The sequence below is a fragment of the Kribbella sp. NPDC051587 genome, from assembly GCF_044453945.1.
Classification (GTDB): domain Bacteria; phylum Actinomycetota; class Actinomycetes; order Propionibacteriales; family Kribbellaceae; genus Kribbella.
Genome location: NZ_JBITDE010000012.1, coordinates 57,672 through 115,342, shown reverse-complemented (window position 1 = coordinate 115,342; position 57,671 = coordinate 57,672). Strand labels below are relative to the sequence as shown.

Genomic DNA, 57,671 nt, shown 5'->3' with positions numbered 1-57,671 from the left:
ATCGCGGCCAGGACGTGGATCGAGAGCAGGAACGCGGTCATGCGCCGATGGGCAGTTCGGTACCGGTGTCGCGCCAGGGCGTGCCGCGGCGTTCGTGCTCGAAGTAGTCCTCGATGGCACGCGCGACGCGCGGGCCGAACTCGCGCTCGAGCAGGTAGAGGCCGAGGTCGATTCCGGAGGTGACGCCGCCCGCCGACACCAGGTCGCCGTCGTCGACGATCCGCGCCCGTACGGCGTTCACTCCGGTGGCGGCGAGTGATTCCTGACCGAGGACGTGGGTGGTCGCCGAGCGTCCCTTGATCAGCCCGGTCATGGCCAGCGCGAGCGATCCACCGCAGTTGGTCGCGACAGTCATGGCCGGGTTGTCCAGGCACTGCTGCAGAAGTGGGGCTGCGGCGCTCCCGGCGAACGCGGCCAGCAACTTCGGGATGGTGTCGTCATGGGCCGGACCGGAGGCCCCCGGAAGAAACACATACCCGGAGCGGTCCGGGGTGAGCGAGCCAGTGGCGGTCAGCGCGATGCCGGGGGTGCCGGAAGTGACGGTGCGCGGTCCTTCGGCGGTGACGAGTTCGATCTCCAGGGTGCCGTGCAGCAGGTCGCTGCCGGCGGTCAGGACCTCGTAGGGGCCGATGACGTCGAGGGGATCGAATCCGTCGTACAGGACGAATTGTGCGCGCGTCCGTGGCATGGGGATCCTTTCAGGAGGGTTGTTCTGCCTGCACATCCTCACGTAGTTCGATCGGGCTTCACCACCGGCCATCTGGACACAAAAGACCTGAATCTGGCCATACGCAATGGATGGCCAGAACTGCCTATGATGGTGCGATGCAACTGGTCGTGGTACTCGCGCTGGACGATGTTATCTCCTTCGATCTGGCCACTCCGATCGAGCTGTTCGGACGGGTGCGGCTGCCCGACGGGCGGGCGGGGTATCGGGTTGTCGTGGCCGGAGCGACGCCGTCGGTCGCGGCCGGACCGCTGCGGGTCACGCCGGGCGCGGGCCTCGATGTCTTGGAGCAGGCGGACCTGATCGTCGTACCGGGCCGCAACGATCCGAAGGTTCCGACCGCGCCCGAGATCCTGGACGCGCTGCGGGCGGCGGTCGATCGGGGGACGCGGATGGCCTCGATCTGTGTCGGTGCGTTCACGCTGGCCGAGGCGGGCCTGCTCGACGGGAAGGTCGCGACTACGCACTGGCTCGGCGCCGACCGGTTGGCGCGGGAGTATCCGGCGGTCCGGGTCGACCCGGACGTTCTGTACACCGACAACGGATCGATCCTCACCTCCGCGGGGGCCTCTGCGGGTCTCGACCTGTGTCTGCATGTGATCGAGCGCGACTACGGAGTCGCGGTCGCGGCCGATGCCGCGCGCCTGGCCGTCGCGCCGCTGCATCGCACGGGCGGGCAGGCGCAGTACATCCTGCGCAACCGCCCGACCCTGCGGACCGGGAATCTCGAACGCGTGCTGGAGTGGATCGAGGAGAACGCGCATCGCCGGCTGACCTTGACCGACATCAGCACGGCCGCGGGCATGAGCGTGCGGACGCTGGCACGCCGGTTCGCCGAGGAGACCGGGCAGAGTCCGATCCAATGGCTGACCGGTGTCCGGATCCGGCACGCCCAGGAGCTTCTGGAGACGACCGACCACACCGTCGAACGGATCGCCGGCAAGGTTGGGTTTCCGACCGCCAGCAACTTCCGCGCGCTCTTCGCCCAGACGGTCGGAGTCAACCCAGGCGCCTACCGCCAGACCTTCCGCTCGTCGGCGACAGCCCGATGAGCCGGCTCAGTTCGAGGTTGGTAGCCCACAGCTCGATTCCGGAGTGACGACGAGCACCTCGCGCATCATTCCGGAGGCGGCCATGAGGCTGGAGATGATGCACAGATCGTAGATCTCGGTCTCGGTGAAATTCCGGTGCATCAGATCCCAGGCCTGGTCGTCGGCGGACAGGGCGCGATGGTCGTTCAGGAAGCGCTGGGTGAAGTCGATGGCCAGTCGTTCGCGCGGTGTGAATCCTGGCCAGGTCTGGTAGCGGTGGATGTTGTCGTACCATTCGTCGCTGATCGGTTCGCCGGCGTATCCCGGCAGGTCGCGCGCGGCGCGCCACTGCGCGCAGGAGTCGCAGTCGACCATCCAGGCCGCGTAGTACCGGGCGGCTTCGCGCTCTTTCGGTGTTACCGTCGAATCGTTGACGAAGAGGGTCTGGCTGACCTTCTGCAAGGTGTCGCGGAGATCCGGTGATCCGATGTCGGTCTGGATGTACAGCAGCGGGTGCCGGCCTTCAGGAACGGTGACTCGCACGGGGATTCCTCTCGTCGGGCGTTCGGTCCGGAAATGCTATGAAGCCGACGCGGTCCGCACATCCGTACCAGTACTGGCTACCGGCCAGACGTCGGGGATGCGGTCGGCAGCCAAGGCGGGCAGCAGCGACGTGATCACCTGGAGTCCCAGGGTCTTCGCCAATGGGTCCAGGTCCTCCGATTTGGCGAACTCCTGTCCGGCGAGCCGACGAGCGAGCGGGCGCTGAACCAGCGCCGCCGACGGTCCGTTGATGGAGAAGTACAGCAGGTCGGGAGAGGTGGGCTCCACCTTGCCCGCGCCGATCAGGCGTTCGAGAACCGGCAGGAACGTGACGGCTGTCGGTTGCATGTACCGGCTGTAGAGATAGTCGAGCCGCTCCGATTCCCGGGCCGCCTCGTCCCACAGCACGCGATGGATCGCTGGATGGTGCGCGACGTTGCGGTAGTGCCGCAGGACCATGGCCGCCAGCAATTCGTCGTCCCCGAACCGGGCGTCCTCCGGCGACATCAGTACGCCGATCTCCGAACAGCCGAAGTCCACCACCGCGCGCCAGAATCCCAGCTTCGAGCCATAGCGCTCGTTCACGTAGTTGTGACTGACGCCGATCCGGCGCGCCAGTTCACGCACGGTCGTCAGCTCGTAGCCCAGCTCCGCGAAGGTCTGGAGCCCCCTGCGCATCAGGTGCGGTGTTTCCGCTGGATTCGGTGTCGGCACAGCGAGACTCTATCAGGCGCTTTTCCAAAAATCTCACTTGACGGCTGTCAATTACGTCACTTGACGGGCGTCAAGTGACAACGCTACGGTTTTTGTGTGGGCCCGTCGTGACCGTTCTGGTCGAGGGCGCACCGAGAGGAGGCCGACGTGAGTGAGTTGTGGAGATTGCGGGCCGGTGAACTGGCGGCGCGGATCGCGGGCAAGGAGGTCACCTCGGTCGAGGTGGTCGAGGCTCATCTGGAGCGGATCGCCGAGGTTGATCCGCAGGTGAACGCAGTGGTGAGAGTGCTCGCGGACGAGGCGCGCGCCGCAGCGGCCGCAGCGGATCGGCAGATCGCCGACGGCGCGGTCCTGGGCCCGCTGCACGGCGTTCCCTTCACGGTGAAGGAGAACCTCGATGTCGCCGGTCTGCCCACGACCTGGGGAGTGCCCGCGCTGGCCGAGGCGATTCCACCGGAGAATGCGCCGGCCGTCGACCGGATGCTTGACGCCGGCGCGATCCTGTTAGGCCGAACCAATCTGTCCGACATGGCCTTGCGTGTCGATACCGGAAGCACCTTGCACGGGCGGACGTACAACCCGTGGAACGCGGCCCGGACCGCGGGTGGATCCAGCGGCGGCGAAGGTGTGGCGCTGGCGACCGGCATGAGCCCGCTCGGCCTCGGGACCGATATCGGTGGCTCCTTGCGCAGCCCTGCGAGCGCGTGCGGTATCGCGTCGATCCGTCCATCGGCGGGACGGGTTCCCGATGCGGGGTACGTCCCCAGTGCTGATCGCCTACTAGCCGTTCAGCTGTTCAATGTCGTGGGTCCGATGGCGAGGCGAGTGGCAGATGTGCGGCTTGCCCTGGGCGTCCTCTCGGGTGCCCATCCGCGTGATCCGTTGTCGCTCGACGTACCGGCGGAGTTGCCGCTGGATGGGCCGATCCGCGTGGCGGTTTCCGCCTCGCCGTTGGGTGACAAGGTCGATCCCGCGGTCGCGGCAGCGGTGGGTAAGGCTGCCGACGCCTTGTCGGACGCCGGGTACGACGTTGTCGACGTCGTACCGCCGCGTTACGAGGAGGCCGAGGAGGTCTGGCTCAGGCTCCTCCTTGGTGACTACGCCTCGGTGCTGGACCATCTGTTGCCGATCATGGGTGCCCCTGGCGTCGCCTTCCTCAATGCGCTGTCGGACTCGGTGGCGCCGGTCTCCGGCCTCGCCGAGATGTCTGGGCTCCTGGCTGTCCGGGACGGCATCGCTCGTGACTGGTCGCTGTTCCTGCAGGACCATCCCCTGATCCTGACGCCGACCTGGAGTCAACTGCCGTTCGAGATCGGCCTCGACACCGAGACCGCGGCGGGTGCTGTTGCGACGCGTCAACTGATCAAGCCGATGATGCCGGCCAATCTGCTGGGTCTTCCCTCGGCCTGTGTCCCGGCCACCCGCGACAACGAGACGGGTCTGCCGGTCGGCGTGCTGATCACTGGTCGCCGCTTCCGCGACGACCTCTGTCTCGATGCGGCGGAGGCGATCGAGAGCAGGCTTCCGCTGTCCACACCGATCGATCCGGTCGGTACGCCGTCCGGACACTCCCCGAACGAGAGCTGATCGCCATGTACCAACTGACGGTTCTGCACAATATTCCCGCTGACCGGAAGGTGTTCGACGCCTACTACGACTCGGTCCATCTACCGCTGGCGAAACAACTTCCGGGTGTCCGCCGCTTCACGGTCTCGCGGCCCGCGGCGCAAGACGGCGTCCCCGCCGCCTATCACGTGGTAGCGGTGCTCGAGTGGGATGACGAAAAGGCCTACCAGTCCAGCATGAACTCAGCCGAGGGCCAGGCGGCCCTGGCGGACCTCCCGAACTTCACCGCTGCCGGCATCACCTTGCTACCAGGCGAAATCGACATCCTGTGAGCCGGAGGAGGAGGCCATGGCGAAGGTACTGATCTCCGGGGGCAAGCATCGCCGGCCCAGCGCTCGGCTACTGGCTCGCACAGTACGGATTCGAGGTGACCATCGTCGAGAAGGCGTCGTCGGTCCGGGCCGGTGGCTATCCGATCGATGTTCGTGGCACCGCGGTCGAGGTGCTGGAGCGGATGGGACTTGTGCCGCAGGTGCGCGCCGCGCATCTCGGCACGGAACGAATCACGTTGATCGGCCCCGACGGCAGACCCGTCGGACAGCTTCAGCCAGAAGCTGTTGCCGGGGGAGTGCGGGGAAGAGACTACGAGCTTCCCCGCGGCGAACTTGCCAGCCTCCTGTACGACGCGGTGCACAGTGACGTGGAGCTTCGGTTCGACGATTCGATCGAGTGGTTGCGCACTGACGACCGTCGGGTCGAGGTGACGTTCGCCAGTGGCCGGCAGCAAGGATTCGATCTGGTGATCGGTGCCGACGGACTGCACTCCCGAACTCGGCAACTCGCCTTCGGTCCGGAGGAAAGGTTCACCAAGCATCTCGGTTACGCCTATGCCGGCTTCACGGTGCCCAACACCCTGGGCCTGGCCCACGAAGCGGTGATGTACAACGCGCCTGGGCGGATGGCGGCCCTCTATGCGCCGGCCCGTAGCGACACTCTGCATGGACTACTCGTCACTGCGAGAACGCGGCCGTCGTCGTTCGAGCTGAGTGACGTTCGTTCCCAGCGGGAGATGCTGGGTCGGCGCTTCGCCGACGACGGCTGGCAGGTGCCGGCGATGCTTGAGCAGCTGAGTACCGCCGACGATCTGTACTTCGATGTTGTCACCCAGATTCACCTGCCCAGTTGGTCAGCCGGTCGCGTAGCACTGGTGGGTGACGCCGCTTACGCGCCGTCCTTCTTCTCGGGTCAGGGAACAAGTATCGCGCTGGCCGGGGCTTACGTGCTGGCGGGCGAATTGGCATTGCATGACGACCACTCAGCTGCGTTCGCAGCCTATGAGCGGATCACCCGCCCCTACGTGTCCGCGAATCAGGCGATCGCCAAGGGCGGGGGCGCGACCATGGCGCCCACTACTGCGGCCATGCTGCGGGTGCGCAATCTGATGCTCAAGGCTGCGCCGCTGCTGGCGCGCACCGGTCTGGCGGGTCGCAGCGCGCGCCGTGCGACCACAGCCTTGGACCTTCCGCAGTACGACGGGCGAGCAGTGTGGTCCGGCGGCTGACGACCTACAGACCGAATTCCGCCGCCCGCTTGATCAGGTCGATACGGGACTTGATGCCGAGTTTCCGGTAGCCGGTCCGGACATGCGATTCGACAGTGCGTTCGCTGATCGACAACCGGTCACCGATGGCCTGTGCGGTCAGGCCGTCGGAAACCAGGGAGAGCACCTGGCATTCCCGCCGGGACAACGAGTCGGTGGGCGACAGAAAGGAGGAGACCGAACGCCGGCCGGATGGCTGCCGGATCAGGAACGTTTTCGACGTGGACCACAGTAACTGGGTGACCGACCTGCACATCGTGGCCAAGGCGATGCCGTCGGCTGATTGCGGGTCGACCGAGCTCAGGAGTTGTGGTGCGTCGAAGTCGACCAGAACCACCACCTGTACGTCGGGATTGCGGATGAGGTCGCCAATGGCGTCCATCGCCTGTTGGGTGAGTGCCGCAATATCGGCCGCCGCCATTCGCTCGGGCGTCACCCAGCCGATACCGCCGTCGATGCGCTTGATCACCGCACTCATTGTTCTCCCGAAAGCTGTTGTGGAAACAATTAATTCAGTACCAGTACTGATGTCCGGAACCAATCGCTCTGGATATCGTCGGAACTATTGATAGCACGTTCTCGTGCGGATCCTTGGGAGTAATTGTGACAACCAATACAGAAACTGATGTGAACGCGGTGCCGGAGCCGAACGAGCTGCCGCCGTTGCCGCCGCGAAGCCCGGAGATGCGCCTCTTCACACCGGATATGTGGGACTACGAGACGCCGGAGAGCTTCGTGCCGCTGGCCGGTGCGACCGGCATCCTGATCCGCGAGATCGACACCGCCCGGCGCTTCACCGACGGCCGGGCGCTGGCCCGGGTGTACCGCGCGGATCCGGCTACCGAACGCCGGTACGCGCCGGCGATCACAGCTGTCGGGCCGAAGCTGTGCCTGGTGCTCAGTGGTGAGGGCGTCTTCGAGCTCGAGGGCCAAGGCGAGCTGATCCTGAAGGAGAGCGACTCCTGGGTGGCGCCTACGGGCAGCGCGCAGACGCTGCTCGACGCTTCGGCCGACTTCTCGCTGCTCGAGTACGAGTTCCCGATGCTCGCAGCGACCACGAGTGGAACCGAGCTGACCGATGAGATGCTCATGCGTTTCGGGCCGGACAGCTACGTGCCCACCCCAGGGTTCAACGCGACCCTGCAGCGCGATCTCGACGCCTTGAAGGAGCTCACCCAGGGCGGTGCGCACGCCACGGCGCTGCGCGGCAATCCGCCACATGTCTGGGCCGGTAGCCCGTGGCACCTGCACATGCAGGAGATCCAGCTCGCCTACCACCTCAAGGGTGAGATGAGCTTCGACTTCGAAGGCGTGGGCCGCATCGACGTCAAGCCGGGCACGTTCTGGTTCCAGACCCCGTTCGGTCGGCACCGTGAGGTGACCGTGAGCCTCGACTTCGAGGGCATCAACGTGGATATCCCGGCAGTAGCCCCGACGACTGTCTTCGTCTACGACGAAGAGCTGGGTGAGTACACGGCCACGACGTACGGCAGTACGACCGACCTGTCCGAGCAGGCCGGCGCTGCGATGAACGAATCCAACTGAGGAACCCGATGCCTGCCACCACGATGCGCGCCGCCCAGTACGACCGTTTCGGCCCTCCCGACGTGCTGTACGTCGCCGAGGTGCCGGTGCCGACGCTGAAGCCCGGTCAGCTGTTGATCAGAGTCCATGCCACCACCGTTCAGGGCGGTGAGATGTCGGTGCGCTCCGGGTTGACCAAACGCGTCAGCGGCTCCCGGCTGCCGCGACGGATCGGTACGGACTTCGTTGGCGAGATCGTGGCCACGGCGGAGCCTGGATCCGACCTGGAGGTCGGAGACCACGTCTGGGGATGCCTGCCGCGCGATCAGTACGTGCGTGGGCATTTCGGGTCGGCATCGGACTTCGTCGCGGTGCCCAGGGACTACGTGTCCTTGGTGCCCCGCGGACTCGACTCGGTCGACGCGGCGGCGCTGGTGGTCGGCGTCGTCGCCGATCGCGGGCTCCGCCAGGTCGCCGAGCTGCAGGCGGGGGAGTCGTTGCTGGTCCGCGGGGCCGGCGGCGGGGTGGGCATTCTCGCGGTGCAGCTCGGCAAGGCCTGGGGAGCACGGGTCACCGCGTTGGCCAGCGCGAAACAAGCCGACGTACTGCGCTCGCTCGGCGCGGACGAGGTGCTCGACTATCGCTCGGTCTCGCTGGAGGAATTGCCACGGCACGACGTCATCTTCGACACCGTCGGCTCAGACCTGGCCACGATGCGCCGTCGGCTGACTCCGAAGGGGCGAATGGTCACCATCGCGCTGGACGTCAACCACCTCCTGCGCTCTGTGCTGACGGTGGCCGGCTCCGCGATGTACGGCGGTCAGCGAATTCGGTTCTTCAGCCATAGCCCACGGACGGCCGACATGGCCGCACTGACCAAGCTGGTCGAGGCGGGTGCTCTCCGGCCGGTGGTCGACACGGTCTACCCGTTGGAGGAGATCGCCCAGGCACACCGTGACCAAGAAGGTGGTGGAGTGCTCGGCAAACGGGTCATCAAGGTGGTGAGCGACTGAACGGTTCTGCCGGTCGCCCCTGATTGTCTGCCGCACCTTCGCACCGCCCACGTTCAAAGGACCGCTTCATGGCCACTTTGCTCTATCGCCTCGGTTACTCCGCCTATCAGCGACGCCGGGTTGTCATCGCCGTCTGGATTCTCGTCCTTGCCGCACTGGGCGGCCTGGCCGGCGTGTTCAGCCGGTCGGCGGACGCACCCTTGACGATTCCGGGAGTGGAATCGGTCGAGGCCATCTCCGTACTGCAGGATCAGTTCCCCCGCAGTGGCGCGGGCGGGGCGACCGCGCGGATCGTGTTCGCTGCTCCGGCCGGTGCGAAAGTCACCGATCCGGAGAACAAGGCCGCGATCGAGGAGTCGGTGAAGACTGCCGGACGGGCCGAAGGCGTCGCAGCTGTCACGGACCCGTTTCTGACCAAGACCATCTCGGCCGACGGAACCATCGCCTATGCCACCGCCGCTTACCAGGTCCAGACGCCGGACATCACCGAGCAGGCCCGGACGCAGCTGCTCGAGTCCGGCAAGGCCGCCGAAGAGGCGGGGCTGCAGGTCGAGTTCGGTGGCGATGCGACGGCCGCTGTCAACGAGATGTCGGCAACCGAGGCCCTCGGCGTCGTCATCGCCCTGATCGTGCTGGCGATCACCTTCGGATCACTGCTGGCAGCGGGTCTGCCGTTGATCACCGCGCTCTTCAGCGTCGGCGTCGGAATGGCTGGTGTGCTCGCGTTGTCGTCGGTGGTCGACCTGACGAGCACCGCACCGGTCCTCGGCCTGATGCTCGGTCTGGCAGTCGGGATCGACTATGCCTTGTTCATCACCGTCCGGCACAAGGAGAACCTGGCCGACGGCCTGGATCCACACGAAGCGGCGGCCCGATCCGTCGCCACGGCGGGGAGTGCGGTGATCTTCGCAGGTGCCACTGTCATGGTCGCGCTGGCCGGCTTGGCCGTGGTGGGGATTCCGTTCCTCACGACCATGGGTCTGGTGGCCGCCGGCATGGTCGGCGTCGCGGTCCTGGTCTCACTCACCCTTGTCCCGGCATTCCTCGGGGTCGCCGGCGCCCGGTTCTCCCGCTGGCCGGTTCCGGGACTACGCAAGCGGCAGGCGGCTCTCACCACCAAGACGCCTGCGGGTGCACGCTGGGCGACCAGCATCACCAAGCGGCCACTGCCGTTCCTGCTGGTGGCGATCATCGGCACGGGGATCCTCGCGGTACCGGCCGCTGACATGGAGCTCGGCCTGCCCAGTGACGCCAATCTGTCGACCGAGACAACCCAGCGCCGCGCCTACGACCTCCTGGCGAAAGGCTTCGGCCCCGGCTTCAACGGACCGCTCACCGTGGTGGTCGACGGTCGTCAGGCAGCAGCCGGCACCAACCTTCAGCAGACCGCGGACAGCTTGGGACAGAAGATCGGCGCGCTGAGCGACGTCGCGGCGGTGACTCCCGCGACGGTCAATCAGGACAAGACTGTCGCCGTGGTCGCCGCGATCCCGAAGAGCAGCCCGTCGAGCACCGAGACCAAGGACCTGGTCAGCCAGATCCGCGACCTCCGGCCCGCGATCGCCTCGACCGGTGCGACCGTCCTGGTCACCGGGTACACCGCGGTCGGTGTCGATCTGTCGGAGAAGCTCGCCGACGCGCTGCCGATCTTCCTGATCGTGGTGGTCGGGCTCTCCTTGATCCTGCTGACCATCGCATTCCGGTCGATCCTGGTACCGCTCAAGGCCACGGTCGGCTTTCTCCTGAGCGTCGGAGCGACCTTCGGGTCGCTGGTGGCGGTCTTCCAGTGGGGTTGGCTGGCCGAATGGCTGGGCGTCAACCAGGCCGGTCCGATCCTGAACTTCCTCCCCATCCTCCTGGTCGGTCTGCTGTTCGGCCTCGCGATGGATTACGAGGTGTTCCTGGTCAGCCGGATGCGTGAGGACTTCGTCCACGGCGCCGAACCCAAGGCGGCGGTGGTCGGCGGCTTCCGGCACGGCGCCCGGGTGGTGACGGCGGCGGCCCTGATCATGGCCTCGGTCTTCGCCGGCTTCATCCTGGGCGGCGATCCGACCATCAAGAGCATCGGTTTCGCGCTGGCCTTCGGCGTCCTGATCGATGCCTTCGTCATCCGGATGACGGTCGTCCCGGCACTGATGGCGCTCCTCGGACGGAGCGCCTGGTGGATCCCGCGCTCGCTCGATCGAGCGCTGCCCAAGGTCGACATAGAGGGCGCGAAGCTGAAGACGATCACCAGCACCCAGCCCGAGCCCGTCCACCAGCCGGTGGCCTGACCGGAAAAGCCACCGGGAGGGCCTGGTCTCCCCAAGCCAGGCCCGCCCGGTCTCCGGGTGCCAAGGAGGAACGATGAAGCTGGCCAACGTCAACGGACGGGCAGTTCTGGTCACGGGCGCCGATCGCGGCATCGACGTCGCGATCGCGTCGTGCGGTAGGTACGGTCCGGACCCGGCGGCGATCTATGCCGACTGGGACGGATTCCGCGCGTGGGCTGCCGAGGGGCCGACCGGCCCTGAGAATGTGTTCGCTCGTGCGGACCTCCGATCGCCGTCACCGTCGCCGCGGCAGATCTTCGCGGTCGGGCTCAACTACGACCAGCACGCTGCTGAGGCCGGCTTCGAGCCTCCGAACGCTCTGCCGCCGACGTTCACCAAGTTCGTCTCGGCCCTGACCGGTCCCGACGCCGAAGTCGTCCTGCCGGCCGGCGGCGAGGTGGATTGGGAAGTGGAGTTGGTCGTCGTGATCGGACAGGTCGCACAATTCGTTGCGGAGGACGACGCCTGGGACCAGGTGGCCGGCGTGACCATAGGTCAAGATCTGTCCGAGCGGGTGTCGCAACTGGCAGGCCCGACGCCACAGTTCAGCCTGGGCAAGTCCTTCGCCAACTTCGCGCCTGTCGGTCCGTGGCTGATCACACCGGACGAACTGTCCGACCGTGACGATCTGATGCTCGGTTGTTCGGTCGACGGCGAGACGGTCCAGCATGGACGTACCGGTGACCTGATCTACCCGGTGTCGCGCCTGATCGCCGACCTCTCCGAGATCGTCACCTTCCTGCCCGGCGACCTCATCTTCACCGGCACGCCATCAGGGGTCGGATTCGCTCGCAGCCCGCAGCGATTTCTCCAACCGGGCCAGCACCTCGTGAGCTGGATCGAAGGTATCGGAGAGATGCGCCAGACCTTCCTGGCGTCGACGTGACCCAGCTGAAGCCACGGTCGGCAGCTCTGTGGCGAGTGAGCCGCGAGGCCCTGCTGCTCGCGACGATGTTCGGTATCTACAACCTCGGCCGTTGGTTCGCGGCCGAACAGACCGGCTCCGCGTTCGGCAACGCCTACGAAGTACTCGCCCTGCAGCGATGGTTGCATCTGCCGAAGGAAGCTTCGCTTCAGCGGGCCGCACTGCAGCTTCCCGCGCTGATCGAGAGTGCCAACCTGTACTACGCCTTCGTGCATTTCCCGATCACCGTGGTCGTCCTCTTCTGGCTGGGTATCCGGCGACCTGCCGCCTATCCGAACATCCGGTGGACGCTCGCGGCGATGAGCGGGCTGGCACTGATCGGTCACATCGCTTTTCCGCTGGCACCACCGCGCATGATGCCCGGACTCGTGGACACCGGACTCGCCTTCGGCCAGTCTGTGTACGGCTCCGATCGCGCAGGCACAGTGGCGAACCAGTTCGCTGCCATGCCCAGCCTGCACGTCGGCTGGGCCGCGCTGATAGCACTGTCGATGATCCTGACCACCAGCTCGCCCTGGCGATGGCTTTGGCTCGCGCATCCGACGATCACGTTCGCGGTGATGATCGTGACCGCCAACCACTACTGGTTGGACGGATTGGCCGCCTTGTTCTGTTGGCGTTGACGCTACCGCTTCTGTTGCACCGCTCCAGACCACACGACGGCACCCAGCTCCAGCCACGAGGCTGGAGCATGGCGTAGCCATGGCACATCGGAGGCACAATGTTCTACCCGCTCACAGTGATGGACTTCCTCGACCGTGCGGTCACGGTCTACCCCGATCGGACCGCGGTGGTTGACGAGCCGGACCAACCGGCCGCGTCATGGGGTGACATCACGTATGCCGAGCTGGGACGTCGCGCGAAGGCGCAGGCTGCCGCTCTCGAGGAGTGGCAGGTGCCGGCAGGTGGCAGGGTGGCCATCGTCTCGCAGAATTCGGCACGCATGCTGGCGTCCTTCTACGGCGTCTCGGGCTGGGGACGTGTGCTCGTGCCCATCAACTTCCGCCTTTCGGCGGCTGAGGTCCGCTACGTCATCGACCACTCCGGAGCCGAGGTCATGATGGTGGATCCGAGCTTGCGGCACCTGGTCGACGAGGTCGGGTGCAAGCGGAGCTTCGTCCTCGGCGACGACGACCAGCAGATCTGGGGTTCGACCGCTGAGCCGCGGCCGTGGATCGGAGACGAACAGGCGACGGCGACGATCAACTACACCTCCGGTACGACGGCCCGCCCAAAGGGCGTGCAGCTGACCCACCGCAACAATTGGCTCAACGCGGCGGTGTTCGGTTGGCAAGCGTCGGTGTCGGACCGTGACGTCTACCTCCATACCTTGCCGATGTTCCATGCCAACGGCTGGGGACATCCCTTCGCCGCCACCGCCATGGGCGCCACCCACGTCGTGATCCGCAAGATCGACGGCACCGAAATTCTGCGCCGGATCGAGAAACACGGGGTCACCTACCTGTGCGCCGCTCCAGCCGTGGTCACCACTGTCCTCGACGCGGCCAAGACCTGGCCCGGCGACATCCCCGGTAGCGGGCGCGTACGCATCATCGTGGCCGGCGCCCCGCCTTCGACCCGGACGATCGCGCGCGTGCGTGACGAGCTCGGGTGGGAGTTCATCCAGATCTACGGACTCACCGAGACCTCGCCCCTGCTGACCATGAGTCGCATGCGGGCGGAGTGGGACGGACTGGACCCCCACCAGCAAGCCATCAATCTCGGCCGGGCCGGTGCTCCGGCCGTGGGGGTTCGGTTGATGGTCGACGACGAGGGCGAAGTACTGGCCCGGTCAAACCACAATCTCGCCTCCTACTGGGACAGCCCGGAGGCGACCGCACAGGCTCAGGCCGGCGACTGGTTCCACACCGGCGACGGCGGCACGTTCGAAGACGGCTACCTCACCATCGCCGACCGTAAGAAGGACGTCATCATCACCGGCGGAGAGAACGTCTCGTCCATCGAGGTCGAGGACGTTCTCACCTCGCACCCGTCCGTGCGCGAGGTAGCGGTCATCGGCATTCCCGATGAGAAGTGGGGCGAGTTGGTGACAGCGCTCGTGGTGCTGGACAGTGACGAGGAACCTGTCGACGAACCCACGCTGATCGCACACTGCCGCGAGTACCTCGCGGGCTACAAGTGTCCCAAGCGCATCGAATTTCGCGACCAGCTCGCGCGCACCGCGACCGGCAAGCTCCAGAAGTTCAAACTGCGCGCGGAGTTCTGGTCAGGTCACGACCGGCAGATCAACTGACCTGTTGGCCGCAACCGATATCCCCCTTGAGAGAGATGCGTCGATATGCGTTCGAGGCCCTGGACCGCCCTGCTCGGTCCGTTCGGTACGGCGTACGCGGCGCGGTTCAGGTGCTGTCAGCGGCTAGGAGCCGTGGGCGGCTCTTCGATCGCTCTGGCGCGCACGGCCAAGGGGATCACCAGCCAGAAGAGGGCGACCCAGAGCAGGAGGACGGAGACGGTGATGAGGGCGATGTGGCGGGACAGGACGACATCGATGGCGAGCAGGACCCCCCCGGTGATCGCGGCGACGAGGAACGCCAGGCCGATCCGGGCGAAACGGTCGGTGATGACGACGAGCTGGTCGCGCAGGCCCTGGCGGTGGACGATGCGGTGGAAGGAGATCGGTGCGAGGAACGTCGCTGCCGCGAGGGCGCAGGCGATCAGTGTGGTGGCGTAGACGAGGTGGGTGAACTGGTCGGCGGCCTGGAACTGGTTCTGGAAGGCGATGCTCAGCAGGAACGCGAAAAGGATCTGGGTTCCGGTCTGGGCGAGGCGCAGTTCTTGCAGCATTTCGTTCCAGTGCCGGTCGAGGCGTTCACCCGAGTCTTCTTCTTCGCGGGTGTAGCCGGCGTGTGAACGGGTCATGGCGGGGCCCTTCGTGCAGTCTTGTTCAGTGGCGTGGCTGTTGTTCGAGCGGCTGAAGGTTTCCGCGGTGGGTCGACAGTTCGACCGTGTCGTGGCCGATCCGGGCGATGTCTGCCCAGGGCAGGTACCAGACCTCGCCCAGCCGGCTGTGGACGAGTGCTCGCAGCAAAGCCGGTCCGACGTGGCGTTCGTATCCGAACAGCTGGGTGACCTGCCGCTCGACGACGATCAGGCCGTCCACCCGGAGGGCCGCCTGACTGCCGCCCGCGGGAAGCGGGCCGTCCTGGACCAGCCGGACGTCCGCGACACCACCGATGCGCTGACCGTCGCGGTCGAGCACGCTCCGGCCGAGAAGCTCATTCAGGCGCATGGCCGGCTCCAGGGATCTTGTCGATGATGTGCCGCTCGACCCAGTCGTCGCCACGGGTGAGATCCAGGTCGCCACGCACGATCTTGACGGCGGTGTCGATCTCCATCACCTGTACCGCGGGGATGCGCTCCCGCCCGGCGATCAGCGCCGACACGACCGGCGGGTCGGCCGCCAGGTCCAGCTCGACATCGTCGACCTTGCCCAGCAACTCACCCGTCGACTGGTCGATCAACTGCCGGTCGAGTAGATGCAGCTGCGCGTGCAGCACCTTGCCTGCCATCGTCATCGCCCCGCTTTCGTGATGATCATCAGTGGGATCGCCGCGATCGATGCCACCAGCAACAAACCGAGATAGATCAGCCCGAGGAAGTTCCGCACCCGGCCGTTGACCTGGTCGCGCATGTAGTCGGGGTCGTTGGCGATGATCAGGATCGGCAGATAGGTCAGCGGCAGTGCCATCGCCGCGAACACCACCGAGTACTCCGTGACCAGCACCGGATCGACCATCGTCATCAGGGTCAGGATCGCCAGCAGCAGGCAGATGATCATCACCAGGTGGAACCGCGAGGCCTGCCGCGGCCGGACGAACTTGCCCCACTGCCAGCCGAAGTACTGCGCGATCGTGTAGCCCGATGACAGCGACGTCTCCAACGCCGCTCCGAAGGTCGCCGCGAACACCCCGATCAGCACGATCGCGAGCCCGAGCTTGCCGAGGGCAACGGCCACCGGCAGGGTCACCTGGCCGAGCGTCTCCACGTGGATGCCCGTCGGCAGGTACAGCACTGCCGCACACCCGGCGATCGCCAAAGACAACAACCCACCGAGCGGGAAGCCGATGAACACGTTCGACCGTTCGGTGGCCAGATCCCGCTTGGTCCACTTCTCCTCCACCCCACCAGACGAGAAGAAGAACACCTCGTACGGCGTCATCGCGGCCCCGAACAGCGCGATCGCGTAGTACGCGTAGGTCGCCCAGGTCTCGTGACCGATCGGATGCGGGTTCGTCGCCTGATGGACGAGCTGGCCCCAGTCCGGGCCGAGTTTCCACAGCGCCACGGCGAAGACGATCAGCATCAGCCCCATCAGTCCGAAGACCGTCTCCAGTTTGGAGAACTTGACCCGCCAGATCACCAGCCAGACCGCCAGGGCAGCGAGCGGCACCCACAGCAGATAGCTGACACCGCTGGCCAGCTCGAAGGCCAGCGCGACACCGCCGATCTCGGCGATCAGGGTCAGCAGGGTGACGAGGAACGACGCGATGAGCGTGACAAGTCCGGTACGTCGGCCGAGCCGCTCCCGGATGAGGTCGAACACCGGGCGGCCGGACACCGCGACGACCCGGCCGGACATGTCGGCGTACAGGCAGATGCCGATCACACCGACCACGACGACCCAGCTCAGCCGCATCCCGAACCGGGCGCCGACCAAGGCGTTGGTGACCAGGTCGCCGATGTCGACGAAGCCACCGATCGCGGTCAGGATGCCGAGCGTGACGGCGAAGACCTTCTTCACTTCGCGGTCTCCCCCAGCCGGCGCAGGCCCTCGGTCGTGATGGCGAGCTTCTCCACCAGCTCGGCCACGCCGTCCCGGTCGCCGTTGGTCAGCGCGATCCGCAGGTCGGTGAGGTTGCCCGCGGCATCATCGAGCGTCTTGGAGACCTGGTCGTAGGTCTTGCGGGAGGTTTCCGTCGTGGGTTGCTGCTGGTCGAAGGTGCTGCCGGCCTGACTCAGCGCCTGCTCGGACTCGGTGACGAGTTGGGTCGCCGGCTGGGACCACAGTTTGTGGTCCAGGAACGAACGGCCGGCCAGTTCCGCCGTACCGACAGCTGAGGCCGCATCGCGAGCCGCCCGAGCGCCATCTGAGCGCAGTTGCTGATCAGGGTTGCCGCAGCCGGCCGTCAGCACCACAGCCAGGCAACCGATCCCGCACCAGCCGATGAGTCGTCGCACCCTGCACTCCTGTCCGTCAAGCGTGCCAGGCTGGTACCCGCAACGGAGAGACCGCTAACTCACCGGTCATGGAGCCGCGCGGCACCCGGTGACTCGGTGGGTCTGGCAGGCTTTCCAGGTCGAACCGGTCGGCTATGTGGCGTCGCCGTCGTAGCGGGGGCGGGTGGGGTGGGGGTCTAGCCAGTCCTGGGAGCGGCGCCACCAGACTTCGGCGACGGGGGTGAGGCCGGAGGTGTCGTCGAGGGTGCCGGCTTTGACGATGATGAGGGTGGGGCGTTCGTGCAGGATGGTGAAGATCGGGGTGCCGCAGGTGGGACAGAACAGGCGGTCGCGCAGGTGTCCGTTCTCGGTTCCGGTGGTCTGGTAGGTGGCGGGGGTGCCGGTGATCTCCAGCGTGGCGCGCGGGATGAGGACGTTGACCGAGAACGCCGATCCGGTGTGGCGCTGGCATTCTCCGCAGTGACACAGGACGACGGCTTCGGGTTCGGCATCGAAGCTGTACCTGATCGCACCGCATAGGCAATGGCCGGTGCGCTGACGGGTGACGGTCGGGGTGCTGTTCATCGTTGGTTCTCCTCGGGGGCGACCCGGATCAGTTTGCGGTTGAGGAACTCGCCGATGCCGAGTTCGGAGAGTTCGCGGCCGAAGCCGGAGTTCTTGACGCCGCCGAAGGGCAGCGCGGGGGAGTCGACGAAGCAGGAGTTGATGTAGACCATGCCGGACTCGATCCGGGCCGCTACCTGCTGGGCGTGCTCGACGTCCGCGTCGAAGACGTAGCCGCCGAGGCCGTACTTCTTGGCGTTGGCCAGGGTGATCGCGTCGGCCTCGGTATCCACGACGTAGAAGGAGAGCACCGGCCCGAAGGCCTCTTGCTGGTAGAGCGGATTGTCCTCGGCGATGTCGGTGATGATCGTCGGTTCGAGATAGAAGCCAGGGCGATCGACGCGCCGGCCTCCCTGCACGATCGTTGCTCCTGCCTGACGGGCAGCCTCGATCTGGGCGAGTAGGCCGGCCAGCGCGCGTTCACTGGTGACGGGACCCAGGTCGGTGGCTTCGTCGGTGGGATCCCCGACGGTGATCGCGGCGAATCGTTCTTTCAGCGCGGCCAGCATCTGCTCGCCTCGTTCCCGGCCGACGACGATGACGCGCTTGATGTTCACGCAACCTTGTCCGGAGTTGAAGGTCCGGCCCATCACGACCTGTTCGACGGCGTGGTCGAGCGGTGCGCCCGGCAGGATCACGGCGGGGTCGCTGCCGCCGAGTTCGAGGATCACCTTCTTGAGATTGCGGCCGGCGCGCTCGCCGACCGCACTGCCGGCCCGCTCGCTGCCGGTCAGCGCGACACCACGGACGCGGAAGTCGTCGATCAAGGTGGCGACCTGGTCGACGCTGCAGAAGAGGTTGGTGTAGACGCCTTCCGGAACGCCGGCCTCCTCGAACAACCGGGCGAAGGCCAGCGCGCACTGTGGCACGTTCTCGGCGTGCTTCACCATCACGACGTTGCCCGCGACGAGTTGGGGAGCGACGACTCGAACCACTTGGTAGTAAGGGAAGTTCCATGGTTCGATCGCGAGAATCACGCCGATGGGTTCCGCGTGCAGGGTCGCGTCCGGCTCATCGGGCAGCTTCCGCGGTGTGAGGAAGTCCTCGCCGTGCTGTGCGTAGTACTCGAGGATGTCAGCGACCAGATCGACCTCGGCAGAGCTGAACCGCGCGACCTTTCCCATTTCCAGGATCGGGTACTGCGCGTACTCGTCGCGCTTCTCCCGCAGGATCGACGCGGCGCGACCGACGATCCGGGCGCGCTCCGCGACCGGCCTCGAACGCCAGTCCTGGTGATAACGCTGGTCCGCTGTGGCCAAGGCTGAGCGAACCTCTTCATCCGACTGCAGTGGAAATTCCTTGACGGTCTCGCCAGTGGCCGGGTTGATCGATGTGAAAGGGGGCATGGCTCAGGCGCTCCTCGGGAAGGCGTGCTTCTTGCCGGCGATGACTGCCGCGGTGGAGACGACCAGAAGGGCCAGTGCCGCCCAGGTGATCGATTCGGTGCCCAGGCCGGCGATCAGGAGGCCGCCGACCAGGCCGCCGAGCGCGATTGATCCGGAGTAGACCGTGATGGTGATCGACTGGGCGATGTGGGCGGACGAGCCGGTCGCGTCGATCGCGGCAGCGATGAACAGGCTCGGGGAGCTGCCGAAGGCGAAGCCCCAGGCGCCGGCCGCGACGTAGACCAGGACCGGTACGCCGGAGAGCAAAGCCAGCGCCAGGACGCTGATCGCGAACAACAAGGTGCTCCCGACAACGAGTTTGCGCAGGTGATGATCGATGTGAGTCCCGACCACCAGCACGCTCAGCACCGAGGTCATGCCGAACGCGAACAAGACCCAACCAGTCTGGCCGGCCATACCGGCGTACCCGAGGAAGTCGGTGATGTAGGTGTAGAGGATGTTGTGCGCGACCACGTACGTCGTCAGCGCGAGCAGGATGACGCGGAACCCTGGAATGACCAGCACCGGCGCCACTGCGAAGGTGTGATCAGCCGATTGGCCTGGCAGGTTCGGCAGGGTCGCGAAGATCCAGGCCAGGTTCAGCACGACCAGTCCGGCTGAGGCGTAGAAGGCGACCTGCCAGCCGCCGAACTGGCTGAGCCAGGTACCCAACGGGACACCCAGGGCGAGTGCCAGCGGCGTACCGGCCAAGGCGATCGCGATTGCTCGGCCTTGCTGGCTTCGCGGAGCAAGTCCGGCGGCGTAGCCGGCGAGGAGGGGCCAGATCAGCGCTGTGCCCATGCCCGCGACGAGCCGGATGGCCATGGTCAGGGTGTAGTTGCTGGACAAGGCCGTGAGCGTGTTCGTGACGAGTACGACGGTCAGCGCGACGTACAGGACGTACTTGCGCGGCCATCGCGCGGTCAGACGCGAGAGGGGGATCGCCGCCAGTGCAGTGGCGAGGGCGTAGATCGTGACGATCTGGCCGGTGGCCGCGACGCTGGTGTTGAGGCTGTGGCTGATTTCGGGAAGCAGACCGGCCGGCAGGCATTCGGTGAGGATGCCGATGAATCCGCTCAGGAAGAGGCCGAACAAGGCCTTGCCAGGAAGGCGTTCCCGTCCGCTGACAGCGGTGGGTGGAGTTGTTGCAGATGTCTGTGTCACGTAGTCAGGCTGCGTCGGCTGCGGGGTTCTACCCAGACCCCTGGCTCGCCTACGTCGCGCTTACCTACTACTGGCAGGGATAGCTTAGGGTCAACGCATCGGCGGATTTCCGAGTGATACTGGCGTTATGGCTACCCGCAGTAACCCTCGCGCCGACTCCCAGGCCGCGCTTTCAGCTTTGCCGAAGGAGGAACAGCCTCTCGACTCCCGCGCCGAATTGAGCGAGTTCCTGCGCTCCCGGCGTGCTCGGTTGAAGCCGGCCGACGTTGGGCTGCCGGAGTACGGACGTCGGCGGCGCGTGCCGGGTCTGCGCCGTGAAGAGCTGGCACAGGTCGCCGGAGTCTCGATGGCGTACTACACGCGTCTTGAGCAGGGCAACGGCCGCAACGTCTCGATCGAGGTGCTCAACGCGATCTCTGCCGCGCTCAGACTCTCCGAAACCGAGCACGCCCACCTACTGCATCTCGCCAAGCCCACCCGGCAGGGAAAGACAGCGGCGCCGGTTCAGCGGGTGCGGCCGACGCTGCTCAAGATGCTGGCAGCGATCGACGCCGTACCGGCCTATGTGTGGGGCAGGCGGACCGAAGTACTGGCTTGGAACCGTACGGCGTCCGCTCTCTTCGGGGACTGGGGAGCCCGGGAACCCCGCGACCGCAATTGGGCTCGGATCGTCTTTCTCGATCCCGACGCCCGGCGGCTGTTCCCGAACTGGGAGGCCAAGGCTGCCGATGTGGTGGGGCAGTTGCGGTTCGACGCCGGTCGGCACCCGAACGATCCACTGCTGGCCGAACTGGTCGGTGAGCTGGCTGTGAAGAGCGACGATTTCCGAGCGATGTGGGCCGCACACGACGTCAAGCGAAAGACGCACGACACCATGCAGATCATGCATCCATTGGTAGGGGAGCTGACTGTCCACTACGAGACGTTCACGCTGCCCGACGACCAGGAGCAGGCGCTGTCGGTCTATCACACCGAGCCTGGTTCGGCGTCTGAAGAGGCGCTGCGCCTGCTGGCCAGTTGGGGTGCTGACGCACCCCACAACTGGCCCTGACGCACACATTCGAGTTCAAGCGGGTGACGATATGGCAGGACCACTGGCAGGACGGCGAGCTTTGGTGACCGGGGCTTCGCGCGGCATCGGAGCGGCGATCGTCCGGCGGCTGGCGAGCGACGGCGCGGCGGTCGCCTTCACCTACAACGCCTCGGCCGCCGCGGCCGAGAAACTGGTCGGCGCGGTCGCCGAAAGTGGGGGCGACGTGGTCGCGATCCAGGCCGACAGCGGTGACCCCGAGCAGGTGACCAGGTCGATCGACGAGACCGTGGCTCGGTTGGGCGGCCTGGACATTCTCGTCAACAACGCCGGCGTCCTCCCCGTGGGGGCGATCGAGTCGCTGACGATGGAGCAGTTCGATCGGCTGGTGGCAGTCAATGTCCGGAGCGTCTTCGCCGCAGTCCAAGCTGCGCTGCCGCAGCTGGGCAGTTCCGGTCGCATCATCACCATCGGCAGCATCAATGCCGATCGGGTGCCCCTGGCCGGAATGTCGATCTATGCGATGTCGAAGGCGGCGGTCGCCGGGTTGACCCGCGGGCTGGCCCGCGAACTCGGGCCCCGGGGGATCACGGTCAACAACCTTCAGGTGGGACCCACGGCGACCGACATGACCCCCGAGGACGGCGGGATCGCGGACTCCCTGCGCGGGTTGATGGCACTCGGGCGGTTCGGCCGGACCGACGAGATCGCCGGCGTTGTCAGCTACCTGGCCGGACCGGAGGCGGCGTTCGTCACCGGCGCCAACTGGAACGTCGACGGCGGCTTCACAGTCTGACCGGATCACCCCGGACCAGTTACGTCGTCGTCAACGGCTTGATGACGGGGGACTTGTCAACGAAACGATGACGCGTTATAACAGTGGTGCGTGTTGACAGTGACCTAGTCGACGATTCTGGAGGTGGATGATGTTGATGCGCACCGACCCGTTCCGGGAGTTCGACCGGCTGGCCCAGCAGTTGAGCGGGGCCGCGACGCCGGGCACCTGGTCCCGGCCGGCCTCGATGCCGATGGACGCCTACCGCGCGGGAGACGACTACGTGATCGTCTTCGACCTGCCGGGGGTGAGCCCGGAGGCGATCGACCTGGACGTCGAGCGCAACGTGCTGACGGTGAAGGCCGAGCGCCGGCCCGAAGCCGTTGCCGAAGGCACCGAGATGCAGATCGCCGAGCGCCCGCTGGGGATCTTCTCGCGGCAGCTCTTCCTCGGCGACACCCTCGACGCCGACCGGATCAGCGCGGCGTACGAGAACGGCGTCCTGACCGTGAAGATCCCGGTCGCCGCGCGGGCCAAGCCGCGCCGGATCACCATCGACAGCGCACCGCCCGCGACCATCGACGGCCAGACCGTCGAAGACCCCCAGCAACTCGACGCCTGACCGCGGTCCGGCGCCGGACCGAGGAGCACGAGTGGCACGAGACAACGGACCGGCGCCGGTGACGGCGTTGCAGAAGCTGACCGACGTACTGGCGCAGTGTCCCTCCGCGCCGGATGGGCCGGAGGACACTGCCACGCTTGCCGCTTTGGAGCAGCTGCGCGTACTGCGGGAGCAGTTGGACGCCTGGGAGCCACAGCTGATCGCCGCCGCCCGCGCTGCTGGAGTCAGTTGGGCACAGCTCGCCTCGGCGCTCGGCCTGGCCAGTCGGCAGGCGGCCGAGCGTCGCTATCTGCGGCTGGCTCCGAACGCGGCCGAGCCGGGGCTGAATCGTGAACAGCGAGTGCAGGCCGCACGCGATCAGCGCGCGGGGGACCGCGCGGTGACGGTCTGGGCGCACGAGAACTCCGCTGACCTGCGTCGGCTCGCCGGTCAGGTCGCGGCCCTCGACGGGCTGACGCCAGGAGCACAGCAGGCCAGCGTCGACGCCGTGCACGATGCCCTCGCCGACGACGACTCCACCGCGTTGCTCGCACCCTTGGCCGCCGCTGGTCATCAGCTCGGCGGGGATCACCCGCGACTGGCTGACCGCATCTCCGAGGTCACCGCACGGACCGACGAAGCCCGCCAGGCGGGCCATGACCGCAACCGCCCGTGAATCGGCACCGACATCCACAGGAGGCTGAATCGATGAAACTGCTGTTCGAGTTGCGTCCGGTCGAACACCTCGACGCCAGCGTGGACTACTACCGAACCCTCGGTCTGGAACCCTTGGCGTGGCCCGGCGACAACGCCGCCCTGCTCAGCCCCGCCGGCACGAACACGCCGACAATCGCCCTGATGCGCGACCCCGCCGAGGCTGCCCTCGGTGCCGGCGGCGTGTACGACGTCGGCGATCTCACCACCTTCTTCGAGGAGCACCGCGACCTGGACTGGCTCCTCGCTCCCGCCGACAGCCCACTAGGCCGGTACGCCGTTTTCGCGGACCGCACCGGCACCGCCATTCGGCTTCTCGAACCGCCGCCGGGCGACCTACTGGCGCCGTACGCGACTCTTACCAGCGCTGCCTAGCTGGAGCGTGGCCGCCGGATGGGAGTCGATAATGTGGCGTCGGCTATTTCCCGCATGGTGCTGAGGGGGCACGAATGACTGACGGACTGATGTTGCAGATCGACATTCGCGATCGGGAGACCGATGTCGTGATCGCCGTGAACGGTGAACTCGACTTCGGGTCGGTGCGCGAACTGCTGGCTGCCGGCGAACCGTTCGCCACGGCCGGCCGGGAGATCGTCGTTGATCTGGCAGCCGTCAGTTTCTGTGACTCCAGTGGGCTCGGCGTGCTGGTGCGGCTGCACCGCAGCGCCAAGGCTGCGGGCGGCGATCTGAAGCTCGCGCGTCCGCAGCCGCAGCTCTTGGCGGCGCTGTCGATCTCGATGCTGGATCGGATGTTCGAGATCTGTCCGGAGGTGCCGTCGGCTTCGTGACCTGCCGGTCAGCCGAGGCGGACGGTGGTCAGCGTGCCGAGTCCCGAGACCGTGATGACAGGCTCCAGGAGCGGCGGAATGACCAGCTCGACCTGATCCGCGTTGGCGAACAGGGGGACGAGTCCCGCGCTGTCCAGGTACTGCACCGCGGTGAGGTCCACGATCACGGCTCCGGCGGCCGCCGCGGTGGCGATCGCGCTGGAGAACCGGTCGGCGTTCGTCGCGTCGATCTCGCCGACGGCGGTGAGGACTGTTGTTCCGTCGGCCCGGAGAGTCGCGTCGAGCTCGAGTCCGGTTCTGGTCATGACGTGATCCTCGTCTGCAGGTTGACGGTGGTTCCGGTGCTGCCGGTGGTGACTGTGACCCGGTGGACGAGCCCGCGCATGAGGACGAGACCGCGGCCGCGCTGGATGTCTTCGACCGGCCTGGGCTGCAGCCACTGACCGCCGTCCTTGACTTTCAGCTGGACGTCGTCGGCCGTGACAGTGGCCGACACCTGGATGTGTTGGTCCGGATCGAGACCGCAGCCGTGCTCCATGGCGTTGGCGCAGGCCTCGCCGGCCGCGACCAGCACGTTCTGTACGGCGGGCTGCTGCAGGCCGCAGCGCTGCAGCCAGCCGCGCAAGGTCGCACGCAGTGGCGCCAGCTGGGTGAATTCGGCCGGTACGGCGAGGTCGAGCGGCCCGGGATGCCGGTACAGCAACAGCGCCACGTCATCTTCGTACCCGGTGGCAGGCGCGAGTTCGGCCATCAGGCCGGTGGCGAGTTCGTCCATCGGGTCACTGCGCCGGCGGAGCAACGCGGCGGCTGCCTTCGCCATCCCGGTGTCCAGCGATTCCCGGCGTCGTTCGACCAGACCGTCGGTGTAGAGAAGCAACGTGGCCCGCGCTGGTACGACGTACTCGGCCTCCGGCCGGTTGATCTCCGGCCGGACCGCGAGCGGGATGGATCCACCGCCGTCGAGTGACTGGACATTGCCGTCGGGCAGCCCGACGAGCGCCGGCGGATGGCCGGCGCTGGAGTAGATCAGCTGGCCCGACTGCGGGTCGAGAACGCCACAGAAGACCGTCGAGCAGTCCGCTCCGGGAATGGTCGCGGCGAAGCGGTCCAACGCGGTCAGCGTCTGCGCCGGACCGGCGTCCTGCAGGAGAAGCGCACGACAGGCGCTGCGGAGCTGACCCATCACGGCTGCGGCCTCCAGGCCGCGGCCGACGCAGTCACCGACGACGATGCCGATCCTGCCGTCCATGAGTTCGACAGTGTCGTACCAGTCGCCGCCTACCTTCAGCGGGCTGGCGGCCGGCTGGTAGCGGACCGCGAAGCCGTCGGGCAGCTGCGAGGGGCCGAGGATCGCGCGCTGCAAGGCGATCGCCGCTTCGCGTTGCTGCTGGATCTGGTGGACCCGGTGCAGGCCTTGACCGATCCGGCCGGCGAGGAGGGCGAGCAGTGTCTGGTCCTCCTCGGTCAGCGGACGCGTGCGACCGGGGTCGATCGCCAGTACGACGGTGCCTTCGGGATGATCGAGGCTGATACCGAGTCCGCCTCCGGCCGTGGCCACCGGCGTGAGGAGCGGTCGCTCACTCAGTGCGGTCAGCTCCTGGCGAAGGTCCGGCGGGAGGTCGTCCCAGTCCGCTTCGAGTCCGGTAGCGGAGATGCTCGGTGAGCCGTAGTGGTCGAAGACGGCCGCGATCACGAGCGACGCCTGCCACAGGTGTTCGAGCTCCTGGAGAATCCCGTCCAGTGCGTCCGGCACTGTGTCCGACTCCGACAGCCGCAGGCTGAGTCGTGCGAGCGCGTTGTCGCGCTGTACGACGTAGTGCTCGGCGGTGACGTCCCGGAATGTCCCCACCACCATCCGGCGGTCGGTTTCGGGCTCGTTCACCGCGTTGAAGGCCGCAGCCACCCACAGCCGGTGCCCGTCGCGATGCCGCACCGGAATGGTGTAGCTGCCGTGCGACCGTTGCAGAAGCGTGGCGAAGGCGCCGGCCACCTGCCGGTGGCCATCCGGGTCCTCGTTCTCGTCCGGCCACCAGGGGTGCACCGGCCGATAGGGCAGGCCGTCCGCGCCGTAGCCCAGGACGTGCTCGAACGCGCTGTTGATCTCCACCACCGCGCCGTCGGCGTCGCAGACGAAGAAGGCCTCCTGCAAGGAGTCCACGAGCGCGGTGCGCCAGCGGGCATGGTGGTTGCGGAGCCGAGCCAGCCGCACGTTGGTCTGGACTCGAGCCAGCAGCTCCGCGGCCGAGAACGGCTTCACGAGGTAGTCGTCAGCTCCCGCCTCGAGCCCCATGATCGAGGCTTCCTGGCCGGCGCGCGCCGACAGCAGCAGGACCGGCGTACCGGCTGTTCGTGCTTCCGCACGCAGCGCGGCGACCAGCTGCAGACCGTCCAGCCGAGGCATCATCACGTCGCTGATGACGAGCTCGGGCAGCGTCGTGAGAGCTGTCTCCAGGGCCTCCTGCCCGTCGTTGGCGAGCGTCACCTGATGACCCGCGTCGGTGAGCAGGCGAGCGAGGTACTCCCGCATGTCGGCGTTGTCGTCGGCGACCAGGATCCGGGCGGTCTCGGTCGTCGAGGCGGAGCGGTCCGCGAGCTGCGCGATCTCGTCCGAGCCGGCCGCATCCGGCAGCCAGCGCAGCGCTTCCTGGACGAAGGGCTGGGGATTCGTCCCCGCCCGGGCCTCGGCTTCGTCGATCGGCGTCACCAGCTCGGCGCCGTACGGCAGGCGGATGGTGAACGTGGTTCCCTGGTGCTCCACCGAGCTCGCCGAGATCGTGCCGCCGTGCAGCTCGACCAGTTCCTTGACCAGCGCCAGCCCGATGCCGCTTCCCTCGTGGGAGCGCGACCGGGCGTTCTCGATGCGGTGGAACCGTTCGAACAGCCGCGGCATCTCGTCCGCCGGTACGCCGACGCCGGTGTCGGCGACAGTCACCACGGCGGTCTCGCCGTCCGCGCCGACGGAGATCCTGATCGAGCCCTCGAAGGTGAACTTCAGGGCGTTGCTCAGCAGGTTCAGGACGACCTTCTCCCACAGGCTCAGATCGAGGCGGACCGCGCGCGCCCCGGCCGGGCAGTCGACCTCGAACGTCAGCCCGGCCCGCTCGATGGCCGAGCGGAACACGCTCGCGAGCTCGGCCGTCACCGTCGACAGCTCGACGGCCTCGAACTGGGCCTGCATCCGGCCGGCCTCGATCCGGGAGAAGTCCAGCAGACTGTTGACGAGCTTGCCCAGTCGGAGGCCGTTGCGGTGGATGACCTCCAGCTCCTGCTGCAGCCGCGGGTCGCCGGACCGTTGCCGCAGGTCGTTCAACGGCGCCATGATCAGCGTCAACGGCGTCCGGAACTCGTGGCTGATGTTGGAGAAGAAGGCTGTCTTCGCGCGATCCAGCTCGGCCAGCTCGTCGGCTCTGCGCTGCTGCGCCTGGTAGCTGCGGGCGCTCGCGATCCCGGTCGCGACGTGACCGGCGACCAGCGTGAGGAAGCCCCGGTAGCCGTCGTCCAGCGGCCGGTAGCGATTGAGCCCGGCGACGAGGAAGCCGTACGGACGATCGCCCTGTCGCAGCAACGGAGCCAGGAACGCGTGTGTCGGCGGCTCCGGCCAGTCCCCGGTCGGAAGCTCGGCCGCCGGTAGCTCGGCGAGCGGTACGACGATCGACTCGCCGCGCGCCGGTCCGTCGACCGGCCAGCTCGCGGACAGATCGGTGACCAGCCCGGTGGTCGAGGCGATTCGCGGATCGCCCTGGTCGTCGAACAGATAGGTCAGCGTGAAGGGGAGATCGCGCAGATTGCGGCCGAGCTGCTGACTGGCGAACGCGAGCGTCTCTTCCTCGTCGCGAACCACGCTCGGGTCGGAGCCCAGATCGCGCAACGTCGCCATCCGGCGTTCACCGATGACTCGATCCGTCTCCTCGCTGACCACGCACAGCATGCCGACCACCGCGCCGTCGTCGTCGCGCAGCGGGCTGTAGGAGAACGTGTGGTAGGTCTCTTCGGGGTAGTCCGCGCGCTCGAGGAACAGCAACAGCCCCTCGTCCCAGGTCGCCTGGCCGGTGGCCAGTACGGTGTCGATCCGCGGACCGATGTCGTCCCAGATCTCCGACCAGACCTCGCTCGCGGGCCGGCCGAGGGCCCAGGGGTACTTGCCGCCGAGGGTGTCGTGGCGGTAGGCCGCATTGCAGAAGAAGGTCAGCTCGGGACCCCACGCCATCCACATCGCGAAGCGGGAGGCGAGGAGCATGCTGACCGCCGTCCGGAGACTCTGCGGCCAGCCCGCCGGCTCGCCGAGCGGCGTGGCCGACCAGTCGACCTGAGACAGGTCCGGCCCGATCTCGCGATCGGTCGCGAACAGATCCTGGCCGGCCGGCCGACGCGCGCCGTCACCGCAAGCATCGGTCTGTGTCATCGGGGCCTCTCGTGCTGAATTCTGCTGCCGACGACTTGACCATGACCCCGGTACTGGAGTCAACGACGCTCGTCCGTGTCGACCGAGAACCGCGTGGTGAATGGCGCAGGGCACAGGTTGAGTACGCGACGCACCGATGTAGAGGTTCTCGAGAACAGCGGCGCCAGGTTTCGGGCGTTCAGACCAGCAGCGCCCGAAACCACCTCTCGGGCGGCCACCTTCTGCGACTCGGCCCGGCGATGCCAGGCAGATCTAGTCCTTCAGGCCGGCGTCGATGTCGGCGCTCATGACGTATTTCTGGAAGACGAGGTAGAGGGCGACCAGGGGGATCATCGACAGGACGGAGGCGCCGAGGAGGACGGACCAGTTGACGTTCTCGGCGCCGACGATGGTGGCGACGCCGATCTGGAGCGTGTACTTGCTGGGGTCGTTGAGGACGACGAGAGGCCAGATGTAGTCGTTCCAGCGCCATTGGAACGAGAAGATGGCCAGCGTCAGCATGATCGGGCGCGACAGCGGCAGCATGATGCGGAACAAGGTGGACAGTTCGCCCGAGCCGTCGATGCGGGCGGCCTCGAGGAGGTCGTTCGGGACGGTGAGGAAGAACTGGCGGAACATGAAGGTGCCGGTGGCGGTGATGACCGACGGTACGACGACGGCCGCGAGGCTGTTGTAGAGGCCGAGGTTGCGGACCACCAGGAACAGTGGGGCGAGGATGACCTCGCCGGGCAGCATGGTGGTGGCCAGGATGCAGAGAGTGAATGCCTTGACCCACCAGTTCTTGTACTTCGCGAGCGCGTAGCCGCAGGCCGCGCTCGCGATGATGGTGAGGATGGTGGCCGACACGGCCACGATGAGCGTGTTGACGAAGTAGTGCGCGACGTCGAAGCTCGTCCAGGCCTGGGTGAAGCCCTTGATCGTGGGGTGCTTGGGGAAGAACGTCAGGGGATAGGAGAACAGTTCACCGGCCGGCTTGAACGAACTGAGCAGGAACCAGAGGACCGGCACGCCGTACACGGCGACCAGGAGCCACATGACCGCGGTCGCCCAGATCTTCTTGGGGAGTTCCCCAGTGGTGGTGGCGGCCATGTCAGGAGTCCTTCCGCCGGTTGAGGGCGAGCTGTACGAGCGCGATGACCATCAGGATCAGCATCAGCACGAACGACGCGGCGCTCGCGTAGCCGATCTGGGCGCGCTGGAAGCCCTTGGTGTAGATGTACTGGACGAGCAGGTTGTTCGCCGTGCCTGGCCCACCCGCGTTGATCGCCTGGATCAGCGCGTACTCCTTCATCGAACCCAGCACACTCAGCAGTACGACGATGAAGGTCGTCGGCGCGATCGCGGGCAAGGTGATGTGACGGAACTTGGCCCACGAGCCGGCGCCGTCGAGCGAGGCCGCCTCGTAGTACGACGTCGGCACGTTCTTGATCGCGGCGACGAACAGCAGCATGTTGAACGCGGTGCCGCCCCACGCCGCCGCGATGACGACCACGAGCATCGACAGGTTCGCGTTGGACTGCCAGGGCACTTCGCTGCCGCCGAGGGAGGTGATGAGGTAGTTGACGAGGCCGAAGTTCTCGCCGAACATCCAGCGCCAGATGACCCCGGCGATGATCGGCGAGATCAGCCACGGCAGGAAGAAGATGATCCGCGCGACGGCCTTGCCCTTGGTGTAGTTCGTGACGAGCAGCACCGCCGTACTCAGGGAGAGCACGAGCGTCAGCGGTACGACGCCCGCCGTGAAGACCAGGGTCCGGGTCAGCGCCGCGTAGAACGCGTCGTCCTGGACGAGCCGCTGGTAGTTGTCCAGTCCGACGTACGGCGCCGTACCGATGCCGGTGTAGCTCGTGAACGAGTACAGCAGGCCGGTCACCGCCGGCCAGACGAAGAACGTGACGAACAGCAGCAGGTTGACCGAGATGAGTACCAGCGGCGCCGCGGTGTAGTGGTTCAGCCGGCGGCGCGGCCAGATTGCTTGCACCGGTGTCAGCCCAGCTGCGCGTTGAGGCCGTTGACGATGTTGTCGACGGTCTTCTGGACGTCCTGCTCGCCGTTGATGAACTTGGCGAGCTCGGCCTTGGTCGGGTCGTCCGCGGCGGCTTTGCCCTCGAGGAGCAGCTTGGTGCCGGCGGCCTGGCCGGAGGCCGAGATCGGGTCGGCGAGTTCGATCTCCTGGGTGTACAGCGCGAAACCGTCGAGCGCGGCCTTGGACTTGAAGGGGTACTTCAGCGTCAGCCCGGATTCGACCGGCAGGTAGCCGTTGGACTGCGCCAGCTTGGTGTAGTTGTCCCGCTGGAACAGGAAGTCGACCCACTTCTTGGCCGCGGCCGCGGTGTCTTTGTTGTTGAAGGCAACGACCTTGCCGCCGAGGTTGATGTCGGTGGCGTGCACCGGACCCGGGGTCGGCGCGGCGGCCCAGTCGAAGCCGGTGATGCCGTCGGCGAAGTCGGGGACCTGCCAGACGCCGGAGAAGTAGGCGACGACCTGGCCGCTCTTGAACAGCGCGTTCGGATCGGCGCCCGAGGTCCAGACCGACTTCGGCATCACCTTGTTGTCGTTCATCGCCTTGAACTTGGTCAGCGCGGCGACGGTCGCGGCGTCCGGCGTCTGGTACTTGCCGTCGGCACCGAGCTGGAAGCCCTTGCCGCCGTTGTTGTAGATGAAGGCCCGGATCCGCGCCGCCGAGTTGTCGTAGACCAGGTCGTACTTGGCGCCGGTCGCGGTGCGGACCTTCGACGCGGCCGCGAGGAACTCGTCCCAGGTCCAGGTCTTGGCCGGATCGGACGGTACGGCGACGCCCGCCTTGGTGAACAGGGTCTTGTTCACGAACAGCCCGGCCGCGGTGAGGTCGGACGGGATGGCGAGCACCTTGCCGTCCTGCTCGGTGACCAGGTCCTTGCGGATCTGGTTGGTCTCGTTGTTCGCGGTCGCGCTCAGGTCCTGGAGCTGGTTGATCCACAAGGTGTCGAGCGAGGGCACGCTGGCGACATCCGGCAGGGAGTTGGCCTGGGCGGACTGCCGCAGCTTGTCCTGGTAGCCGTCGTACGGCTGGTTGACGACCTCGACGGTAATGCCTTCCTTGGCCTGGAACTCCTTGGCCAGGTCGGTGTACCCCTGGATCTGGGCGGCCGTCGACAGCCAGAAGGTGATCTTCTTCGCGTCGCCCGAGCCCGAGTCACCGGAGCCGGAACCACAAGCGGTCAACGCCATCGCGGCCGCCACGCCTACCGTCAGCCACCGCCACCGCCGAAGCGAACCGCTCATCGTTGTCTCCCTGTGCTCCGTGCCGCCGGGGTGGCGACGGTCGGACGCTAGGAGGCAAGCGCTTACCGCGTCAAGAGGAAATGGTGTATCGATATACATTTAAGTCCTGACATAAGTCCCTGGAGCGTGAGGACGCCACGATGGACCAAGAATTTCTGGGGTTGCTGACGACCGCCGGTACGGCGCAGATCGAGCGCGTACTGCGTTCCGAGCAGCCCGTCGGCGTCGAGCCCAGACGGGTCGGGCGGGACGTCCGGCGGCTGGTGGCTGGGTACGTGGGGGAGTCGTCGTACGGCGGTGATCCGGCTGTCCTGGACCGATTGAAGCTGCTGTCCGGGCAGCTCGCCGGATGGCAGCACGCGGACGGGACCTACGACATCGGCAACCTGCATTCACCGCCCGATACAGCCTTCCTGATCCAGGATCTGTGTGTGGTTTGGGAGTTGCTCGACCGCTACGCAGACGCGGCGGCAGCGCCGATCCGATCGGAGATCCACGGCATCCTGCAGAAGGCCGGCCCGGCGCTGGCGAGCGGTGGTGTGCACACGCCGAATCACCGGTGGGAGGTGTCGGCGGCGCTGGCGCGGGTGAATCACATCCTCCCCGACCAGCGGTACGTCGACCGGATCGACGAGTGGCTGGCCGAGGGCATCGATGCCGGTCCGGACGGGATCTACAGCGAGCGGAGTGCGATCTACGCGGCCGCGGTGACGAACCCCTCGCTGCTGACGATCGCCTGGCGGCAGGACCGGCCCGAGCTGATCGAGTTCGTCCGGCGCAACCTGGAGGCAACCCTGTACCTGCTGGAGCCGAACGGCGAGGTGGACGTGGTCGCGTCCCGCCGGCAGGACCAGTTCCACATCCGCGACGTCTCGGACTACCTCCTCCAGTTTCGCGAGCTGGCGCTGCTGGACGATGACGGCAGGTTCGCTGCCGTCGCGCAGGACATCGAGCGTCGCAATCCCGGTGAATTGGGCGACTGCCTGGCCGAGGTACTCGAGCGTCCCGAGTTGGCCGCCGCACTACCGCAGGCGACGGAGTTGCCGACGGACTTCGTCAAGGAGTTCCCGTCCCAGACGTCGGTGCGGATCCGGCGGGGGACTCGGACGGCGACGGTCTTCGGCGGGACCGACCTCGCCGACGTGCCGGTGATCGCTTCCGGCCTCTCCGTCAATCCGACGTTCTTCAAGATGCGCCACGGGGACGCGATCCTCGACTCGGTCCGGCTCGCACCCCAGTTCTTCGGCACGGGGCATTTCCACAGCGAGTACCTGCGCCGGTGGTCGCCATCCGTGGTCGAACTCGGTGCCGAGGTCGCGGTGCCGTACTACCAGCCGTTACCGCCGGAACGCCGTACCGCGGACGGCCGCTACGCGCTGACGCCGGACGGCCGCTTCTACGCATCCATGGCCTTCGATCAACGGCCGCGTGACCACCGGACGTTGCGGACCGCGATCACTGTGGCCGAGGTCGAGCACGGGTTCGACCTGACCTTCGAGCTGGCCGGGTCCGAGGCGCCGTACGCGATCGAGCTCTGTTTCCGGCCGGGCGGCGTGCTGTCGGGGGTCGAGGCGATCGATGGCTCCGGCAACTACCAGTTGGAGTCCGGTACCGGGGTGTACGCCGTGGGCAACGATCGGATCGAGTTCGGTCCCGGCTCGGGTACGGCGCGGGTGGTGATGGATCCCGGCGAGCGGTACCGGATGCTCAACGGCAATCTCGTCCCCGACGGGCTGTTGGTCTACCTGACCGGTCGAGCTCCGGGCAGGCAGAGACTCGAGATCAGGACGGCCTAACGGTCCTTGACCAAGGCGTTGTTACCGCGAACACTGGCCTGTGGCGCACGTACGCAGCAACCAGGGGGTTCGGATTGACCGGCGGTAGACAAGCGAGCTTGACCGATGTCGCGGACCTCGCGGGCGTGTCGCACATGACCGTGTCCCGGGTGGTCAACAAGACCGGTCCGGTGAGCGCAGCGACCCGGGCCAAGGTGCTCGCGGCCGTCGAGAAGCTGAGCTACCGACCCAATTCGGCGGCTCGCGCCCTGGTGACCGGGAAGTCCGGCATCCTCGGCGTGGTCACGCTGGATTCGACCCTCTACGGCCCGGCCAGCACGCTGTACGGCATCGAGCATGCGGCGCGGGAAGCGGGCTACTCGGTCACGATCACGAGCGTCGGTACGCCGAACAGTTCGGCGATCGCGGAGGCGATCGAGACGCTCCGCCGGCTGGCGGTCGAGGGCATCGTGGTGATCGCGCCGCATGCGGCCGCGAGCAAGTCACTGGAGGTCGCGCCGCGCGACATTCCGTTGGTCGCAGTGGGTGGCGGGCAGGAAGCGCCGGTTCCGATGATCGCCGTGGATCAGGCCGATGGCGCGCGCCGCGCTGTCGAGCACCTGCTCGCTCTTGGTCACAAGACCGTCTGGCACGTGGCCGGGCCGGTCGACTGGCTCGAGGCCCAGGACCGCGAAAAGGCCTGGCGGCAGACGCTGAAGCGGCACCGCGTCCGGGCGCCGCGCATTGTCCGCGGTGACTGGAGCTCTCGGTCAGGGTATGCCGCGGGCCAGGCGCTGGCCCGTGAGAAGGACCTGACCGCGGTGTTCGTGGCCAACGACCAGATGGCGCTCGGCCTGCTGCGGGCCTTCGCCGAAGCCGGCATCGCCGTACCGAAGGACGTGCACGTCGTCGGCTTCGACGACGTCCCGGAGGCGGCCTATTTCAGTCCGCCGCTGACCACGGTCCGGCAGGACTTCATCGAGGTCGGCCGCCGGACGTTCCGCCAGCTGGCCGAACAGATCGACGGCGGTGAGCCCGCCGCGCGCGACCTGGTCCCCGCCGAGCTGATCGTCCGGGAAAGCACCGGACCCAGGTAGCCAGGTCTTGACGGACCGCGTTCGCTCGGCCACAGTACCAGGACTGTTAACGCTAACACCCTGGTGAGGTCTTGGTGAAGCTCAGCATCCTCCACGCAGCGACCGCCGTCCTTGCTCTCCTTGGTGGGCAGATCCTGGTGCCCGGCGTTCAAGCGGCCGCCGACGACGCTCCGGCGCCGTACGCCGGTTATGTCTTCGCCTACTTCACCGGCAACTCGATCGCGGGCGAGAAGATCTCCTTCGCGGCCAGCCGCGGCAACACCGCACTCAAGTGGGACGAGCTCAACAACGGCCGGCCCGTGATCGAGTCCACCCAGGGCACGCTCGGGCTGCGCGATCCGTTCCTGATCCGGTCTCCTGGTGGCGACCGGTTCTTCCTGATCGCCACCGACCTGTCGATCGGCCGCAACGGCGACTGGGATGCCGCGCAGCGCCAAGGCAGTCGCTACCTGGAGGTCTGGGAGTCCACCGATCTGGTCACCTGGTCGGAGCAGCGCCATGTGCTGGTCTCACCGGAGACGGCCGGCAACACCTGGGCGCCCGAGGCCTACTGGGACGAGGATCTCCAGTCGTACGTCGTGTTCTGGGCCTCGAAGCTGTACGCCGCTGACGATCCCGGGCACACCGGCTCGACGTACAACCGGATGCTTTATGCAACGACTCGCGACTTCCGGACCTTCAGCGCGCCCGCGATCTGGCAGGACCGCGGCGAGTCCCGCATCGACTCGACGGTGATCAAGGAGAACGGCGCCTACTACCGGTTCACCAAGGACGAGGGCGGTGGTGGTACCGGGTGCTCGGACATCATCCAGGAGAAGTCCTCGTCCCTGACCGCGGTCGATCTGCCAGGCAAGCCGGCCTGGGCGATGCAGGACTCGTGTATCGGTCGAGATGCCGGGACGTCGGCGGTCGAAGGGCCGACGGTCTTCAAGTCCAACCCGGGTGACACCTCCGGCTCCAAGTACAACCTGTTCGTCGACGAGTACGGCGGTCGCGGGTACATCCCGCTCGGCACGAACGACCTCGAAGCCCCGGACTGGAAGGTCCCGCCGAAGTACTCGCTGCCGGCCAGCCCGCGCCACGGCACCGTGCTACCGGTCACGCAGGCCGAACTCGACCGGCTGCGTCAGGGCCTCGTCCTGCCCGACCCGGTGAAAGCGGATCCGAACGGACTCGTCGCGCACTACCCGCTGAACCAGACCAGCGGGACCAAGGCAACCGACGTGACAGGACACGGGTACGACGGTGTGGTGGCCGGCGACGCGAGCTGGGCCAACGGCGCACTCACTCTCGGTGGTACCAACGGCCACGTGAAGCTCCCCGACAACCTGATGGCCGGGCTCGGCGCGATCACGGTCTCGACCCGGGTCTGGATCGATCCCGGGCAGGCGACACCGTACTTCCTTTGGGGACTAGGAAATACCGCGAACGACGTCGGCAACGGCTATCTGTTCACGACCGGCGACGCCTACCGTACGTCGATTGCCACCGGCAACTGGTCGACCGAGCAGACCGCCTCCGCGTCGAGCGCCGTACCGCGGGGAGTCTGGAAGGCGCTCACCTACACCCTCACGCCACAAGGCGCTGCGACGATCTATCTCGACGGAGTCCAGGTCGGCCAGAAGACCGGGGTCACCGTCGACCCGGGTGACATCGGTGGCGGCCGGACGACGGCCAACTACATCGGGCGCTCCGTGTACACCTCCGACAAGTATCTGAAGGGCAAGGTGCGCGACGTCCGGATCTACAACCGTGCCCTCTCGGCGACCGAGATCAGGGACGCGGACGCCGATCCGCATGCGGTCCTGGGCGTCGGACTGGACAGCCTCAAGGTGCCCGCCGTGATCGACGATGCGTCGTCCACCGTGACGTTGCCAGTCGTCCCGGGAACGGATCTCGGCAAGCTCGCACCGGTGTTCACGGTGGTCTCCACCTCGAAGATCTCGCCGACCGGCACCGTCGACCTCCGCTCGCCCAAGACCTTCATCGTGAAGGCCAAGGACCGGACCATGCGGGCCTGGAAGGTCAGGGCTGTCGAGATGCGTTCACCAGTACTGCCGGGCTACAACGCCGACCCGAACATCGCCGTCTTCGGCGACACCTACTACCTCTATGTCACCAGCGACGGGTTCCCCGGCTGGGGCGGCAAGGACTTCTACGTCTGGAAGTCCAAGAACCTCAGGGACTGGCAACGGTCGGCGAGACCGTTCCTGACCCTCGACGGCGCCAACGGCAACGTCCCGTGGGCGAGCGGGAACGCGTGGGCACCGACGATCATCGAGCGGGCCGGCAAGTACTACTTCTACTTCTCGGGGCACAACCCGACGTACAACCGCAAGACGATCGGCGTTGCGGTCGCCGACGGCCCGGAGGGTCCGTTCACCGCGCAGCCGACCGCGATGATCCTCAACAACGAGGCGGTCACGTCGGGTCAGGCGATCGACCCGGCCGCGTTCCGCGATCCCCGGACGGGGAAGTACTACCTGTTCTGGGGCAACGGCTCGCCGGTGTACGCCGAGTTGAACGCGGACATGCTGACGATCAAGCCGGAGACGCTGAAGCCGATCAGTGGGCTGACCAGCTTCCGCGAAGGGGCCTTCGTCAACTACCGGCAGGGTCTCTACCACCTGACCTACTCGATCGACGACACCGGTTCACCCAACTATCGGGTCGGCTATGCGACCGCGACGAGCATCAACGGGCCTTGGACCTATCGCGGCGTCATCCTCGAGAAGGACCCGGCGCAAGGAATCCTCGCGACCGGACATCACTCGATCATCCAGATCCCCGGCACCGACAACTGGTACGTCGCCTATCACCGCTTCGGGATGCCCGGCGGCGACGGCCAGCACCGCGAGACCACGATCGACCGCCTGACCTTCGCCACCGACGGCACGATGACGAAGGTCAAGCCGACCCTGACCAGCATCACCCCAACCCATGTCCCCCGCCGCTAACCATCACCCGGTGATCCCCGTCGCCGCCGCGCACACGACTGGGGAAACCTTGTCGCCGGAAACCCCTTACCGGCAACAAGGTTCGCACCCTCGCTGACCCACTCAACACATTCGCACGGTGGCTTCAGTCGCGGTGCACGGTGGGACCGCTCGCGCGACACGGTGGGTTCACTGGCGGTGGGGTGGACTTTCGCCTGGATCTGAGGAGGGTGAGGTCGGGTCAGAGGTCGGTCGGGCCGAGGTCCGGGGTGGGGGCGAAGCGGGCGGTGGGGTCGGCGAGGGTGTCCAGTTCGAGGATGACGAGTTCGTTGCTGCCGGGGCGGAGGACGGGTTCGGGGATGTAGAGGGTGTGCTGGGGTCCGCGGCGCCAGTAGCGGCCGAGGCAGAAGCCGTTGACCCAGGCGAATCCCTTGCCCCAGGCATCGGTCCGCAGGAAGAGATCGGTGGGATCCTCGAGCACGAAGGCGGTTCGGTAGGCAGTCGGCCCGACGCCGGGCGCGGACGGCAGGGTGGACTTCCACAGGTCCGGTACGGCGTTCAGGTCGACCGTGAGCGTCTGCCAAGTGGAGGGCGTGGTCGCGCCGACGTTGAGTGGCCCGATGAGACCCTTCGGTTCGCCGATGCGGGGGCCGTAGTTGACGCGGCCCTGGTCCTCGACGATCAGGTCGAGGCGGCCGCGTCCGCGGGGGAGGGTGATCGCGCGGTCGTGGTCCTCGCGGCTGAGGACGCCGGTCGGATCGCCGTCGAGGAAGACGTGTGCGCGGTCGCGGACCTCGCCGAGGTGCAGGATCGCGGGGCCGTCGAGGTCGAGTTCGGTCCGGTACAAGGCGAACTGGGCATCCAGGTCGTCCAGAGTTGGGAGTCGGTCGTGCGCGCGCCAAGTACCCCAGCTGTCCGGACGGTCCAGCAGCCGGATCGGTTCGCCGAGTGTCGCGGTGAACCCCGGCGTCGGCGAAACCGGCTCGAGGTCGGGCAGCGGCGGGACCGGCGCGTGCCGGGCGATGACGTCGCGGAAGGCGTGGAACTTCGCGGTCGGCCGCCCGGCCTCGTCGAGGGGTGCGTCGTAGTCGTACGACGTGACCGTGGGCCGGTAGACGCCCTTGTCGTTGGCGCCGTTGGTCAACCCGAAGTTCGTTCCGCCGTGGAACATGTAGATGTTCACGGATGCCCCCGCAGCCAGGAGCGCGTCCAGTTCCGCGGCGGCCTCGGTCGCGGAGGTGGTGTGGTGCGGACCGCCCCAGTAGTCGAACCAGCCGTCCCAGAACTCCATACACATCAAGGGCCCGCTCGGTTGGTGGTCCCGCAGTGTCGCCAGGCGCTCGACACTGCGGGACCCGAACGAGCCGGTCCGCAGGACGCCGTCGATCCCGCCGGCGACGAGCATCTCGTCCTCCGGCTGGTCGACGGTGACCAGTGGCACCGTGATGCCCTCGGCGCGGAACAGCTCGACCAGCCACTTCAGGTACGTCGAATCGTTGCCAAAGGCACCGTATTCGTTCTCCACCTGGACCAGCAGAACCGGTCCGCCCCCATCCCCGGTCGACTCAGTGACCTGTAGGGGGCGGACGATCCGCAGTACCGCGCTCAGGTACTCGCCGACCGCGGCGAGGTACTGCGGTTCGTGCCGGCGAACCCCCACTCCTGGCTGCCGGAAAAGCCAGGCGGGGAGGCCGCCGTTGTCCCACTCGGCACAGATGTACGGGCCGGGCCGGACGATCGCGTGCAGACCCGCTTCGGCCACCCGGCGCAGGAACAGCTCGAGATCGAGCATCCCGCTGGTGTCGAAGACACCGCGCCGGGGTGAGTGCGCGTTCCACGGCACGTAGGTCTCGATGGTGTTGAGACCCATCAGCCGCGCCTTCTCGATCCGGTCGGCCCACTGGTCCGGATGGATCCGGAAGTAGTGCAGCGCACCGGACAGGATCCGGAAGGGCCGGCCGTCGAGCAGGAACTCGGACTCACCGATCGCGAAGTCTGGCATATCTCCCTCTTGTAGGTAGTACTACTAACCGTTGACCTGGAAGCCCTGCTGGTTGCCGTAGGCCACCAGCGCGTCCTGCCACGCCTTCAAACCGTCGTCGAGACTGGACTTCGCCTGATAGGACTTGCCTACGGTGTCACCGAAGATGCTGTTCGCATAGAGCTGGTACGGCAGGTAGCTCCAGCCCGGTGCGACCGTGCTCGCCGCGCCCGTGAGCACCTGGTTGATCTCCTGGCCGCCGAAGTACGCGCTCTTCTTGCCGACGAACCCGGGCGCCTCGAGGTCGGCCGTGGTGGCCGGGAAACCGCCGCTGGCCAGGAACGTCTTCACACCGTCACCGTTGTTGAGCCAACGGACGAACGCGGCCGCGAGCGCCGGGTTCTGGCTCTGCTTGAGGACGGCCTGCGTGCTGCCGCCGTTCTCCGCCGTCACCGGCCGCCCGTCGTACGTCGGCATCGGGGCGACCCGCCAGTTGCCGGCACCGGCCTTGACCGAGGCCTCCATCACGCCGGGCATCCAGGCGCCGGTGGGCAGGGTGGCGATCGTGCCGTCCCCGAGGGCCTTGAACCAGGCGTCGGACCAGCCGGGGATGCTGGACACGAGTCCGCCCTGGACCAGTTGGTTCCACTCGGCGGTCCACTTCTTGGAGCCGTCGTCGGCCAGGTTGATCGTGACGCTCTTGCCGTTCGTGCTGAACGGCTTGCCGCCGGCCTGCCAGATCATGCTGGTGGTGAAGCCGGCGTCACCACTGTCGTTGGTGATGTACTTCTTCGGGTCGGCCTGATGCAGCTTCTTCCCCGCAGCGACGTACTCGTCCCAGGTCTTCGGCACGGTCAGGCCGTACTTGTCGAAGACCTCCTTGTTGTAGAACAAGGCCATCGGGCCGGAGTCCTGCGGCAGCCCGAACAGACCCTCGCCGGCATGCACCGCGGCCCAGGTCGACGGCGTGTACGCCGATTGGAACTGATCGAAACCGTATTGGCGCAGGTCGACGAGTGAGCCGGGGAGCGCGAACTGCGGCAGCGCCTGGTACTCGACCTGGGCGACGTCGGGGGCGCCCGAACCGGCCTTGATCGTGTTCTGCAGCTTGGTGTAGTGGTCGTTGCCGGTCCCGGCGTTGACGTAGTTCACCTTGACGTTCGGGTAGGCCTTCTCGAACGCGGCGACCTGGGCCTGGGCGGAAGGCGTCCAGCTCCAGTAGGTGATCGTGCCGCCCTTCGTGAGCGCCTCGTCCACCGCGGCGGGGGAGCCCTGCTGCTTGCTGTCGCCGCCGGCGCCGGAGTCGTTGCCCGAACCGCAGGCCGCCAGGACGAGCGACAGCGCCGCGATCGTCGCGCCGGCAACCACCAGCCGACGTCGTTGGAATGACTTCATGGCCATGCCTCTCATTGGTACTGCCCTTTCACTGTTTACGCCCGCACCCATTGCTGGTTCGGCTGCCCGGTGCAGGACCGGAGCTCCACCGCGGTGCCGTTCGCTGTTCCGGCGGCCTGCAGGCAGAGCGCCGGGTTGTTGATGCTGGAGATCGACTTGTCGTCGTTGAGTTGCCAGGTCTGGTTGATGGCACCGGTGCAGTCGGTGATGACCACCGAGCTGTCGGCACCCGGCGTCACACACTTATTGGCGTAGATGGTGAGCTGCTTGCTCGCTGTCAGGTTGAAGCTCTGGTTGCCGCCGCCGTTGCAGTCCCACAGGTCGAGCGCCGTACCGTTGGTGGTCGAGAAACCCGGTACGTCGACGCACCGGTTGCTCTCGACTCCACGCAAAGGCTGGCCGGGCGGGGACGGCGGCAACGTGTTGACCGGTTCCTTCTTGAGCAGACCCCAACCCCACTGCAACTGCGCCAGACCGCTTGCACTGTTGACCTTCAGATCGCGTTCGCTGACCTGAGTGGTCATCGAGTACGAGTCACCGGTTCGCAGACCGGGCCAGTAGACGATGCCCATCTTCTGGGCGCGTGCGGTCTCGGTCAGAGCCCCGAGGTACGCCGTGGAGGTGTTGCCCTCGTGATTGCCGTAGTTGAGACCGATCGTCATCGGGGAGCCGGCCTCGTCGATGATCGTGCGCCAGCCGTACTCGCCGATCCGCGGCTTCAGGTTGGCCAGCCAGGCGGCCTCGGTGGTGTCGGAGGCCCAGAAGCCGTAGAAGTGCAACGAGAGCAGGGTGCCCTTCAGCTCGGGCGCGGCGCCGACACCGGTGACGTTGTCGTTGTAGCCGGTGCCGGAGATGACGAGGCGGCCGCGCGGAACGTTCGAGTGCCGGCCGACCCAGGACGACGTGAGCGAGACCCACTCGGGCAGCGAGTAGCCGAAGGGCTCGTTCATCGGCTCGAAGTAGACCTTCGGGTTCTTCCGGTAGGTCGTGAAGACGGTGTCCCACATGGTGGTGAAGGCCGCGGTGTCGTCGACCCGGCCGTCCTTGGCGTTGTCGGCCTCCCAGTAACTCAGGATGACCTTGAAGCCCTGGTCGGTGGCGGCGTCGATCGCCGCGCGGTAGGACGACCACCAGTTCGTCCCGACGCTGGACGGGTTGATCGGCAGCCGGACCGTGTTCGCCCGCAGCTCCTTGCGGAACTCGCCGAGGATGCCGGTCGACTTCCGGTACGTCGTCCAGTAGCTGTCCGCCGTACTGAGGCCGGACGGGACGACCTCGTCGTCGGCGTAGTTGTCGCGTGGGTCCGCCCAGTTCACACCGCGGAAGTCGGCGGTGTCGGGCTGGGGCGGTGCGGCCGCCGCGGGGACCGTGAGGGTGGCCGCGACGGTGACGAGGGCCACGGCCGCTCGCCAGAGTGTGGATTTCATCCGAACTCCTTACTTGACGCTGCCGGCGGAGAGGCCGGACTGCCAGAAACGCTGAAGCAACAGGAAGGCCACGACGAGGGGCACGATGGTCAGCAGCGACCCGGTGATCACCAGGTTGTAGATCGGGTGCGCCCCGACGCCGGTCGCCTGGTTGTTCCATTGGGTGAGGCCGACCGTGAGCGGATACAGGTTCGGCTTGCTGAGCATGATCAGCGGCAGGAAGTAGTTGTTCCAGGTCGCCACCACGGCGAACAGCAGCACCGTCACCACCCCGGGCGCGAGCAACCGCAGTGCCACCGTGGCGAAGATCCGGACCTCGCCGGCGCCGTCGATGCGGGCTGCTTCGAGGAGCTCGTAAGGGATGGCCTCGTTCGCGTAGACCCACATCAGGTACAGGCCGAACGGGCTGATCAGGGACGGGATGATGATCGCCCAGACCGTGTTGGTCAGACCGAGCTTGGAGAACAGCAGGAACGTCGGTACGGCGAGCGCCGTACCGGGGATCGCGATCGCGCCGAGCAGTACGGCGAACACCGCACGGCGGCCGGCGAACTTGTACTTCGCCAATCCGTAGCCGGCCGCGGTCGCGAGCAGGGTCGCGCCGCCCGCCCCGACCACGACGTACAGGAGGGTGTTTCCCAGCCAGCGCAGGAAGATGCCGTCGTCGTAGGTCAGCGTCTGCCTGATGTTGGTGAACAGCGCGAAGCTGTCGCCGAACCACAGTCCTGGCGTCGACAGCAGGTCGTCCTGGGTCTTGGTCGCGCTGATCACCAGCCAGATCAGTGGCACCAGCGTGTAGATGAGGTAGAGGACCATCAGTCCGGTCAGCACCCGCGATGACTTGTTCACAGGGCCGTTCACAGGGCCTCCCGGGATCCGCGGAGCTGGACGACGTACGCGATGATCGCGGTCAGGACGCCCATCACGATCGCGACCGTGGCGGAGTAGTTGAACTGCTGGCCGGCGAACGAGAGGTTGTAGGCGTACATGTTCGGCGTGTAGTACGTCGTGATCACGTTCGGCGCGAGCGTGCGCAGGATGTTGGGCTCGTTGAACAGCTGGAAGCTGCCGATGATCGAGAAGATGGTGGCGATCACGATCGCGCCGCGCAGGGCGGGCAGCTTGATCGCCCGGATCGTCCGGATCGCTCCGGCACCGTCGATCGCGGCGGCCTCGTACAGCTCGCCGGGGACCGTGCGCAGCGCCGAGTAGAAGATCAGCATGTTGTAGCCGACGAACTCCCAGGTGACGATGTTGGCGATCGACGGCAGCATCCAGGAACCGCTGAGCGGCTGGATGGCGGCGGTACCGAACAGTTTGTTGAGATCCGCGGCCAGACCGAAGGTGTCGCCGTACAGGAAGCCCCACATCAGGACCGCGACCACCCCCGGTACGGCGTACGGCAGGAAGAGCGCGATCCGGAAGAAGCCGGCGCCACGCAGCCGGGCGCTGTCGATCGCGAGCGCGGCCAGCAGCGCCAGGGCGAGCATCACCGGGACCTGGACGACCAGGAACGCGAGCACCCGGCCGGCCGACTCCCAGAACTTCGCGTCCTTCAGCACCTCGGCGTAGTTGTCGAGGCCGACGAACACGGTCCCGCCGAAGAAGGCCTGGTCGCGATAGAGGCTCAGATAGATCGCGTAGCCGATCGGGGCGAGAAAGGTAAGGGCGAAGACAGTCAGGAACGGGCCGACGAAGACCCACCCTTTCGCCTCCTGACGCCGCGCCATGGCGGTGACCTCCGGATCATTGTTGACGTTAACACCGACGGCGGGGACGCTAGCTTGTTAACGTCAACATGTCTAGACTTCGGCGGACGGAGGTGCTGAATGCGCAGGCGAGGACCCTCGATAGCCGACGTGGCGCGGCTGGCCGGCGTCTCGGGACAGACCGTGTCCCGGGTCGCCAACGACCGGCCGAACGTCGACGGCGCCACCCGTGACCGGGTGCTGGCCGCGATGCGCGAGGTCGGCTACCGGCCGAACAGTGCGGCCCGGGCGCTGCGCAACGGCCAGTTCCGCAACATCGGGGTGATCGTCTTCGAGCTGTCCAGCTTCGGCAACACCCGCACGTTCAACGCGGTCAGCCAGGCAGCCACCGCCGCGGGCTACGCGATCAACCTGATCCCGCTGCTCGACGCGGACCAGGGCAAGGTGGCCGGTGCCTTCACCCGGCTGCAGGAGCAGGCCGTCGACGGCGTCATCATCCTGATCGAGGCCCATCGACTCGATGAGGCGGAGATCCACCTGCCCGACGGCCTGCCAGTCGTCGTCGTCGACTCCAGCGCGCACTACGACTACCCGATCGTCGACACCGATCAGGCTCAGGGCGCCCGGATCGCCACCGAGCACCTGCTCGACCTCGGGCACGAAACTGTCTGGCACCTCGGCGGCCCGCCCAGCTCCTTCGCCGCCACCCGTCGCCGCCGCTCCTGGGAAGACACCCTGACCGCGCGAGGCCGCGTGGTGCCGCCGCTGCTCGTCGGCGACTGGTCCGCGGCGTCCGGGTACGACGTCGGCCGCCAGCTGGCCGCGGACCCAACGGTCACGGCGGTTTTCGCCGCGAACGACGAGATGGCCCTCGGGCTGCTCCGGGCGCTGCACGAACAGCACCGCGATGTTCCCGGTGCGGTCAGCGTCGTCGGATTCGACGACCAGGAGTCGTCGGCCCAGTTCTGGCCGCCGCTCACCACTGTCCGGCAGTTCTTCGCCGACGTAGGTCGCCAAGCAGTCGATGCCTTGATTGCCGAACTCGACTCCCGCGAGCACCACCACCAGCCCGTCAGTGTCCCCACCGAGCTGATCGTCCGCGCCAGCACCGCCCCGCCGCCTCGCCCCGCGGTCTAGCGTCCGAGCACGGCCGTGAGCCATTGCAGTCCGTGGATCCCGACGCTATGTTAACGTGAACATTCCGGTTGTGCGCCCGCCTCCACCGCAACGGAAGGTCTGGTCGAATGTCAATCGCCCGGCGCTGGCACGCCCTGAGTCCGGCGATCCGCAGAGCGGCCGTCGACTCGGCCAGGGATCGCCTCGGTGTTCCGGAGCTGCGGCACCGTGACCGCTGGAACTCCGGTCCGACCTCCGTGCGGTCCGCGATCGTGGCCCGTGCAGACGCGGATCGTCACACGCCTTGGCCGCATACCTTGCTCTCGGACTTCGCCCGGTATTGGCGGGACGGCGTCCGGACGGCATACGAGAATCCGGCGGGGGAGCTCCGGCAGCGAACCAGTACGGCGGTGCTCGCGGCCGCACTGACCGGAGAGCAGCGGTACGTCGACGAGGCGGCCGACGGACTGTTGTTGCTCTGCGAGCAGACGACGTGGTGCTGGGCAGCGCATGAGTCGTTCGCGGCGGCTCGTGGGGAAGTCGTGGCGGATCCTGAGACGCCGTACCTGGATCTGGGCGCCGCGGAGACGGTGGACGTGCTGGCGTGGGCCGATCTCGTGCTGGGACCGGCGCTGGATGAGCGTGTGCCTGGCCTCCGTCGCCGGCTGCGGGCTGAGGCGAACCGGCGCGTGCTCGAGCCATTCTTGACCGACCGCCGCTGGCACTGGCTCGGGCTCGACGGTCACCTGCACAACTGGAACCCGTGGATCCACGGGCATGTGCTGGCCGCGGCCCTTTTCCTTGAAGCCGACCCGGTACGGCGAACGAAGGCGGTGGACCTGGTCGTGGACGGTCTCGACCGCTACCTCCGAGCGCTTCCGGCCGACGGCGGTTGCGACGAGGGCTCTGCGTACTGGTGGAACGGTCCGGCCCGACTGGCCTCCGCCGTGGAGCTGCTCGATCGGATCACGCTGGGTGCGTTGGATCCTTGGTCTGTTGAGCCGCTGGCCGAGCTCGCGCGGTATCCGCAGCGGATGGCGTTGGGCGCCGGCTGGTACGTGAACGTCGGTGATGGACCGGCCCGGCCGGACCCCGCGCAGCCGTGGGATGTGTTGCACCGTTGGGGACGCAGGACTGGTGATCAGGCGGTGATGGCGCAAGCGGCCGCACATCGCGACCAGTCGGACGCCGTCGTCGGTCTCGGACGTGCGTTGGTCGCGTTGGTCGACGACGAGTGGTGGCAGGCACCCGTCGTACCGATGCCATTGCCTCGCTCTAGCTGGCTGCCTGATGTGCAACTGCTGGTGGCTCGGGAGGAGGGTGGCTCCGCCGCGGGGTGGACGTTGGCGGTCAAGGGTGGGCACAACGACGAGAACCACAACCACAACGACGTCGGCTCGTTCATCGCTGCGCTGGACGGGACGCCGGTACTGGTCGATCTGGGGCAGCCGACGTATACGGCGATCTCGTTCTCCGATCGCCGGTACGAGCAGTGGGTGGTTCGTAGCGAGTGGCACAACGTGCCGGTGGTCGATGGGCGGGAGCAGGAGGCCGGTTCGCAATGGCGAGCGGCGGACTTCGCCGTACAGGATGATGCGGGAGTCGAGATCGACCTGTCGGATGCCTATCCCAGCGGGAACCTGCGCCGGACGGCGACGCTCGATCGGCCCGGGCAGGCCATCCGCGTCGTTGACACCTGGGCGCCTGGGACCGAGATCGCCGAACACTTCGTGATCGCCGGACACCCTGTCGCGCACGAGCCCGGTCGCCTGACGGTCGAGACCCTGGATGGCGGCATCGCTGAACTGCACTGGGACGTTGCTCTTGGCACCGGGCAGCTCGAGAAGCGAGCCGTGGACGACGAGCTGCTCAGGAGTGTCTGGGGACCCGCGGTCCATCGCCTGATCCTTGCTGCAGGCAACGATCGCTTCGAACTCACGCTCACCCGCGGGCATCGTCGATGAGGAGAACCGAATGAAGCTTTTCCGCCCCCTGCTTGCGCTCGCGGTGCTCAGCGCCGTGCTCAGTCCGGCCGCGGTCGCCGCTCCGGTCGCGCCGGCGTACGACTCGTTCCGGCCGGGCGCCGAGTGGCGCGATACCAGCGGTCAGGTGATCCAGGCGCACGGTGGTCAGGTCGTGCCTTCGACCGACAACCGCGGCCGCAAGATCTGGTACTGGTACGGCGAGGATCGCAGCAACGGGTACTACGACAGTCCGGGTGTTCACCTGTACTCGTCGTACGACCTCTACAACTGGAAGGATGAGGGACTCGCGCTGAGGGCGATGAGTTCTGTCGACCAGTTCGAGAACGACAAGTACTTCAGCAAGCTCTACAAGAAGTACACGCCTGCGCAGAAGGATGTCGTCTGGCGGGATCTGTCGACCAACGCCGTCCGTACCGACGGTTGGTCCCGGCCGTCGATCCTCGAGCGGCCGAAGGTGATCTACAACCGGGCCACTCGCAAGTGGATCATGTGGGTGCACTCCGACGGACCGTCGGCACCGGACAGTACGTCGACGTACGCGCGGGCCGAGGCGGGAGTGGCGATCGCGGATTCGCCGAAGGGTCCGTTCCGCTGGATCGACTCGTACCGGCTGAATCATGTGCCGAGCGACTCGGTGCCCTGGTGCGGTACGTCGTCCGCTTTTGACCCGGCCGGTGGAATGGCGCGGGACATGAACCTGTTCGTCGATGACGACGGCAAGGCGTACATCATCTACTCGTCCGAGGAGAACCGGACGATGTACGTCTCGAAGCTCAACCGGGACTACACGTACCTGTCCGCGCGGCCCGAGAATGCCGTACAGGGTAAGGACTTTGTGCGCACCCTGGCCTGCAACCAGCGTGAGGCGCCGGCGATGTTCAAGTCCGAGGGCCGGTACTACCTGGTGACGTCCGGTGCCACGGGCTGGGACCCGAACCCCGCGAGGTATGCGACCGCCAGCACGGTCCTCGGCCAGTACGCCGACCAGGGCAACCCGATCACCGCACCGGGGGCCGCCGACACCTACCGATCCCAGAGCACCAACGTGATCACGGTCGATGCCGAGCGCAACAAGTTCGTCTTCATGGGCGACCGGTGGACCCCGAGTGACCTCAAGAACGCGCCGTACGTCTGGATGCCGATGTCGTTCGGCGAAGGCGGCAGCCTGTCGATCGGCCCGGATCAGGAATGGACGCTCGGCGACCTGACGCCGTACCGGCGCTGGAGCGTCGAGACCAAGCTCCCGGACTATGTTCTGCTCGGGGACACGAGCGCGTTGCCGACCAAGGTCCAGGTGCGCACGGGATCGCGGACGCAGACGTTGGCCGTCACCTGGGACGTCTCGACGGTCGCCAAGCCCGGAACCGCGCATCTGCGCGGCATCCTCGCGGACGGACGAACGTTCACGCGCTCGATCGTGGTGGCTCCGCGCAACCTGCGGTACGCCGTCAACGCCGGCGGGATCGCCACGGCCGACTGGCAGGTGCTCACGAGGACCGGTCCGCTGCTGAACTCGAATCCCGAGCAGCCCTTGGGAACCGACCCGGTGACCGGAAAGACGTGGGGCTACACCGGGGCCGGCGCGCCTTCCGGAGTGGCGACAGGCGATCTCTACAGCACCCTGCGGTACGCCAAGAACCACGAGCCGCTCGTCTATACCTTCGGTGGTCTCGAGCCCGGGACCTACACCGTTCACGCCGGGTACTTCGACCCGTGGCCGTGGGCGAACCGTGCCGCACAGGTGACGATCAACGGGGCCGTCGTCGACCAGCAGCGACTGTTCACCGGCACCAACGAAGCCGCGGCGTACGGCGGGGTCGTGGTGGGCGCCGACGGCAAGATCACCGTCACCGTCGCACCGACCCGATCGCCGGACATCCAGGTCAGCTGGCTGCTGGTCAGCGCCTCCTGACCGTGTCCGGATCCGGCCAGGTCGAAGCGCTTCGACCTCTTGTTCCGGAACCGCTTGCCCGCTAACTTGGCGCACCTCAGCAAGCGCTTTCCAACCGCTGGAGGAGGGTCGATGGCACGGCGCGACAACGTGACGGCGTACCTGTTCCTGTCGCCGTGGCTGGTCGGGTTGTTCGCGATCACCATCGGCCCGATGGTCGCGTCGCTCTACCTGGCGTTCACCGACTACAACCTGATCGAGGCACCGCAGTGGATCGGGCTGGAGAACTTCACCCGGATGCTGTCGGACGAGCGGCTGCACAACTCGTTGCGGGTGACGTTCACCTACGTGTTCGTCTCGGTGCCGCTGCAGCTCGCGATCGCGCTCCTGCTGGCCGTCGTACTGGATCGGGGCGTCCGCGGCATGGCGTTCTACCGCTCGGTCTTCTACCTGCCGTCGCTGCTCGGGTCGAGTGTCGCGATCGCGATCCTGTGGCGGCAGGTGTTCGGGACCGAGGGCCTGCTCAACCAAGTGCTCGCCCTGATCGGGGTCGAGGGCAAGGGCTGGATCTCCGACCCCAGTACGGCGCTGGGCACGCTCGTGGTGCTCAACGTCTGGACGTTCGGTTCGCCGATGGTGATCTTCCTGGCCGGGCTTCGGCAGATCCCGTCGATGTACTACGAGGCGGCGGCCGTCGACGGGGCCGGTGCGCTCCGGCGGTTCTTCGGGATCACGCTCCCGCTGCTCACCCCGATCATCTTCTTCAACCTGGTGCTGCAGATCATCCACGCGTTCCAGTCGTTCACGCAGGCGTTCGTGGTCTCCGGCGGCAGCGGCGGTCCGTCGGACTCGACCATGTTCTTCACGCTCTACCTGTACGACCGCGGCTTCGGGAACTTCGACATGGGCTACGCGTCGGCGATGGCCTGGTTCCTGCTGGTGGTCATCGCGATCTTCACCGGGGTCAACTTCCTCGTCTCGAAGTACTGGGTGTTCTATGAGAACTGACCTGCGCCCGCGGACGCTGCTGATCCACCTGGCGCTGATCGCCACCGCGCTCGTGATGCTGTACCCGCTGATCTGGATGATCGTCAGCTCGCTGCGGCCGGGCAACGAGATCTTCCGCGACCCCGGGCTGCTGGTGAAGGACCTGCGGATCGAGAACTACCGGGCCGGCTGGAACGCGCTGACCGAGCCGTTCACCCGCTACCTGCTGAACTCTGCGGTCGTCGTCCTGGGCTCGATCCTCGGCAACCTGGTCTCGTGCTCGATGGCGGCGTACGCCTTCGCCCGGCTGGAGTTCGCCGGGAAGAAGCTGTGGTTCGCGATCATGCTGCTCAGCATCATGCTGCCGATCCACGTGGTGATCGTGCCGCAGTACATCCTGTTCTCACAGGCAGGCTGGATCAACACGTTCCTGCCGCTGATCGTCCCGAAACTGCTGGCCACGGACGCGTTCTTCGTCTTCTTGATGGTCCAGTTCATCCGGGGCATCCCGCGCGAGCTCGACGAGGCGGCCACGATCGACGGCTGCGGGCGAGCCGCCATCTTCCTGCGGGTGATCCTGCCGCTGATGGTCCCGGCGCTGGCCACCACCGCGATCTTCACGTTCATCTGGACCTGGAACGACTTCTTCGGCCAGCTGATCTACCTGACCGACCCGCACATGTACACCGTGCCGGTCGCCCTGCGGTCGTTCGTCGACGCGACCTCGAGCTCGTCCTGGGGCTCGATGTTCGCGATGTCGGTCGTCTCGCTGGTCCCGGTCTTCCTCGCCTTCCTGCTCGGCCAGCGTTTCCTGGTCAAGGGCATCGCCACCACCGGTATCAAGTAAGGAGCCTGCCATGACACGCCTCAAGGCACTGGCCGCCGTCGCCCTCGTCTCCACCCTGCTCGTCGTGAGCGCCTGCGGCGGCGACTCGGGCGGCCCGGCCGCGAACAAGGGCGAGGTGACCCTGCGCTTCACGTGGTGGGGCAGTGACGTCCGGACCAAACTCACCCAGTCCACGATCGACGCGTTCCAGAAGGAACACCCGAACATCAAGATCAAGGGCGAGTACGGCGAATGGGCCGGGTACTGGGACAAGCTCGCCACCACGGTCGCCGCCAACGACGCCCCGGACATCATCCAGATGGACGAGAAGTACCTGCGCGAGTACGCCGATCGCGGAGCGCTGCTGGATCTGAAGAAGGCCGGTGACCTGAAGACCGACAAGTTCGCCCCGGACACCCTGAGCGCCGGAGAGTTCGACGGCGGGCTGTACGGACTGAACGCCGGGATCAACTCGTTCGCGGTCCTCGCGAACCCGGCCGTGTTCAAGGCCGCCGGTGTCGCCCTGCCGAACGACAAGACCTGGACCTGGGACGACTACAACCGGATCGCCGCCGAGATCACCACCAAGCTCAACGGCAAGGGCTGGGGGACCGGTGTGGTCGGAGCCAACGAGGCCGGACTGAACCTGTGGGCCCGCCAGAACGGCGAGTCACTGTGGACGCCCGACGGCAAGCTCGGCGTCTCGGCCGGACAGACCACCAAGTTCTTCGAGTACGTGCTGAAACTGCGCGACAGCAAGGCGATCCCGCCCGCGGAGGCCGTGGCGCAGGACATGACCGCGTCCCTCGACCAGACCGCGATGGCCACCGGCAAGCTCGCGATGGGCTTCAGCTGGAGCAACCAGCTGAACGCCTTCAGCAAGGCGTCCGGCCAGGAGCTGAAACTGCTCCGGATCCCGAGCACGACCGGGCAGTCGGCGAAGAACGGTTCGTACTACAAGGGCTCGATGTTCTGGTCGGTCTCGTCGCGGTCCAAGCACCGGGCCGAGGCGGCGCAGTTCGTCGACTTCCTGGCCAACGACGCGGCGGCGGGTAACATCTTGCTGGCCGAGCGCGGCGTACCGCCGAACACCGAGATCCGCGCGGCCGTGACGCCGAAGCTGCAGCCGGCCGACGCGGCCTCGGCGAAGTTCATCGAGGAGATCGGCACGGAGCTCGGCGAGCCCTCACCGGCGCCGCCGGTCGGAGGTGGTCAGGTGGAGAAGATCATCCAGCGCTACACCACCGAGGTCCTGTTCGGGCGGCTCACGCCGGACAAGGCGGCGAGCCAGTTCCTCGACGAGGTGAACGGAGAACTCAAATAAAAGCCACCCGCATCGCCGTGGCCGGTGTGCACGGCCACGGCGCGACCCACGTCCACAACGCCCGCCGGTACGGCGACCTGGTGGCGATCGCGGATCCGCGCCCGCCGGACGCTGCCGGCGTACCGGTGTTCCCGTCGCTCGAAGAGTTGCTGGCGGCAACCGAAGTCGACGTCGTCGTGATCAGCACGCCGATCCAGACGCACGTGCCGCTGGCCGGACTGGCGCTGCGCGCGGGCGCCGACGTACTGCTGGAGAAGCCGCCGACCGCTTCGCTGGCCGAGTTCGACCAGCTGTCGAAGGTGATCGAGGAGACCGGCCGCGCCTGCCAGGTGGGCTTCCAGGCCCAGGCCTCGGCGGCGACCCTGCAGCTCGCGCAGTTGATGGCCGACGGCGGCCTCGGCGAGATCCGGGGGATCAGTGCCACCGGCAAATGGCTGCGGAAGGCCGCGTACTTCGATCGCGCGCCGTGGGCCGGCCGGCGGACGCTGAACGGCGTCGCCGTGGTCGACGGTGCGGTCACGAATCCCTTGGCGCACTCGACTGCTGCCGCGCTGCTGCTCGATGGTTCGACCGGCGTGGACGACATCGCCTCGGTGGAGACCGACCTCTTCCGGGCCAACGACATCGAGTCCGACGACACCTCCACGGTCCGCATCACCACGACGCGCGGTACGTCGATCCTGATCGCGGTGACCCTGTGTGCGGCCGAGCACCTCGATCCCGCGGTGATCGTCCACGGTTCGCGCGGCCGCGCCGTACTCAACTACACCACGGACACCCTCGAACTCCCGGACAGCCGGCAAGTCCTTGCGCGGGGCGACCTGTTGCAGAATCTGATCGCGCATCGCGCCGACCCCGCCGTACCGCTCTACTGTTCGTTCGCGGCGACCGGCGGTTTCACCCGCGTCGTCGAAGCGATCCGGCTGGCCGACGTACCGGCCGTCATCGCGGACGCCGTCGTCCGCTGGGAAGGCGAAGGCGCCGACCGGCACCCGATCGTCCACGACGTCGAGCACTGGATCGACCGCGCCTCCGACGAGTTGGCTCTCTTCAGCGAACTCGGGGCGCCGTGGACGAAGCAGTAGGGGTCATGACCGCCGGCGGCGTGGCGTCGTCGCACTTGCGGGACTCGGTACGCCGAGATGGCCCAGGTACTGCTCAAGAGTGAAGGCGGCCATGCCGAGCGCGACCGGGTTGCCCGGGACGGCCGATGCTTCCACGACGAGGCCGGCCAGCGAACCGGGCAGCACGTGAGTGGGGAGCTCGTCGCGCACCGCCGGGATCAGCCACTGCCCGATCGCGGTTGAGGTCCAACCGGTCAGGGTCAGGTGCGGGACGTTGAGCAGGTTGACCAGGTCTGCGAGGGCGGCCGCCAGATAGTGCGCCGTACGGCGAGCCAGCTCGCTGAGCACGGGGTCGTCGGCGGCGAGGCCCTCCGCGACAGCGTCGACGAAGCCGCGTTGCAGAGGTTGCCGCAGGGCCGGGTGGTCGGGGTCGATCTCGGCGAGCGTCATCTCCAGGCCGTGCACGCCGAGGTAGGCCTCGACGCAGCCGCGCCGCCCGCAGCGGCATGGCCGGCCGTCTAACTGGAGCAGGGTGTGGCCCCATTCACCGGCGTTGTTGGTCGCGCCGCGGATCAGCGTGCCCTCGATCGCGAGCCCGGCGCCGACACCGGTGCCGAGGTTGACCACGGCCATGTTGCCGGTGACCTGGCCGACGCCGAACCACATCTCGGCCAGCGTGATCGCCTTGAGCGGATTGTCGACGTACACGGAGATGCCGAGGCGGCTCTCCAGCATCTCCTCGATCCGGACGTCGTGCCACTGCCAGTTCGGTGCGAACACCGAGACGCCGGCGTCGGGCTGTACCTGGCCCGGCATGCTGACCCCGACCCCGATCAGCTCGGCCGGTTCGGCGGTGACGGTGGCCAGCGCGTTCTGGGTCGCCGTGACGATGCCGTCGACGACGTACGCGGGATCGTTCTTGTGTTCGTCGAGGGTGATCGCGCTGTGCCCGAGCGCGCCGAGCCCCAGATCGAAGACGGTCGCGTCGACATACGTCTCGGCCACGTCGACCCCGACGATCCGGCCCCGGCCGGGGTCGATGCTGAGCCGCTCGTACGGACGCCCGACCGTACGACGTTCCACCGTCGCGATCCGTAGTACACCGGCGGCCAGAAACTCGTTGACCAGCGTCGCGACGGTGGCCGGGCTCAGCCCGGTGTGCCGGGTGAGCTCCTGCCGGGTCGAGGGCCCGAGCGTGAACAGCGCATGCAGGACCTCGAACCGGTTCTCGTTGCGCAGGTCATGGGAGGTCTGCCGTGGCACCAGATCTCCTTCAAATCGTCGGTGGCTCCAGCCGTAGCGTACGCAGTTCGGGACGGGTCGGGCCGTCAACCCCGCGGATCAGCAGTGTCAGACCGGCCCAGCCGGGCGGTATCCAGAGCACGTCGGGATCACCGCCCGAGAACGCGGGCCGATCGCCCAGCCAGACTCGTCCGATGCACTCACCACCGGACCAGCCGGTGACTCGCACCTGGGTACCTTCGAGCCTCAGCACTTGGCCGGAGTTCGAAGCCTCCAGGTCCACGTCGAGCCAGGCCTCCTCGCCCGCCTCGAGTTCGAGCGGTAGCTCAACCGTCTGACCCGGGCTGGACGACACTGCGAAGGCTGTCAGTAGTTCATCGTCCTGGACGGTGCAGGACCAGCCCGTCACCGGTTCCAGGGTCAGCAGTTCGGCGCCCGGACCAGCACGACTCGGATCGTGCGGCAGCGTGACGGCGACCTGGCTGCTGCCGGCCGGAAGCAGGATCCACGGATTCTCCGCCGGGACGGTCACTGGGTCCGCGCCGTCGATCCGGACGAAGACGGGTTCATCGAGGTCGCGCAGTAGCAAGGCCGCAGCGGTAGGGGAGTGGATGAGCCGCGTGTAGGTCACTCGTTCGCCGCCTCGCGTACTGCTCCAACCGCCGAGCTGACGAACGGGTGCCGGTTGCCCGGCCCAATGACCGCTGACCGTCCACAACGCCGACACGTCGTGGACGGCGCGGACCTTCCACACGGTGCCGAGACCGCGCAGGGCGCCGAGTCGCAGCGCGGGGAGCCGGGTGTCGTCGAAGTTCGCGTGACCCCAGATCTCAACGGTCGCCTGGATCGGCGTCGGTCCGGTCAGATCCGGTACGTCGATCCGCCGGTTCGCGCCGTACGTCACCAGTGGAGGCCGGACCGAACCTCCGATCGCGAGGTCGACGATATCGGCGGCGCCGGCTACCAGCAGTTCGTCGACACCGGTCAGGTCAGCCATCGTGCTGTACGCGCCGCGGCCGCGAAACACACCGAGCGACTCCAGCGCCGGCGGCAGTTCGTACTCACCGGCAGCTGCCGCCGGAGCGGATGCCGAGCGGCGGCGTACCGAGGTCACTTCGGTCATGACACCCGCCTTGTGGACCGGCTGTGGGGCGAACTCGAGCACGCCATCAGGCTCGATCGACGTGAGCCGGGCAGCTTCGACCGGTGGCAGCGCAATCAGTTCGAGGTCCGCCAGACTCTCGCGTCCGCCGACCGGCACCACAGCCAGGTTTCCGTCGATGACGACGGTCACTGGTACCGCGGACGAGAACACCAGCACGCCCTTCGCGGCGCCGACCAGGTCCGCTGAAGCAAAAGTGAGGGTGTGCGGGGAAGCCCAGGCGGTCAGCGGGAGACCGACCGGCAGGAGCGGGCACGCCCCGGCCGCGATCTGCGCCGGCACACCGGCGATGATCGCGTGTCCGTCGGTCGTGCCGAGATTCGGTACGGCGATCAGCTGGCCACCATCGCGCAGATCCAGTGCACCCATAGCCGAGCTGGTCCGGAAGTCGGTCAGCACCTCGACAGCAGCTGTTCCCGGGGTGGCGAGCGCCAGCCGCGGACCCAGTACGTCGATCAATCGGGCGAGCACCTGGGCTTCGGCGTACTCGACTCGTTCCTGCCCGGTCGAGGAGACATAGCCGCCGAAGTCATAGCCATGGCTCATGAAGTTGCCGGGATCGCCCCAGTTCCCGGTCGACGGCGTGTACCCGAAGTTCCAGCCGGACGACTGCAGGTACGGCGCGATGAGCGCGGCGCCCGAGATCAGCAGCCGGCGCAGAGTGCGATGCCGCCGGTTCGTCTCGGTCACCAGCAGCGGAAGGTCCCGCTCGGTCAGCAGATCGCGATAGCGCCGTACCTCGGCCTCGAGGTGCGGGGACTCGTCGTCAGGGTAGAAGTTGCACGCCGGTACGACGTCCGCCGCGTCACCGGTTGCGCCGTACAGATCGCCCTGTCCGGCGCAGGCGATCAGCGGAACCGTGATGCCGTGCCCGATCGCAAGCTCCCGCAAGGCGCTCAGGTAGCCCGGCCGATCGGCGCAGTCGAAGAAGTCCAGCTCGTTCTCCAGCTGAACCATGATCACCGGGCCGCCGGCCGAATGCTGCCGGGCAGCCACGATCGGCAGCACCTGATCGAACCAGGCGGCGACCTGCTCCAGGAAGCGCGGCTCGTTCTGCCGGACCTGGAGCTCGGGATCGAGCCCGAGCCAAGCCGGCAGGGCACCGCCGTCCCACTCCGAACAGATGTAGGGCCCCGGCCGGGCGATCACCGACAGCCCGGCGTCCTGGGCGAGATCGAGGAACGCCGCGACATCGCGACGCCCCTCGAAGTCCCACCGACCAGGAGCGAGCTCGTGGAAGTTCCACGGCAGATAGACGTCCACGCAGGTGTAGCCGGACGCGCGGACCTGGTCGAGCCGGGCCCGCCACTGCTCCCGCGGCAGGCGGAAGTAGAACAGCGACGCGCACAGCACGACCTGCGGGAGCCCGTCGATCTCGATGCCTTGGGCATCCATCCGGACCGTTCTCACTTGACCCCCGCACTGCCGCCGCTGATGTCCATCTCGTACAGGTACTTCTGGCCGAGGTAGTAGACCAGGATCATCGGTAGCGTCAGCAGGATCGACCCGACCATCACCAGGTTCCACGGCGGGGCCTGCAGGGCTTGCGACGTACTGGTGATGTACTGCACGCCGAGCGCCAACGGCATCTTGGACTCGTCGTTGAGGTAGATCAACGGACCCATGAAGTCACCCCAGGTGGCGGTCAAGGTGAAGATGCCGATCGCGATCAGGACCGGGGCCAGCATCGGCAGCATGATCCGGCGGTAGATGCCGAAGAAGCCGAGCCCGTCCACCATCGCCGCCTCGTCGATCTCGCTCGGCAGCCGGGAGACGAACTGCCGGACCAGGAAGACGTTGAAGGCGTTGGAGAAGAAGTTCGGCACGATCAGCGGCAGGAACGTGTTCACCCAGCCGAGCTCCTTGAACAGGAT

General features: G+C 67.1%; 52 protein-coding genes (2 of these 52 cut by a window edge). 26 read left to right on the top strand and 26 right to left on the bottom strand.

Translation table 11 applies throughout. The annotated features are described in order from the left end of the window. Positions 1-41, bottom strand: the 5' portion of a protein-coding gene (locus ACIA49_RS32830) for a hypothetical protein (protein ID WP_396381767.1). It extends 427 nt beyond the left edge of the window; 41 of the gene's 468 nt are visible here — the first part of the coding sequence; its start codon is at positions 39-41; its stop codon lies beyond the left edge, outside the window. Beyond that, a complete protein-coding gene (locus ACIA49_RS32825; protein ID WP_396381765.1) occupies positions 38-688 on the bottom strand; it encodes a DJ-1/PfpI family protein in 651 nt (216 codons plus the stop codon). The genes ACIA49_RS32830 and ACIA49_RS32825 overlap by 4 nt, the downstream gene beginning before the upstream one ends. Before the next feature lie 137 nt (positions 689-825). Between ACIA49_RS32825 and ACIA49_RS32820 the strand changes: the two genes are divergently transcribed. Continuing rightward, the gene (locus tag ACIA49_RS32820) at positions 826-1,779 is read left to right on the top strand and encodes a GlxA family transcriptional regulator (protein WP_396381764.1); all 954 of its coding nucleotides are present in this window, start codon (positions 826-828) and stop codon (positions 1,777-1,779) included. Between the two features lie 6 nt (positions 1,780-1,785). On the opposite strand, the gene ACIA49_RS32815 is transcribed toward ACIA49_RS32820, so the two are convergent. Continuing rightward, a complete protein-coding gene (locus ACIA49_RS32815) occupies positions 1,786-2,301 on the bottom strand; it encodes a carboxymuconolactone decarboxylase family protein (RefSeq protein ID WP_396381763.1) in 516 nt (171 codons plus the stop codon). Positions 2,302-2,337: 36 nt separating this feature from the next. Further along, positions 2,338-2,979 carry a TetR/AcrR family transcriptional regulator gene (locus ACIA49_RS32810; protein WP_396381761.1) on the bottom strand — a complete coding sequence of 214 codons (642 nt, stop codon included), beginning with the start codon at positions 2,977-2,979 and terminating at the stop codon, positions 2,338-2,340. A 183-nt stretch (positions 2,980-3,162) separates the two neighbouring features. On the opposite strand from ACIA49_RS32810, the gene ACIA49_RS32805 reads away from it, so the two are divergent. Genes ACIA49_RS32805 through ACIA49_RS32795 form a run of 3 tightly spaced genes read left to right on the top strand, consistent with a single transcriptional unit; the run spans position 3,163 to position 6,142 of the window. After that, the gene (locus ACIA49_RS32805) at positions 3,163-4,602 is read left to right on the top strand and encodes an amidase (RefSeq protein ID WP_396381760.1); all 1,440 of its coding nucleotides are present in this window, start codon (positions 3,163-3,165) and stop codon (positions 4,600-4,602) included. A 5-nt stretch (positions 4,603-4,607) separates the two neighbouring features. Beyond that, positions 4,608-4,913 (top strand): EthD family reductase, encoded by a 306-nt coding sequence (locus ACIA49_RS32800; RefSeq protein ID WP_396381759.1) that lies wholly within the window; start codon positions 4,608-4,610, stop codon positions 4,911-4,913. Positions 4,914-4,960: 47 nt separating this feature from the next. After that, positions 4,961-6,142, top strand: coding sequence for an FAD-dependent monooxygenase (locus ACIA49_RS32795; RefSeq protein ID WP_396381973.1), 1,182 nt, complete (start codon positions 4,961-4,963; stop codon positions 6,140-6,142). Positions 6,143-6,146: 4 nt separating this feature from the next. Here ACIA49_RS32795 and ACIA49_RS32790 read toward each other — a convergent pair whose 3' ends face one another. Then, complete coding sequence (locus ACIA49_RS32790) at positions 6,147-6,650, bottom strand: LuxR C-terminal-related transcriptional regulator (protein ID WP_396381757.1); 504 nt, start codon at positions 6,648-6,650, stop codon at positions 6,147-6,149. Positions 6,651-6,808: 158 nt separating this feature from the next. Here ACIA49_RS32790 and ACIA49_RS32785 point away from each other — a divergent pair, with 158 nt between their 5' ends. From ACIA49_RS32785 to ACIA49_RS32760, 6 genes are all read left to right on the top strand, one after another. Then, positions 6,809-7,726 carry a hypothetical protein gene (locus tag ACIA49_RS32785; protein WP_396381756.1) on the top strand — a complete coding sequence of 306 codons (918 nt, stop codon included), beginning with the start codon at positions 6,809-6,811 and terminating at the stop codon, positions 7,724-7,726. Between the two features lie 8 nt (positions 7,727-7,734). Continuing rightward, on the top strand, positions 7,735-8,718 hold the full coding sequence (locus ACIA49_RS32780) for an NAD(P)-dependent alcohol dehydrogenase (protein WP_396381755.1): 984 nt from the start codon (positions 7,735-7,737) through the stop codon (positions 8,716-8,718). A 68-nt stretch (positions 8,719-8,786) separates the two neighbouring features. Beyond that, on the top strand, positions 8,787-10,991 hold the full coding sequence (locus ACIA49_RS32775; RefSeq protein WP_396381754.1) for an MMPL family transporter: 2,205 nt from the start codon (positions 8,787-8,789) through the stop codon (positions 10,989-10,991). Positions 10,992-11,064: 73 nt separating this feature from the next. Next, a complete protein-coding gene (locus ACIA49_RS32770) occupies positions 11,065-11,916 on the top strand; it encodes a fumarylacetoacetate hydrolase family protein (protein WP_396381752.1) in 852 nt (283 codons plus the stop codon). Between the two features lie 35 nt (positions 11,917-11,951). Then, positions 11,952-12,578, top strand: a complete 627-nt coding sequence (locus tag ACIA49_RS32765) for a phosphatase PAP2 family protein (protein WP_396381750.1) — start codon at positions 11,952-11,954, stop codon at positions 12,576-12,578. Positions 12,579-12,676: 98 nt separating this feature from the next. Beyond that, positions 12,677-14,209, top strand: coding sequence for an AMP-binding protein (locus ACIA49_RS32760; protein WP_396381749.1), 1,533 nt, complete (start codon positions 12,677-12,679; stop codon positions 14,207-14,209). A 116-nt stretch (positions 14,210-14,325) separates the two neighbouring features. Here the strand turns inward: ACIA49_RS32760 and ACIA49_RS32755 are convergent, their stop codons facing one another. From ACIA49_RS32755 to ACIA49_RS32720, 8 genes are all read right to left on the bottom strand, one after another. Continuing rightward, positions 14,326-14,835, bottom strand: coding sequence for a DUF6328 family protein (locus tag ACIA49_RS32755; RefSeq protein WP_396381747.1), 510 nt, complete (start codon positions 14,833-14,835; stop codon positions 14,326-14,328). A gap of 25 nt (positions 14,836-14,860) precedes the next feature. Beyond that, positions 14,861-15,205: a hypothetical protein gene (locus ACIA49_RS32750; RefSeq protein ID WP_396381745.1), complete on the bottom strand. Its 345-nt coding sequence runs from the start codon at positions 15,203-15,205 to the stop codon at positions 14,861-14,863. Next, entirely contained in the window at positions 15,192-15,491 is a 300-nt protein-coding gene (locus ACIA49_RS32745; RefSeq protein ID WP_396381743.1) for a hypothetical protein, read from the bottom strand. Before ACIA49_RS32745 ends, ACIA49_RS32750 begins: the two co-directional genes overlap by 14 nt. After that, positions 15,488-16,717 (bottom strand): NRAMP family divalent metal transporter, encoded by a 1,230-nt coding sequence (locus ACIA49_RS32740; RefSeq protein WP_396381742.1) that lies wholly within the window; start codon positions 16,715-16,717, stop codon positions 15,488-15,490. The genes ACIA49_RS32745 and ACIA49_RS32740 overlap by 4 nt, the downstream gene beginning before the upstream one ends. Continuing rightward, a complete protein-coding gene (locus tag ACIA49_RS32735; protein ID WP_396381741.1) occupies positions 16,714-17,154 on the bottom strand; it encodes a hypothetical protein in 441 nt (146 codons plus the stop codon). The genes ACIA49_RS32740 and ACIA49_RS32735 overlap by 4 nt, the downstream gene beginning before the upstream one ends. 132 nt (positions 17,155-17,286) lie before the next feature. Then, positions 17,287-17,718, bottom strand: coding sequence for a GFA family protein (locus ACIA49_RS32730; RefSeq protein WP_396381740.1), 432 nt, complete (start codon positions 17,716-17,718; stop codon positions 17,287-17,289). Then, positions 17,715-19,103, bottom strand: coding sequence for an NAD-dependent succinate-semialdehyde dehydrogenase (locus ACIA49_RS32725; protein WP_396381738.1), 1,389 nt, complete (start codon positions 19,101-19,103; stop codon positions 17,715-17,717). Before ACIA49_RS32725 ends, ACIA49_RS32730 begins: the two co-directional genes overlap by 4 nt. 3 nt (positions 19,104-19,106) lie before the next feature. Beyond that, complete coding sequence (locus ACIA49_RS32720) at positions 19,107-20,306, bottom strand: MFS transporter (RefSeq protein WP_396381737.1); 1,200 nt, start codon at positions 20,304-20,306, stop codon at positions 19,107-19,109. A 127-nt stretch (positions 20,307-20,433) separates the two neighbouring features. Here ACIA49_RS32720 and ACIA49_RS32715 point away from each other — a divergent pair, with 127 nt between their 5' ends. The 6 genes from ACIA49_RS32715 to ACIA49_RS32690 all read left to right on the top strand — a co-directional run bounded on the left by ACIA49_RS32715 (position 20,434) and on the right by ACIA49_RS32690 (position 24,214). Continuing rightward, positions 20,434-21,357, top strand: a complete 924-nt coding sequence (locus ACIA49_RS32715) for a helix-turn-helix domain-containing protein (protein WP_396381735.1) — start codon at positions 20,434-20,436, stop codon at positions 21,355-21,357. A gap of 31 nt (positions 21,358-21,388) precedes the next feature. After that, a complete protein-coding gene (locus tag ACIA49_RS32710; RefSeq protein ID WP_396381733.1) occupies positions 21,389-22,132 on the top strand; it encodes a 3-oxoacyl-ACP reductase family protein in 744 nt (247 codons plus the stop codon). Positions 22,133-22,268: 136 nt separating this feature from the next. Then, positions 22,269-22,733 (top strand): Hsp20/alpha crystallin family protein, encoded by a 465-nt coding sequence (locus tag ACIA49_RS32705; RefSeq protein WP_396381732.1) that lies wholly within the window; start codon positions 22,269-22,271, stop codon positions 22,731-22,733. A gap of 31 nt (positions 22,734-22,764) precedes the next feature. Further along, the gene (locus ACIA49_RS32700; RefSeq protein ID WP_396381730.1) at positions 22,765-23,388 is read left to right on the top strand and encodes a hypothetical protein; all 624 of its coding nucleotides are present in this window, start codon (positions 22,765-22,767) and stop codon (positions 23,386-23,388) included. A 32-nt stretch (positions 23,389-23,420) separates the two neighbouring features. Next, positions 23,421-23,801 (top strand): VOC family protein, encoded by a 381-nt coding sequence (locus ACIA49_RS32695; protein WP_396381728.1) that lies wholly within the window; start codon positions 23,421-23,423, stop codon positions 23,799-23,801. 74 nt (positions 23,802-23,875) lie between these two features. Next, positions 23,876-24,214, top strand: a complete 339-nt coding sequence (locus ACIA49_RS32690; protein WP_396381726.1) for an STAS domain-containing protein — start codon at positions 23,876-23,878, stop codon at positions 24,212-24,214. A gap of 8 nt (positions 24,215-24,222) precedes the next feature. Here the strand turns inward: ACIA49_RS32690 and ACIA49_RS32685 are convergent, their stop codons facing one another. The 5 genes from ACIA49_RS32685 to ACIA49_RS32665 form a co-directional block, all read right to left on the bottom strand. Beyond that, positions 24,223-24,519: an STAS domain-containing protein gene (locus ACIA49_RS32685; RefSeq protein WP_396381724.1), complete on the bottom strand. Its 297-nt coding sequence runs from the start codon at positions 24,517-24,519 to the stop codon at positions 24,223-24,225. After that, positions 24,516-28,616, bottom strand: a complete 4,101-nt coding sequence (locus tag ACIA49_RS32680; RefSeq protein WP_396381723.1) for a SpoIIE family protein phosphatase — start codon at positions 28,614-28,616, stop codon at positions 24,516-24,518. Before ACIA49_RS32680 ends, ACIA49_RS32685 begins: the two co-directional genes overlap by 4 nt. 252 nt (positions 28,617-28,868) lie before the next feature. Then, on the bottom strand, positions 28,869-29,705 hold the full coding sequence (locus ACIA49_RS32675; RefSeq protein ID WP_396381721.1) for a carbohydrate ABC transporter permease: 837 nt from the start codon (positions 29,703-29,705) through the stop codon (positions 28,869-28,871). A gap of 1 nt (position 29,706) precedes the next feature. Beyond that, positions 29,707-30,597 carry a carbohydrate ABC transporter permease gene (locus ACIA49_RS32670; RefSeq protein ID WP_396381720.1) on the bottom strand — a complete coding sequence of 297 codons (891 nt, stop codon included), beginning with the start codon at positions 30,595-30,597 and terminating at the stop codon, positions 29,707-29,709. Positions 30,598-30,602: 5 nt separating this feature from the next. Beyond that, positions 30,603-31,880 carry an ABC transporter substrate-binding protein gene (locus ACIA49_RS32665; RefSeq protein WP_396381718.1) on the bottom strand — a complete coding sequence of 426 codons (1,278 nt, stop codon included), beginning with the start codon at positions 31,878-31,880 and terminating at the stop codon, positions 30,603-30,605. A 140-nt stretch (positions 31,881-32,020) separates the two neighbouring features. Here ACIA49_RS32665 and ACIA49_RS32660 point away from each other — a divergent pair, with 140 nt between their 5' ends. The 3 genes from ACIA49_RS32660 to ACIA49_RS32650 all read left to right on the top strand — a co-directional run bounded on the left by ACIA49_RS32660 (position 32,021) and on the right by ACIA49_RS32650 (position 37,709). After that, complete coding sequence (locus ACIA49_RS32660; protein ID WP_396381717.1) at positions 32,021-33,676, top strand: hypothetical protein; 1,656 nt, start codon at positions 32,021-32,023, stop codon at positions 33,674-33,676. A gap of 98 nt (positions 33,677-33,774) precedes the next feature. Next, positions 33,775-34,752, top strand: coding sequence for a LacI family DNA-binding transcriptional regulator (locus ACIA49_RS32655; RefSeq protein WP_391545965.1), 978 nt, complete (start codon positions 33,775-33,777; stop codon positions 34,750-34,752). Positions 34,753-34,826: 74 nt separating this feature from the next. Continuing rightward, positions 34,827-37,709: a family 43 glycosylhydrolase gene (locus tag ACIA49_RS32650; protein WP_396381716.1), complete on the top strand. Its 2,883-nt coding sequence runs from the start codon at positions 34,827-34,829 to the stop codon at positions 37,707-37,709. A gap of 220 nt (positions 37,710-37,929) precedes the next feature. On the opposite strand, the gene ACIA49_RS32645 is transcribed toward ACIA49_RS32650, so the two are convergent. Genes ACIA49_RS32645 through ACIA49_RS32625 form a run of 5 tightly spaced genes read right to left on the bottom strand, consistent with a single transcriptional unit; the run spans position 37,930 to position 44,221 of the window. After that, positions 37,930-39,690: a beta-galactosidase family protein gene (locus tag ACIA49_RS32645; protein ID WP_396381715.1), complete on the bottom strand. Its 1,761-nt coding sequence runs from the start codon at positions 39,688-39,690 to the stop codon at positions 37,930-37,932. A 24-nt stretch (positions 39,691-39,714) separates the two neighbouring features. Beyond that, positions 39,715-41,064: an ABC transporter substrate-binding protein gene (locus tag ACIA49_RS32640; RefSeq protein ID WP_396381713.1), complete on the bottom strand. Its 1,350-nt coding sequence runs from the start codon at positions 41,062-41,064 to the stop codon at positions 39,715-39,717. 35 nt (positions 41,065-41,099) lie between these two features. Beyond that, entirely contained in the window at positions 41,100-42,491 is a 1,392-nt protein-coding gene (locus tag ACIA49_RS32635; RefSeq protein WP_396381712.1) for a ricin-type beta-trefoil lectin domain protein, read from the bottom strand. Positions 42,492-42,500: 9 nt separating this feature from the next. Continuing rightward, a complete protein-coding gene (locus ACIA49_RS32630; protein WP_396381972.1) occupies positions 42,501-43,307 on the bottom strand; it encodes a carbohydrate ABC transporter permease in 807 nt (268 codons plus the stop codon). Between the two features lie 41 nt (positions 43,308-43,348). Then, complete coding sequence (locus ACIA49_RS32625) at positions 43,349-44,221, bottom strand: carbohydrate ABC transporter permease (protein WP_396381711.1); 873 nt, start codon at positions 44,219-44,221, stop codon at positions 43,349-43,351. A 99-nt stretch (positions 44,222-44,320) separates the two neighbouring features. Here ACIA49_RS32625 and ACIA49_RS32620 point away from each other — a divergent pair, with 99 nt between their 5' ends. The 7 genes from ACIA49_RS32620 to ACIA49_RS32590 all read left to right on the top strand — a co-directional run bounded on the left by ACIA49_RS32620 (position 44,321) and on the right by ACIA49_RS32590 (position 53,414). Beyond that, complete coding sequence (locus ACIA49_RS32620) at positions 44,321-45,337, top strand: LacI family DNA-binding transcriptional regulator (protein WP_396381710.1); 1,017 nt, start codon at positions 44,321-44,323, stop codon at positions 45,335-45,337. Positions 45,338-45,444: 107 nt separating this feature from the next. Then, positions 45,445-47,280 (top strand): heparinase II/III family protein, encoded by a 1,836-nt coding sequence (locus tag ACIA49_RS32615; protein ID WP_396381708.1) that lies wholly within the window; start codon positions 45,445-45,447, stop codon positions 47,278-47,280. Between the two features lie 10 nt (positions 47,281-47,290). Then, a complete protein-coding gene (locus ACIA49_RS32610) occupies positions 47,291-49,213 on the top strand; it encodes a glycoside hydrolase family 43 protein (RefSeq protein WP_396381706.1) in 1,923 nt (640 codons plus the stop codon). A gap of 111 nt (positions 49,214-49,324) precedes the next feature. After that, positions 49,325-50,200, top strand: a complete 876-nt coding sequence (locus tag ACIA49_RS32605) for a carbohydrate ABC transporter permease (RefSeq protein WP_396381705.1) — start codon at positions 49,325-49,327, stop codon at positions 50,198-50,200. Further along, positions 50,190-51,026: a carbohydrate ABC transporter permease gene (locus ACIA49_RS32600; RefSeq protein ID WP_396381704.1), complete on the top strand. Its 837-nt coding sequence runs from the start codon at positions 50,190-50,192 to the stop codon at positions 51,024-51,026. The genes ACIA49_RS32605 and ACIA49_RS32600 overlap by 11 nt, the downstream gene beginning before the upstream one ends. A gap of 10 nt (positions 51,027-51,036) precedes the next feature. Next, positions 51,037-52,329, top strand: coding sequence for an ABC transporter substrate-binding protein (locus ACIA49_RS32595; RefSeq protein ID WP_396381703.1), 1,293 nt, complete (start codon positions 51,037-51,039; stop codon positions 52,327-52,329). A gap of 17 nt (positions 52,330-52,346) precedes the next feature. Further along, a complete protein-coding gene (locus tag ACIA49_RS32590; RefSeq protein ID WP_396381702.1) occupies positions 52,347-53,414 on the top strand; it encodes a Gfo/Idh/MocA family protein in 1,068 nt (355 codons plus the stop codon). 3 nt (positions 53,415-53,417) lie between these two features. Here ACIA49_RS32590 and ACIA49_RS32585 read toward each other — a convergent pair whose 3' ends face one another. The 3 genes in view from ACIA49_RS32585 to ACIA49_RS32575 are tightly spaced (at most 10 nt apart) and all read right to left on the bottom strand, a layout consistent with a single transcriptional unit that may run on beyond the window. Continuing rightward, positions 53,418-54,656, bottom strand: coding sequence for an ROK family protein (locus ACIA49_RS32585; RefSeq protein ID WP_396381700.1), 1,239 nt, complete (start codon positions 54,654-54,656; stop codon positions 53,418-53,420). A 10-nt stretch (positions 54,657-54,666) separates the two neighbouring features. Continuing rightward, the gene (locus tag ACIA49_RS32580; protein WP_396381699.1) at positions 54,667-57,207 is read right to left on the bottom strand and encodes a beta-galactosidase; all 2,541 of its coding nucleotides are present in this window, start codon (positions 57,205-57,207) and stop codon (positions 54,667-54,669) included. Continuing rightward, positions 57,204-57,671, bottom strand: partial view of a carbohydrate ABC transporter permease gene (locus ACIA49_RS32575; protein ID WP_396381697.1) — the 3' portion only. 384 nt of this gene lie beyond the right edge of the window; the window shows 468 of its 852 coding nt (coding positions 385-852); the start codon falls outside the window, past its right edge; the stop codon is at positions 57,204-57,206. The genes ACIA49_RS32580 and ACIA49_RS32575 overlap by 4 nt, the downstream gene beginning before the upstream one ends.

Excerpts from the sequence above, each read along its gene's own strand:
- ACIA49_RS32825 (WP_396381765.1), bottom strand. The coding sequence starts at position 688 with ATGCCACGGACGCGCGCACAATTCGTCCTGTACGACGGATTCGATCCC.
- ACIA49_RS32820 (WP_396381764.1), top strand. The coding sequence starts at position 826 with ATGCAACTGGTCGTGGTACTCGCGCTGGACGATGTTATCTCCTTCGAT.
- ACIA49_RS32810 (WP_396381761.1), bottom strand. The coding sequence starts at position 2,979 with ATGCGCAGGGGGCTCCAGACCTTCGCGGAGCTGGGCTACGAGCTGACG.
- ACIA49_RS32800 (WP_396381759.1), top strand. The coding sequence starts at position 4,608 with ATGTACCAACTGACGGTTCTGCACAATATTCCCGCTGACCGGAAGGTG.
- ACIA49_RS32780 (WP_396381755.1), top strand. The coding sequence starts at position 7,735 with ATGCCTGCCACCACGATGCGCGCCGCCCAGTACGACCGTTTCGGCCCT.
- ACIA49_RS32775 (WP_396381754.1), top strand. The coding sequence starts at position 8,787 with ATGGCCACTTTGCTCTATCGCCTCGGTTACTCCGCCTATCAGCGACGC.
- ACIA49_RS32770 (WP_396381752.1), top strand. The coding sequence starts at position 11,065 with ATGAAGCTGGCCAACGTCAACGGACGGGCAGTTCTGGTCACGGGCGCC.
- ACIA49_RS32760 (WP_396381749.1), top strand. The coding sequence starts at position 12,677 with ATGTTCTACCCGCTCACAGTGATGGACTTCCTCGACCGTGCGGTCACG.
- ACIA49_RS32755 (WP_396381747.1), bottom strand. The coding sequence starts at position 14,835 with ATGACCCGTTCACACGCCGGCTACACCCGCGAAGAAGAAGACTCGGGT.
- ACIA49_RS32750 (WP_396381745.1), bottom strand. The coding sequence starts at position 15,205 with ATGCGCCTGAATGAGCTTCTCGGCCGGAGCGTGCTCGACCGCGACGGT.
- ACIA49_RS32745 (WP_396381743.1), bottom strand. The coding sequence starts at position 15,491 with ATGACGATGGCAGGCAAGGTGCTGCACGCGCAGCTGCATCTACTCGAC.
- ACIA49_RS32730 (WP_396381740.1), bottom strand. The coding sequence starts at position 17,718 with ATGAACAGCACCCCGACCGTCACCCGTCAGCGCACCGGCCATTGCCTA.
- ACIA49_RS32725 (WP_396381738.1), bottom strand. The coding sequence starts at position 19,103 with ATGCCCCCTTTCACATCGATCAACCCGGCCACTGGCGAGACCGTCAAG.
- ACIA49_RS32715 (WP_396381735.1), top strand. The coding sequence starts at position 20,434 with ATGGCTACCCGCAGTAACCCTCGCGCCGACTCCCAGGCCGCGCTTTCA.
- ACIA49_RS32710 (WP_396381733.1), top strand. The coding sequence starts at position 21,389 with ATGGCAGGACCACTGGCAGGACGGCGAGCTTTGGTGACCGGGGCTTCG.
- ACIA49_RS32705 (WP_396381732.1), top strand. The coding sequence starts at position 22,269 with ATGCGCACCGACCCGTTCCGGGAGTTCGACCGGCTGGCCCAGCAGTTG.
- ACIA49_RS32695 (WP_396381728.1), top strand. The coding sequence starts at position 23,421 with ATGAAACTGCTGTTCGAGTTGCGTCCGGTCGAACACCTCGACGCCAGC.
- ACIA49_RS32690 (WP_396381726.1), top strand. The coding sequence starts at position 23,876 with ATGACTGACGGACTGATGTTGCAGATCGACATTCGCGATCGGGAGACC.
- ACIA49_RS32685 (WP_396381724.1), bottom strand. The coding sequence starts at position 24,519 with ATGACCAGAACCGGACTCGAGCTCGACGCGACTCTCCGGGCCGACGGA.
- ACIA49_RS32680 (WP_396381723.1), bottom strand. The coding sequence starts at position 28,616 with ATGACACAGACCGATGCTTGCGGTGACGGCGCGCGTCGGCCGGCCGGC.
- ACIA49_RS32675 (WP_396381721.1), bottom strand. The coding sequence starts at position 29,705 with ATGGCCGCCACCACCACTGGGGAACTCCCCAAGAAGATCTGGGCGACC.
- ACIA49_RS32665 (WP_396381718.1), bottom strand. The coding sequence starts at position 31,880 with ATGAGCGGTTCGCTTCGGCGGTGGCGGTGGCTGACGGTAGGCGTGGCG.
- ACIA49_RS32660 (WP_396381717.1), top strand. The coding sequence starts at position 32,021 with ATGGACCAAGAATTTCTGGGGTTGCTGACGACCGCCGGTACGGCGCAG.
- ACIA49_RS32645 (WP_396381715.1), bottom strand. The coding sequence starts at position 39,690 with ATGCCAGACTTCGCGATCGGTGAGTCCGAGTTCCTGCTCGACGGCCGG.
- ACIA49_RS32640 (WP_396381713.1), bottom strand. The coding sequence starts at position 41,064 with ATGAAGTCATTCCAACGACGTCGGCTGGTGGTTGCCGGCGCGACGATC.
- ACIA49_RS32635 (WP_396381712.1), bottom strand. The coding sequence starts at position 42,491 with ATGAAATCCACACTCTGGCGAGCGGCCGTGGCCCTCGTCACCGTCGCG.
- ACIA49_RS32630 (WP_396381972.1), bottom strand. The coding sequence starts at position 43,307 with ATGGTCCTCTACCTCATCTACACGCTGGTGCCACTGATCTGGCTGGTG.
- ACIA49_RS32625 (WP_396381711.1), bottom strand. The coding sequence starts at position 44,221 with ATGGCGCGGCGTCAGGAGGCGAAAGGGTGGGTCTTCGTCGGCCCGTTC.
- ACIA49_RS32620 (WP_396381710.1), top strand. The coding sequence starts at position 44,321 with ATGCGCAGGCGAGGACCCTCGATAGCCGACGTGGCGCGGCTGGCCGGC.
- ACIA49_RS32615 (WP_396381708.1), top strand. The coding sequence starts at position 45,445 with ATGTCAATCGCCCGGCGCTGGCACGCCCTGAGTCCGGCGATCCGCAGA.
- ACIA49_RS32610 (WP_396381706.1), top strand. The coding sequence starts at position 47,291 with ATGAAGCTTTTCCGCCCCCTGCTTGCGCTCGCGGTGCTCAGCGCCGTG.
- ACIA49_RS32605 (WP_396381705.1), top strand. The coding sequence starts at position 49,325 with ATGGCACGGCGCGACAACGTGACGGCGTACCTGTTCCTGTCGCCGTGG.
- ACIA49_RS32600 (WP_396381704.1), top strand. The coding sequence starts at position 50,190 with ATGAGAACTGACCTGCGCCCGCGGACGCTGCTGATCCACCTGGCGCTG.
- ACIA49_RS32595 (WP_396381703.1), top strand. The coding sequence starts at position 51,037 with ATGACACGCCTCAAGGCACTGGCCGCCGTCGCCCTCGTCTCCACCCTG.